The following is a 57,671-nucleotide window of genomic DNA, read 5'->3' as shown; positions in this document are numbered from 1 at the left end:
GGTGGTCTTATTGGAGGATTTTCCTTCAAATATGGCATTAGGATAGACGACAGTTCTTTCCAGTTTTTCGGACTGGATTTGGCCAATGTCAAAAATCCAAAAGAAGTAAGGTACAATACTATCCTTGGAAATTCTTTCATTTTTGGAAAATCCAACTATCTCTATTCCATCAGACCATATTATGGAAGAGAACTGATCCTGTTTAAAAAAGCCCCACAACAGGGAGTTCAGGTTTCTGTTCTGGGAGCACTAGGCCCCTCTATTGGATTAATTGCACCATATATCATTGAATATTCAGTTAGCCGTTTGGAGACAGTAAGAGAACAATATAATCCTGAAGTACATCAGAGTCTCAACAATATTCTTGGGCCAGGTAGGATTTTTGAGGGTATCGGAAATTCAGAACTGGCAATAGGGGCCAATGCAAAAGCAGCTGTTAATTTTGAATTTGGAGTTTTTAGATCAAATGTCACTGGATTGGAACTTGGCTATCAGTTAGAAGGTTTTACAAAAGAAATTCCATTGATGCCAACCGTGGAAAACAGGCAATTCTTTCAGTCTGTTTATTTCACCTTTTTCTATGGTTTCCGAAAATAGATTGGGTTTATTGGCATCAAGGAAGTAATTTCGCAACAGAAAAAAATTAAAGAAATGATCGAGCTGCCTGTGATATCCGAAGAGGCAACCAAAAGGAAAAAACCTGATTGGTTGAGGGTGAAGTTGCCTGTCGGAAAAGAATATGCCAAAGTAAGAAAACTTGTAGACGAACATAAACTTCATACCATTTGTGAAAGTGGCAATTGCCCAAATATGGGAGAATGCTGGGGTGCCGGAACGGCAACTTTCATGATCCTTGGAAATGTATGTACACGCTCTTGTTCCTTCTGTGCCGTTGCCACCGGAAGACCACCGGAATATGATGCTGATGAACCTAGAAGGGTAGCTGAAGCCATCCAACTGATGAAGGTAAAGCATGCTGTAATTACTTCTGTAAACAGAGATGAATTGAAGGACAGAGGAGCAGAAATCTGGTATCAAACGGTCACTTTGACCAAACAGCTTTCACCTGAAACAACTATAGAAACTCTGATTCCAGATGTCAAGGGAAATTGGGATGCTTTGTACAGGATGATTTCCGCAGGTCAGGAAGTTGTATCCCATAACATGGAAACAGTAGAAAGATTGTACAGAAGGGTAAGGCCACAGGCCAAATATGAGCGTTCTTTGGAACAAATCAAACTTACCAAAGAATTCGGGAAAAGAACCAAAACTGGTATCATGCTCGGTTTGGGAGAAAATAAAGAGGAGGTTTATAAAGCAATGGACGATTTAGCGGCACATGGTTGTGATATCCTGACTTTGGGCCAATATTTGCAGCCAACAAAAATGCATATTGAGGTAGCTGAATTTATCCATCCAGATCTTTTTGCCCATTACAGAGAAGAGGGACTCAAAAGAGGCTTGAAATATGTTGAATCAGGACCATTGGTAAGGTCCTCATATCACGCTGAGAGACATGTGAACGTATAACAAAAAAGGATGGAATTGATTCCATCCTTTTTTGATTATGTCTTGTACTATTTTAGGTATGCAGAAAGCATCCATACTGTTTTCTCTTTGGCACTTATATAGTCACTGATCATGGTTACAGTACCCTCATCCCCTTGCTCAGCGGCAGCCTCAATGGTTTCACGTTCCAGTTTCAACAAGGTATTGAGGTTGTCCCTTATTATTTCCACCATTTTTTTTGCCTCTTTCACATGCTTAGCTTCTTGGATAGCGGCATTAGCTATGTATTCCTCAAATGAGGAAAAAGGTCTTGCCCCAAGTGTAAGAATCCTTTCTGCAACCTCATCAATCCCTAGATTAGCTTGGTTGTACAATTCTTCAAACTTAGCATGGAGCTCGAAGAAATTTGGACCGGTAACATTCCAATGAAAATTTCTTAGATTTTGATAATAAACCTCATAATTGGCCAAAAGACTATTTAATTTTTCAACCAAAATCTTACTGTCCTTTATTTTCAATCCTATTTCATTTGTGCTCATAATATTTTTATTTATGTTCGTTTTCAATCTTAATGAAGCAAAAACGGGACCATGGCACCAAAAAAAGATCATATTCCATATTGATAATATCTATGGATAAAAGGAGTTTTCTATTAGCTTAAAGGTCCAATACCAAAATTCGATGAAAAACAGACTGCAAGATATTGCCACCATGAACCTATATCAAAACCAAAGCCGTATCAAGTGGCTGGTTGTTATTTGTGCAGTAATTATCAGTTTTGGCTCAATTTTTTATACCAATCAATTGGTCGAAGAACTAAAGGAAAGGGAAAAGAGACAAATAGAGCTCCTGGCAAAAGCATGGGAATATGCTGCCATGTACACTGACAATTTGACATTTATCAACCAGGAAATCATACAACAGAACACTTCTATTCCTGTCATTGTCGTAGACGCCAACCAAAATTTCATCGATTACAGGAATATTAATTTCAAAAGCAAAAACTCTGAAGAGGAAAAGACCAAAATACTTCAGAAGGAGCTTGCCAAAATGAAGGCTGCATACGAGCCTATACCTACTGAAGAAGCATTGGTTTATTATAGAAATTCAGAACTTTTGACCTCCCTGAGATTTTATCCTTATGTTCAGCTCTCTGTGATTTTATTCTTTGGCATTTTGGCCTATGCAGTTTTTAACCAATCCAAAGTCGCAGAACAAAACCGTGTCTGGGCAGGACTTACCAAGGAAACAGCCCATCAGTTAGGCACTCCTATCGCTTCTCTGATGGCTTGGATTGATTATTTGAAAAATTCACCCGTATGGGAAGAAAATAAAGAAGTGATCCAGGAAATGGATAAAGACGTGGTGAAATTAAGAATGGTAACAGAGCGCTTTAGTTCCATCGGAAGCAAACCATCGATCCAACCGGAAAACGTATTCTCTGTCGTCGATGACACTATCAATTATTTAAGGCCAAGGATTTCGTCCAAAGTGGAAATGAAAATCAATGGCTATGCCAACCATATAGAAGCCATGATGAACAGGCCTCTTTTTGAATGGGTGATTGAAAATATCTGCAAAAATGCAGTGGATGCAATGAAAGGCCAAGGAACCATTTCCATTGACATTATTAAAGAAAGTGAAAAGTATGTTTTTGTGGACATCACCGATACTGGAAAAGGAATGGATAAAGGATTGTATAAAAAGGTTTTCACTCCCGGTTTTACTACCAGACAAAGGGGCTGGGGTTTGGGATTAACCCTTGCAAAAAGAATCATTGAAGGTTATCACAAGGGGAAAATTTATGTAAAACAGTCGGAATTGGGCAAGGGAACTACCTTCCGAATCATTCTTCAGGGAAGTTTGGACGGTATCAGCAAATTCCAAAGGGAAGACTTTGTGGGACAAAGGATATAGGTCTTAATTTAATTTATAGTGAGCTAATCCCCATAACCTGCTGTATTTATTTATTTGTATATCCGGAATGACAACAGTATTCATTAGTAAGATGGTTTTCAACCAAACTGATATTTATTAATATTGGATCCGCATCGGCGGACAAGTTATTCATTGATATTGGTTTGAAATCGTAGGTTTATTCTTTTGGAATGATTCTACTGGCAAGAGAGCGGACAATCCTGTTTTTTAATCTTGACATGATTTTTTTTTACCAATGCAACTTTTCTTTTTTAAAAAAGTATACCTTAGAAAAATGACTGTTGGATCAAACTCAATAATTGTGGTGCCAAAAACTTTGTTTTTCGCAATTTTTATTTTGGGAACACCATTGTTTTCAGTTGCCCAAATATTCAATAAACAGGCTCCATTGGTTGATTTAAAAGAAATTAAAGAAATCACTGTTTTTTACCCGGGCTCCCGGATTGAAGTAGTAGGGAAAGGAATGGGTCAGGTTCATCATGATTCTGCTTCGACTATCTCCGCCCAGGTAAATGCGGATTTGATAATGGAAAGATTACACCTCTTTGAAAAGGCACACTTTTACCCATTAGAGGAAATCTCTCATATGGAATTGTATTCTTTAGACCTGATGGAATTAGCTGAAAAAGCCTCTAAAAATGCTCCTTATGTGGAATTGCGGGTCACTCCCACCATTTTCAGTATGCTAAGTAAAACAGATACCCCATACAGCATGCTGATCTACCATGATGGATTTGTCAGAAAAAAAGGAAATATGACTGGGGAAATGTTTAAATCTATAGGAATTGGTGTAGCCACTTTGGGGAATTATGCCCCTATTCCTGTTTCTAACTCCTCCAATATTTTCATATTTATAATTGACAAAGAACTAGGGCATGCGGTTTTTGCCAAAAAATATGAAGGAGATGAAATCCATCCTTTAAAGAAAAAGAAAGTTGCAAAACAATATAAATTTCTGCTCAAGGATTTTTACTAAAATCAGTTTAAGAAAGCTTTGTCCATAACATGCTTTTTTCCTACTGGAATCTTACGCCAGTCAGAATTTTATAAAGACTCTAAGTATTTACTCTCCCTATTTCCATCCCAAAGGAATAAGCCTTACCTTTGCAGGCTGAAAAATAGAGAATCAGGACTTTAGATGAGTTTAACAGAAGAAATCAAAAAGCGCAAAACCTTTGCGATCATTGCCCACCCGGATGCCGGTAAGACCACTTTGACTGAAAAGCTTTTGCTTTTTGGTGGTGCGATACAAACTGCGGGAGCTGTGAAATCCAACAAAATCGATGTGGCTACCAAGTCCGATTGGATGGAGATCGAAAAGCAAAGAGGTATTTCCGTGGCAACATCTGTAATGGGATTTGAGTATCAAGGGGTAAAAATCAACCTTTTGGACACCCCAGGTCACCAGGACTTTGCAGAGGATACATACAGGACCCTGACAGCTGTCGACTCGGTTATTATGGTCATCGACTGTGTCAAAGGGGTGGAAATCCAGACAGAAAAACTGATGGAAGTCTGTCGCATGCGCAATACGCCTGTAATCTGTTTTATCAACAAGCTTGACCGTGAGGGCAGGGATCCTTATGACCTGCTGGACGAAGTAGAAGATAAACTGAACATCAAAGTACGCCCACTGTCCTGGCCTATCGGTATGGGCAAAGGCTTCAAGGGGGTGTATAACCTTTACGAAAAGAAACTTAACCTCTTTACTCCAAGTCAGCGCAAACTCAGCGATGACAGGGTGGTGATCGAGGACCTTAATGATGGGCAATTGGAGAAGCTTATAGGTGAAAGTGCGGCAAACCAATTAAGAGAAGACGTAGAACTGATCGAAGGCGTGTATCCTGATTTCGATGTGCAGGAATACTTGGAAGGCAAAGTGGCCCCTGTTTTTTTTGGCTCAGCCGTTAACAACTTTGGGGTCAACGAAATGTTGGACACCTTTATCCGTATCGCCCCATCTCCAAAAAGCAGGTATACAGAAGACCGTGAAGTGAAGCCTGAAGAGCCCAAGTTCTCTGGATTTATTTTCAAGATCCACGCCAACATGGACCCTAACCACCGTAACAGGATCGCATTCTTGAGAATCTGTTCGGGTAAATTTGAAAGAAACAAACCCTATAACCACGTCCGGGGTCCTAAGCCATTGAGGTTCTCCAATGTAACCCAGTTTATGGCCCAAGATAGGGAAATCGTGGACGAAGCCTTCCCTGGAGATATTGTAGGCCTTTATGATACCGGCAATCTGAAAATCGGGGATACCTTGACAGATGGGGAAAACATGACCTTCAAGGGCATTCCAAGTTTCTCGCCTGAGATCTTCAAAGAGGTGATCAACAAAGATGCCATGAAGACCAAACAGTTGGAAAAAGGCTTGAAGCAGCTGATGGAAGAAGGGGTGGCCCAGTATTTCACCTATGAGATGGGCAACAGAAAAGTGGTGGGTACCGTAGGACAGCTTCAGTTTGAAGTGATCCAGTTCCGCCTCAAGCATGAATACAATGCTTCCGCGGATTTTGCGCCTATGAACCTGTACAAGGCATGTTGGATAAGCAGTACCGATAAAAAGCAGCTGGACGAATTTGTACGTTCAAAGAGCCGGCACATAGCCCGCGACAAAGATGGAAAACTGGTCTTTATGGCTGAATCCAAAGCTTGGTTGCAAATGGTACAGGACAATTATCCCGAGATAGAGTTTCATTTCACTTCGGAGTTTTAAATACACCAAACGATTCAACACCAGCTACTTGATCGCAGATGCTTCAAGGAGCTTGGTGTTTTTTAATTACCTTTGACAATCATGAGAAGAAAACCTTTTACCGTAGTATATGAAGACAACCACCTATTGGTCGTCAATAAAGCAGCCGGAATCCTTGTACAGGGAGACAAAACCAAGGACAAAACACTGACGGATTACTGCAGGGAATATATTGCGGCAAAATACCAGAAACCTGGGGCGGTATTCCTTCATCCCGTGCATAGGTTGGACAGACCTGTAAGCGGATTGGTGGTTTTTGCCCGTACTTCCAAGGGTCTAGAGCGCATGATGGAAGTCTTCCGAAAAAGGGACATCCATAAGGTGTACTGGGCAGTGGTAAAGAATAAGCCCAAGGAAGAAACTGGCAAACTCACTCACTGGTTGGTCAAAGATGAGCAGAAAAATTTCGTAACTGCTTACGATAAGGAAGTTCCTGGTTCCCAAAAAGCCGAACTTAATTACAAAACATTCGGAAAGCTAAACGACCATTGGTTACTGGAAGTGAGGCCTGTTTCAGGCAGACCGCATCAGATCAGGGTACAATTAGCTTCTATGGGTTGCCCCATCCGAGGAGATATCAAGTACGGTTTCCACAAACCCAATCCAGATGGCAATATCAATTTGCATGCCTTCCATTTGGTATTCGTACACCCGATCAAAAAAGAAAAACTCTATTTACGGGCCGCCCTTCCCGAAGAAGCTTTCTGGGAGCAGTATCTGGAATTTGAACCTGTAAAAGCAAAAGACCAGCATCTGGATAATACGTTTAGTGGATAAATTAGGATTCCGGAATAGAAACAAGATTCTGGTAGTGAAAAATTAAACTTAACGCTAAGTGGGTGATAAAAATGAGCAATTCGGGATTAGAACACTAGCATAACCACGAAAGGGTCAATCTTCTCATCAGGCCCAATGTACCTTTAGTGAAGCATTTAGGGAGATTGAACTTTGAACATAAGCTGACATAAAGAAAAAAACCTGAAGTGCTTTTGATGAATTAAAAGCTTGTGCAGGAAATAAAAAAATGAACTCATGAGAAATTTACTATTCTTCATTATTGCATTTATTTTCTTTTTCTCCTGTTCCCCAAAACAGGAACCCAAGACCATTTATTTGGTCCGCCATGCAGAAAAGCAATTGGTAGGTGATGACCCGCAACTGAGTGTGGCAGGTACAGTTAGGGCAAAGAAACTGGCACAGATCCTAGCTGATCAGGAAATCAAGCATGTTTTTAGCACGGACTTTATACGCACAAGAGCTACTGCCCAACCTTTAATAGAGGCACAGCCTGGACTTAGCATTGAAAATTATGATGTAAAAAAACATGATGAGCTGGTCAAAGAACTCCGCCAAAGAAAGGGCAATGTCCTAGTGGTCGGCCATAGTAATACCATCCATCATGTGGTCAATTATTTTGTGCAGGAAGGGGAAAAATACCCCGAACTCCAGGATATTGAGTATAATTTTATTTTTGTGGTGACCTTAGAAAAAGACGGGAGTTCCAAGGTGGAAAGAAAGGTTTACAAAGACTTCAATTAGTTTGTAAGACAATTGGAAAACAAGTGATTAGCAATTCGGATTTTGAAATAAAAAAATATCCCCAACTTTTAACAGTTGGGGATATTTTTTTAAGATTAATACCCTGGGTTTTGATCAGACAAACTGATACCTGGATTCAGATCTATTTCTCTTTGAGGGATTGGAAACAACATATGATGGTCTCTGACATTCCCAGAAAGATTTGGGTAGAACCTTTGGAAATGACTTCTGGTAACTTCCAATAAGGTGCCCCATCTGACCAAATCGTATCTTCTGATTCCTTCAAATGCCAATTCCACTCTTCTTTCTTTTCTAACAGCTTCTCTAAATTGGGATTGACTCAACCCAGGAGTTAAATCCGGCAAACCCGCACGGTTTCTCACTTGGTTAATAGCTGTATAAGCTGCTGCCGAAGGACCTCCTCCAGCTTCATTCGCCGCCTCTGCAAACATTAACAATACATCTGAATAGCGGATGATAGGATAATTCAAGTTTCCTCTCGGAGGGGTAAGCTCTAGATATTTTCCAATGTAAGGTTGGGGAATACAAGGTGAAGGAATACCTTGGCAATTGCCTCTTGGAGCATAATTATTTACAGTTCCATTAGCTAATGGCAATTGGAGCAGGAATGCCGTATTGAACCTAATGTCATTTGGTTCATATGCCTGAACAATATCCGGAGTCGGTTCATTAACACCATTTCCATTACCAGTTGTGGAATTGATACCACGTGGCATAAAAAACTCTTGAAATGAACTTCCCACCCCTTGTAAAGCACTAAACTGAATGGAGAATATATGCTCAACACTATTTTGATTGGCCAACTGAAAAACATCCCTGTAGGAAGCCAGAAGCCTATGTTGGCCGGAATTGATCACTTCCAAAGCCTTATCTCTTGCCAATGCCCAGAAGGGTGAATTGGGATTATTACCTGCCCTTGTCAAATATACCCTTGCCAGCATTGCTTTTGCAGATGTATTGGTCACCTGTCCCTGCAATCTTTGGGTAGCGGGTAAATTTTCAGCAGCTTGCAAATCCGGAATAATTACTTCATCGTAAATCCTATTTACATCTACCCTTGGGCTAGCCACATTATTCACATTGAGTGTTTCTTCAACTTTCAATGGAACTGCCCCATACAATTGGACCAGGTCAAAGTAAAGAAATGCCCTTAAAAATCTTGCTTGGTTTATGATATTATCTCTTTGTTGGGGATTCATATCTATAGATGGAACTCTGCTTATCAATGCATTCGCCCGATTTATAGTAATATATGCGTTTTCATATCTTTCCCTTACAATACCATTGTTTGGATCTACAGTAAATTCATCAATCTGAATCCTATCCTGATTACCTCTGAATTCACCGGTAAATGTATCGTCTGACCCCATATCTCCAATCATGTACTGTCTATCATACATATGGATCAATCTGAAGCCCGCATACACTCCGACCAATGCAGCTTCAGCATCAGTTGCTGTCCTGTAGAAATTTTCAGGGGCTATAAAACTAAATACCTGCTCCTGAAGTGGATCCTCACATGCATTGAACAGCATGCTTATGATCACTATTCCTGTTAAATATATTTTTCTGATTTTCATCTTATTCGAGTTTAAATTTTGACTTTGAAGAATTAGGATTATAAACCAAAATTAACACCCATTATGAATGATCTGGCCATAGGGAATGTTCCCCTGTCTATACCAATACCAATCGGGTTTTGACCTAGCGAATTTACTTCAGGATCAAATCCGGAATAATTTGTAAAGGTCAGGATGTTTTGACCCTGTACATACACCCTACATGACCTCAACCAAGTTATGTTGGCTGTAGGCAAGGTATAACCCAAAGTGACATTCCTTATCCTAAGAAATGATGCATCTTCAATATGTCTGTCAGAAAGTACAAATGGTCTGGTTCTGGAACTAGGCCATTCATTGCTTGGGTTTTGCGGTGTCCAACGGTTCATTACTCCCTTGACATTATTGGTAGCACCGTCATTTCTATAAAGCTCGTGGCTGTTCACATTCCATACATCATTGCCATAAGTACCGTTGACAAAAATGGCAAGATCAAAGTTTTTATAATTAAATGTGTTGTTCATCCCAAAGAAGAATTTGGGCTGGGGATTTCCAATTATGGTCCTGTCATTATTGTCCACTCTACCATCTCCATTGACATCCACATATCGGATATCACCAGGTCCCACTGAACCAAATGAACTACTACCGGGAAGGATTTCATCTCCAACCTGATATATTCCATTTGTCACCATACCAAAAAAGCTTCCAACAGGGGAGCCAACTTGAAGGATACTGGAGTTCCCAATCTGTAAGTGGCCATCTCCTGTGCCTGGAGCAAGTCTGAAAGTTTCTCCAGGACCTAAGGCCAATACCTTATTTCTGTTGAAAGTAATATTAGCATTGGTAACCCACTTCACTTTGCCTGTTAGATTATTGCTATTGACAGACAATTCAAGCCCTTTATTTTCAACACTTCCGATATTCTGGAGAATGGTGGAGAATCCTGTGGACCTTGGAAGGTCAAGGGGCAAAAGCAAATCCTGGGTACGCTTATAATAAGCCGCGGCCTCGAAAAAGATCCTATCCTCTAACAATCCTATTTCTAACCCTGCATTCACCTGATTGGTTTTTTCCCATCTCAAATCAGGATTCGGGATTCTCCCTGGTGCCAAACCTATGGCGATAACACTTCCAAATGCATTCCTTTCTGTATTCAACTGGGAAAGGGACTGATAAAGCCCTATTTCCTGATTCCCTGTCAAACCCCAGCTGGTTGTGATTTTTAAGGAACTCATCCATTTGATGTTGTCCAAAAAAGGTTCATTACTCATGTTGTAGCCAACTGCAGCAGAGGGGAAATATCCCCATTTGTTGCCGGCACCAAATCTGGACGAACCATCAGCCCTGAAGGTACCTGTGAAAAGAAATTTTTCAAATAGGGTATAATTGACCCTTCCAAACCAGGAATCAAGCCTCCACAAACTTCTTCCTGAAAATGGAGTTCCTACAATCTGACCAAGACCTAGGTTATCTGATCCCAAAGCATCTGTTGGAAAATTGGTCGCTGAAGCACCCACAAAATCAACCATTTGGGACTGGCTTTCATATCCGGCCAATAAATTCAGATAGCTTTTGTTGTCAAATTTCCTATCGTAATTCAAGGTAAATGTACCTACTGGGCTGAATACATCTTTCTTTTCCACCAAAGCAGATCCGAAAGCATTCCTTCCCCTGTTATTAGTACTTGGAGCGTAAAAATCCCTTCTTCCCGCCTGATAATCCATACCTCCCGAGGCCCGGAACATCAGGTTATCGATGATTTTCCATTCCAAGAACACACTTCCCAGTACCCTATTTGTGACAGTTTTATTTAAGGTTTCCAATGCATCTTGAACAGGATTTCCTACTTGCTGTGATCCTGGAATTGCACTGTTATCAAAAGTAAAATTTCCATCTGGTCCAAAAACAGGAAGGGTAGGAGAAAATACCAAAGCCCCATTTACCACTCCTCCTCTTGTAATGTCTGTTACTTGTTGGTTATTGACGGCCCTTGAAATTGTCAGGGTATTACCCACCGTAATCTTGTTGTTGATGGTCTTATCAATATTTGCTCTGAATGAGCCTCTGGAAAATCCTGAATTGAGGATTACACCCTCTTGATTGAAATAATTTCCAGAAACTGCATATCTTGTTTTGTTATCACCACCTGAAACCGTGACTTGATGATTTTGAATTGGTGCATCACGGAAAATTTCATCTTGCCAATCTGTGCTGTTATTTCTAAATCCTGCAATTTGTTCTTGGGTAAAAATAGGGGTCTGTCCCCTTCCTACCCTTGCCTCATTTGCTATGGTGGCAAACTCCTCAGCATTCAGCAAAGGTAATTTCCTTGATACCTGTTGTACACCATAATAACTTTCTACATCCACATTGGTAGCTCCGGCTTTTCCCCGCTTAGTAGTGATAATCACTACACCATTTGCACCCCTTGAACCATAAATAGCGGTTGCAGAAGCATCCTTCAAGATTTCCATGGACTCTATATCACCTGGGTTGATATTGGCCAATGCATTTTGTGGTTGAGCACCACCAGTTGTGCCGGGGGCTGTGGCTGCATTGTTGGGGAAAAATGGAATTCCGTCAATTACATACAATGGTTCATTAGAAGCGTTGATGGAGTTACCACCACGTATTCTAATGGATACACCTCCCCCTGGTGCTGCAGAGGCTTGGGTCACCTGAACACCTGCTGCCCTTCCCTGTAAGGCCTGATCAAATGAGGCTACGGCAACCTGTTTGATTTCTTTGGAACCTACAGAGGATACCGACCCGGTAAGATCTGATTTTCTTTGAACACCATATCCCACAACTATTACTTCACCTAAATCCGACACTTGTTGAGCCAGCTGAACATTTATTGTAGTCTGATTTCCAATGGCAATTTCCCTTGTCTGAAAACCTATAAAGGAAAAAACCAAAACCCCTGCATCAGGAGCATTAATAGAATAATTTCCATCCAAATCAGCCACTGTACCGATGGATGTACCTTTCACCGCCACAGTAGTGCCGGGAACGGGCTCTCCCTTGTCATCTGTAACAGACCCTTTTATAATTCTTCCCTGTCCATTGACATGTATGACAATCATGAGGAAGAATACAAAAAGACCCAATTTCTTGTAAATCATTTTTTTCATGGTTAATGGGTTTTGTTGTAAATAGATTGATTGTATCAGATCATCAGTATCTCATGGATCAAAAACTGAAAGGAAACTTTCTATAAAATTCCCGTTTTACTCCTTAACAATCCATAATATTCTGCGACTACCTTAAATTTAAGACTATAAAAATGGGGTTTTGGAGGAGAACAAAATGAATTTACGAAATCGATTTCGGCCTTAAATATTTAACCAAGTCAATAGGTATTGCCGGCAACAGAAAAAATCACATAAAATCGGAGCAATATTTCAAGGGTAATATGCCAAACAAACAGCTTGAAATACAATAATATGTATATCCGCAATTCGACCAGTAACCAATTTAAATTGGGTCTTAAATCAACCTGATATTAATAGATATTGGATCCGCCTCGGCGGACAAGTTATTCATTGATATTGGTTTGAAATCCTTGGTTTATTCTATTGTGATTATTCTACTGGCATGAAAGCGGACAATCATATACAATAAAAAATCGAAACCAGAATAAAACAAAATTGACTAGACCACCCTCACCTCTATTCCCATTTCTTCAAGTTTCTCCCTGTAAATTTCAGGGATCCCCGCATCTGTAATGATCATGTCAATATCTTCCAGGTCACAGATTTTTCCGAAACCTTTTTTGCCGAATTTGCTGGAATCCGCCAGCACTATGGTCCTCTGCACAGCCTTGATCATCTGTGCATTTAAATGGGCCTCCATCATGTGTGATGTAGTCAATCCATAATCCAAACTGATACCATCTACACTTAAAAAAAGTTTAGAGCAGGCAAATTGCTTCAACATTTCCTCAGCATAGTGGCCCACAACCGAACTGCTGCTCTTTCTGACCACTCCCCCTAATTGCACAATCTCCACTTCTGGCGCATCTATAAATGCCAAAGTAACGTTCATGGCAGCAGTCAAAACAGTGAGTTTCCTTTTTTTGGGAATGGCCTGCGCAAAAGCAACCACCGTAGTGCCTGAACCAATGATAATGGCATCATCCTCATCCACCAAGTCCTTGGCAAGCCCAGCAATTTTGGTCTTTTCTTCTACATGTACCAATTTCTTCTCATTGACCGAGCGGTCATTCACATAAGGAGAAACCGGTGTAGCCGATCCATGAGAGCGGTATAGAAGGCCTTTATCCTCAAGTATTTTAAGATCCTTTCTGATGGTCACCATGGTGACATCCAAACCTTTGCTTAGCTCAGCCACACTGACAAAGCCACTTTTATTGAGTTCTTCTAATATATACTTATGCCGCTCTGCTATGGTCATTTGCCTCTACATTTCCCACAAAACTACACCAAATTATTAGGAAAAGAAACCCAATTACAGATCAAACCCTGATTTTTGTTTCTTTTTCTTTCCTTTAATTTCGTTTTTACTTACTTTTGAGAGAAATTAATGTGAAATGGATAGGATAAAAAACATAAAGCAACTCGAAGAGAAAGGAAAAGTGTGGGACATCGCGGTGATAGGCGGAGGGGCCTCAGGATTGGGAGTTGCTCTGGATGCCTTGTCAAGAGGACTATCCGTATTATTGGTGGAAAAAGCAGATTTTGCTAAAGGAACATCAAGCCGAAGCACCAAATTAGTCCATGGAGGCGTGCGATACCTTGCCCAAGGAGATATTGCTTTGGTTTTTGAAGCCTTGAAAGAAAGGGGAAGGATATTACAAAATGCACCGCACCTGACCTACAACCAACCTTTTATTATTCCTATCTATAATTTATTTGATCGGTTCCGGTACAGTATAGGCCTGAAAATATATGACTGGATGGCAGGTCGCTTAAGGCTAGGAAAATCCAGATTTATTTCCAGAGAAGAAACCCTTATGAGATTGCCCAAAATCAAAAAAGAGGGTCTAAAAGGAGGTGTGGTTTATCATGATGGGCAGTTTGATGATGCAAGATTGGCATTAAGCGTGGCCATGACCTGTGACGAAATGGGAGGATGCATGGTGAATTACATGAAGGTAACGAACCTACTAAAAGACCAGAATGGACAAATCAAAGGTCTCAAATTAAGGGATGAACTGGACCATAGCAAATACAAAATTGTGGCCAAAATGGTGGTTAATGCCACAGGTGTTTTTGCCGACAAAATCCTCCAAATGGATCAGCCGGATGCCCCCAAAAGCATCCAGCCCTCTCAAGGTATACATTTGGTGCTTGATCAAGGCTTCCTAGGTGGAAAAGATGCCCTGATGATTCCTAAAACCTCTGATGGACGTGTTCTGTTTGCAGTCCCCTGGCTGGACAAGCTTGTCCTAGGGACTACAGATACATTGAGAGAAAAAGCCAAATTAGAGCCTGAAGTCCTTAGCAGAGAGGTGGAATTTATTTTGGATACTGCAAAGGATTACCTAAGTGAAGCGCCTACCCGAAAAGATGTGAAGGCTGTATTTGCAGGGCTTAGACCTCTTGCCGCTCCAAAAGAAGGAAGTACCAAAACCAAAGAAATATCGCGCTCACACAAAGTAATTGTATCCAAGAGCAAATTAGTTTCCATAACAGGTGGAAAATGGACAACTTTCAGGAAAATGGGAGAAGATACTGTTAATGAATTTTCCAGAATAACCGGGACCCAGCTTCCCCCTTCCAATTCTGCACAAATCCGTTATCATGGCTTCACTCAATCCCCTCAAAAAGGACATTGGAAAGGCTATGGGGCCAATGCCTCACTTATACAGGAATGGATAAAGGACAAGCCAGAACTTGGCCAAAAACTTCATCCTGCTTATCCCTTCACAATGGCTGAAGTTGTCTGGAGCACTCGTAAAGAAATGGCCATGAAAGTGGAAGACATCCTCAGCAGAAGAATAAGGATTTTGCTTTTAGATGCCCGGGCAGCAATTGAGATGGCTCCAAAAGTAGCAGGGTTGATGGCACAGGAACTAAAAAAAGATGAGAAATGGAAAGAAGCTGAACTGGAAGATTTTAAAAAATTGGCAAATAAATATATATTGAAATAGATTGAAATATGCCTTTTTCGAAATACATAGAATTATGCACAAATCAATATTTCAATTGTATTTCCACAATATTTCTACAATATTTCTGTAAGTGAACCAAAACCACCTTTAACCAATCACTGAATTAACCAACAACCCAATGTCCCAATATATCCTATCCCTTGACCAAGGTACCACTAGTTCCAGAGCAATTGTTTTTGACAAAAAAGGCCAAATTGTATCAGTGGAACAAAAAGATTTTAAACAATATTTCCCCAAATCAGGATGGGTAGAACATGATCCTCAGGAAATCTGGTCGAGTCAATCTGCCGTTATGATTGAAGCGCTTGCCAGCGAAGGCATCAAAGCTTCTGAAATTGCCGCCATAGGAATCACCAACCAAAGGGAAACAACGATTGTATGGGACCGGAAAACGGGAAAGGCAATATACAACGCCATAGTTTGGCAGGACAGAAGAACTGCAGGATTTTGTGATGAATTAAAATCAAAGGGAAAAGCTTCGATAATAGCTGAAAAGACGGGATTGGTTCTCGATGCTTATTTTTCAGCTACCAAAATCAAGTGGATATTAGACCATGTCGAAGGGGCTAGAGATAAAGCTGAAAGAGGAGAATTGGCATTTGGAACAGTGGATTCATGGTTGGCATGGAAACTCAGTTCCGGTCAAATACATGTTACGGATATTACCAATGCCAGCAGGACAATGCTATACAATATCCACAAAAGACAATGGGACGAAGACCTCTTGGAGCTTTTTGACATTCCTTCATCCCTCTTACCTGAGGTTAAATCCTCCTCAGAAATTTACGGAGAAACTTCAGGTGACATTCTTTCTCACAAAATACCCATTGCTGGAATCGCCGGGGATCAGCAAGCAGCGCTATTCGGTCAGTTATGTACCCAACCTGGAATGGCGAAGACTACTTATGGAACAGGTTGCTTTTTGGTAATGAATACAGGAGAAAAGCCTGTAAAATCCAACAACCAATTATTGACAACCATTGCATGGGAAGTAAATGGAAAAGTTAATTATGCATTAGAAGGTTCCGTATTTATTGGAGGAGCTGCAATACAATGGTTAAGGGACGGCATTGAATTATTTGGCCATGCTAAAGAAAGTGAGAAACTGGCAATAAGCCTGGAAGATAATGACGGGGTTTACTTTGTTCCTGCATTAGCTGGGTTGGGGGCTCCACATTGGGACCAAAATGCAAGGGGAGCCTTTTTTGGAATCACCAGAGGTACGACCATAGCCCATATGACAAGGGCGGCATTAGAAGCCATCGCATATCAGGTCCATGATGTGATCAAAGCCATGGAGAAAGACAGTGGTGAACCAACAAAAGAACTTCGTGTAGATGGAGGAGCCACTGCCAATAACTTTCTGATGCAATTCCAAGCTGATATTCTTGGATGTAAAATACAGCGTCCAAAAATTATTGAGACAACTGCATTAGGAGCTGCGTTTTTGGCTGGTCTGGCTGTCGGTTTCTGGAAAGATGAAAAAGAGCTAAAGTCACTTTGGCAATCTGACAGAAGTTTTGAACCTGCAATGGATGCAGCAAAAGCGATGAAATTTTTACATTTTTGGCATAAGGCAGTTGAACGATCTAAAAACTGGGTAGAATAATGGATACATATGTAGCAGAATTTGTTGGCACTTCTCTTCTCTTGGCCATGGGTTCAGGGGTTGTAGCCAATGTGGTGCTCAAGGGCACAAAAGGCCATAACAGTGGTTGGATGGTGATCACAACGGCATGGGCATTAGGAGTATTTATCGGTGTTGTCGTGGCAGGTCCATACAGTGGTGCACACCTGAATCCTGCTGTGAGTATAGCACTTGCAATTACCGGTGATTTCCCATGGGCAGAAGTACCGGGATATCTATTTGCTCAAGTTTTGGGGGCTATGTTTGGTTCGGGGATCGCTTGGCTGGTGTATAAAGACCATTTTGATGCTACAGAAGATACAGGTTCGAAATTTGCCCCTTTTGGTACCGCTCCAGCAATCCGCAACTTACCTTCTAACCTGGTTTCGGAAATTGTGGGCACTTCTGTTTTAATAATAGTTATCCTATATTCCACAGAACCAGTCATTCAGGATGGCAATAATACACCTATTGGTTTGGGATCTCTAGGAGCCTTACCTGTGGCATTTCTGGTATGGGTAATAGGTCTTGGGATGGGGGGTACTACTGGCTATGCCATCAATCCTGCCAGAGATTTTGGACCTAGACTGATGCACCAAATCCTCCCCATTAAAGGCAAAGGCCACAGTGATTGGGCTTATAGTTGGGTACCGGTTTTGGGGCCTATACTAGGTGCCTCCATTGCAGCAGGAATTTACTTGCTATTGGGAGTTGGGGGGATGGTTTAGTAAGTGGGATTTCGAATGAAGAATTTTGAGACCTGACAGTATGGGGATTTTCAGAGTTGGCTTTATCAGTTCTTTAGGAAGGTTTTTTTGAACCACAATTTATCCCACTTGCGGGATAGAAACATAGAATACATTATAAAAATCGCGGGAACTTTCCCGGTCAACAAAGCTATGCCCATCAGAAACCAAAACCACCTCAAGTATAGCCAAACTATGTTTTCTATGTAACTATGTGGCCAAAAATCAATCTGAAACTCCTCGGGCCGTTTTTTATTTACCACACAAAGTCATAGATCACATAGTCAGCACCCAACTACTAATTAGGTCATCAATATCTAGCCGTTCTAATCAACAACTTGAATTTTCATCAAAAAATCCTTTCCATTTTACCATATAGTAAATAATATCCTGGCCTCTTTATTCCTCTTTAAAAATGCCAATGAGGATCATCTTTTCTTCAGAGATGCTGCAGCTTCCAAAATCTATGTGTTTGACCGACAAGGAAACCCCATCCATGAATGGGCCAAAGAAGGAGATGTGCCCGGGGCATTCAGCATGATCGCAGACAACCTATCCTTAACGCCTGAGGGAAATGTGGTAGTGACGGATAAATTTTTTGGGCTAAGGGTCTTTTCTCCTGCAGGAGAATTACTTTTTCAGGACAGGGTTTTTCAACCCCAAACAAGCATCCACGCTGGTGTTAGTATTTTCAGGAAAAACCAAGTTATCCAGAAAAACGGAAAGAGCTATGTGCTCCACCATTTAAACCTGATGGATGAGGTGCAAGAGGTGGGAACTGAGTTTTTCCAAAAGCGAAGAAACCTACTGCTCACAAATCTTGAAAACCGGGAAACAAAGCAAATCCTCCCCTTTCCTAATGACAGTAAGTTTCTATCTGGAAAGGCTTTTCCATATAAAGATTCCAGAATCCAAAGGCAAAAAAAACGCGGATTAAAAATCCGCTGTATCAGTTCTCGAAATTACAAATTTCGGAAAGCCTTCAGAAATCCGACTTCCGCAATCCGAAATTCTTGCTTCTTGTCTCTTGTCTCTTGTCTCTTAGTCTAACCTCTTGCTTCACTCATTTGACTCTCGTTCCCCGTTTCTCTCTTCTTGGGTCTTGTGCCTTATGTCTTATTTCTAGCCTCTCGCCTCTAAGCATCACCTTTTTCCTTCCCAAGGTACATACACCACTTTTTTGGTATCAAAAAATTCTTCTTTGAAAAAATCGTCCAAATGGTAGGTCACATAACTGACCGGTCTTTCTTCCATTTCCTCATCCACTTCCCCACCTTTTAGCAGAAGGATACCATTTGGAAATTCATTGAAGTCCTCTTTTTTAAATTTTCCTTTGACCCAAGGGTAAAAATTGGCAAATCTGGTCACCGCTCTGCTTACTATGAAATCATATTTCCGGACCAATTCTTCCGCCCTGGTCTGTTGCGCTTCAACATTGGATAATTTCAGTGCCCTAGCAACTTCCTTGACTACTGTGATCTTTTTTCCTATTGAATCTACCAAATGAAAATGGGTATCTGGGAACAATATTGCCAAGGGAATACCAGGAAAACCGCCTCCTGTCCCTATATCCAATACCTTTGTACCCGGCTGAAACTCCATCACCTTAGCAATGCCCAATGAATGCAGCACATGCCTTTCATAAAAATGCTCCATATCCTTTCTGCTGATCACGTTGATCTTCTCATTCCAATCTTCATAGAGGGGCTTAAGTCTGGCAAATTTATCTTTTTGATCTTCAGTAAGCTCAGGAAAATATTTAAGTATTATATCCATGTATAAGGTCTCTTTCCTCCAAAAATACGCAAATAAATGAAAAGACCTGTCAGGAATAATATGCTGACAGGTCTTGAAGGCAGGTAAATCCTTTGCTCTACTCTTTTGTGTGAGCTAAGTTATCCCCTTTGGTTTTAATCTTCTCATTTAAATACTCTCCAAGCTTTTTTCCCTTTTCTGATCCATTTACTATAGCAGGCATGTAGTGAATCCCTCCATAAAGTCTACTGATAGCGGCTTCATCTGCAGCAATTCTGAAGGAATCAAACTCCCTGATAGGTAGGCCATATGCGACTTCAGTAGAATCAACAAAATGGAAAGGCTCTCCAAATAATCTGGTAAGGGTTTCCGCTGCTGCATTAGAGGCTACGCTATGACCACTGGTGTACTCTGGAAAAGGAGGGGTCTGCAACAAAGGCAACCATTCCTCATCTATGTACTTGTTGATATATGTTTCCGGTCTGATAAGCCTGCTTCTGTATTTTTCATCCCAGCATGCAATAAAGGCATCAAACAAGGAAATACTGGTGTAAGCCAAGGTTTCTGCCGTGCCTTTCCAATCCTGCTTGGCAGTTTTAGATGCAATAGCAGCAATTCCCATCCAATGTCCTCCAGGGGTGATTTTTTTCTCAGCAAACATCACATGGCCTTTTACATTCACTTTATATGGATTGCAATCCCAGAAAAAGGCAATGTCTTTCTGTTCCTTGGTCAGGTTCTTCACCACTGTAAATACTTCATTAGCCTCTTTGAAAAATTGGCTATTCGCGTCAGTGGAAAAATCAGTAGGTGGAGGGGATTGAAACTGATTGGACCGCTCCATGACAAATGGCCTGATTTTGTTCCAATGGGGTTCAATTCCTTCCATATAAGCTGGAGGGGTTGGCTGCCAGGAATAGGCATCATTGGTAACCGTATATTTTTCAAACGAACGGCTTTCGTGGTAATTGTCCTTTTTGGCATAGGCGATCACATGGGCGGCAACTTCCTCTCCCAATGCCACTGATCTGTCAAAGATTTTTTTAGGAACTCCCTTATTCCTGATTTCCTGAAAAGCCTTTTCCTTGTGCGTCTGCATCAGGGCTTCTGAAAAAATCATGGCAGTTCCCACTTTATAATATGCGGATAAAGCTGCCAAAGGGTAATAGATATCCCCATCAGTATCAAAGTCCTTTTTATCAAATCCATTCAATTGCCCCATTAAGGATTTGTATGAAGGGTCAGCCAAAGCCACGACTTCAAATGCTGCTATGGAAGGATAGGCATAAATCCTACTTGCGACAGGCGGGGAAAAGATGTCATGGATGATGACATCTGTCAATTTCAATTGGGCCGCTATCTGATAACTACCATCTGTTATGGCATCTTGATAGTCTTGGTTTTCCTGGCAGGCAAATCCTACCAACATCACAATGGCCAGGATTAAACTTTTTATGGTACGCATGATTCTCAGCAATTACTAAGCTTATTTTCTTCTAATTTAACAAATCCCTGACTATTAATGGAATCGTGAAAGGAGGATGCGGGGTTTTTCAAAGCCAAAACTATGAAAAATCAATAAATTTCAAATTTTCTCCGGGTTTTTAATTTGATGATTTTTGACATACTTTAACAGAGCTGCCTTATGGCTTCAACCTAAAAAATACAGGTTTACCATTGTTCCTGACGCCAATCAAATGCTCCTCCCCATTTATCCTTATCTTTTTTATATGCCTATACTCTCCCCAATAATGTTTGGCTTGCAAACTTAAAGATTCATGAACAAACTCATCTCCTGTCCATCTTAACAAAACGAATGGCTGGGCCATTTTCTTTCCATAATCCGTCCTGAAACCGGAAAAATTCCCCACTCCCATCACATATGTACTGCCATTTGATGAAAAAACAACAAAATCTCTGATAGGACTGAACTGTATCTCGATCGGTAAGGCTGTTTTCTTCTTATTTCCTAAATCGATAAACAAAGAACGAAATTCCTTTGCCTTAGATATGCTGGCTTGGCCCATTTGTTCTTTTGCCAGCAATCCCTTTGGCTCTTTCAATTGAGCATACTTTACATAACTTTCATGCCTCCTTTTCAAATTGGGAATCTGCCTGATGAGATCATCCCTGGTAGCAAAGGGTACCAGATAACCCTCCATAAAATGAAATAGCAATGGATCCTCCTGACCGTTGCCATCAAAGTCTCCATGAAAGAGTTGTGCAGGCTCTTTTTCTGAAACTTTCAATTTGCTATTTAAACCCAAATTGCCCAAAAGCAATCCCTTATCTTCTCCATCAAGGCTAAATACTTCCATTCCATAATACCATCCCTCAGCCGCCAAAGGAGCAGTTTCTTTATAAGTCCCATCGGATTGTTTACGGTAAACCACCACAGGCATCCACTCTCCTGTCAAAATCAATTCTTTTTCCCCATCCCCATTAATATCATTCCAAAGGGCCCTTTGTACCATACCTGGACGAAAATCCTCCCCAAAATAGGAAGGTGTCATTTCTATAAACTTGCCTTTGCCATCATTAATGAGTAAATAAGATCTGGGCTTAGCCCCATAATTCCCTGTAACCACAGAAGAACCAACAAATATATCGATAGCTCCATCCCCATTCACATCATGAAATGCAATTGTGGAGGTGTTTTCTCCAATTGGAGGAAGGGAATTTATAGAGAATCGTAGATTCCCTTTCCCATCGTTAATAAATACTCTGTCAAAATTGAACACTTCTCCGGAAATAGATTCATTGCCTCCACTTCCTACATACAGGTCCAAAAATCCATCTCTGTTTAGGTCAATAAACTCCGCAACCACGTCTTCGGCCATTTTGAGTTGCTCAAATATGGGGTTTTGTTGAAGGACAAATTTTCCGTCAACATGTTGCAAATACAATGCTCCTGCCTGCCCTTTGGCCCCTCCTAGGTAGATATCTTCCAGGCCATCCCCATTGATATCCCCGACAGCCAATGCAGGACCTTCTGTGGCAAATCGGCGTGGCATGAGGTATTCCCTTCTGAATTCATCAAAATCCAGGTTTTCATCATGCTTCCAATCCAAACCCAAATCAACAACTTCCAAAACATTGGAAATTTTGCCTTTTGGCATCTCCGAATTTCCACCTTGGCCTTTTACCAGTTGATGCCTTTTGTTGATAGTAAGAGATCCGTAATTCTCCACTTCTCCAGCACCCCAGATCACATATACTTCATCAATATGATCAGCATTGCCCAAGCCAAAAGTCAATACTGTAGAGGTTCCTGATTGAAAACCCCGTGATGTACTCAATACCTGATAGTAGGTTTCTCCTGCTGCCAATACCCAAACCTGCGCACCAATCCCATACAGGTTGAAGCGATCACCTTTAAGTTCAAGTTGTACAAAGGAATTGCCCGATTTCTCAGCATTATTCCGGTAAATAAAAGCAGGCTGATCAGTATTGTTGACCACTAAATCCAGGTCCCCATCATTATCCAGGTCGGCATAAGCAGAGCCATTCGAATAACTCAGTTGATCCAAACCCCATCGTTTGGCCACCTGCTCAAATTCGAGATTGCCCTTATTTTTAAAAGCAAAATTGGCCAACTTGACGGTGGGAAGCATGTCTATCTGCCTTTTTTGGACCTCTTTTTCGGTCAATTCAGGAGTAGGTTCCTGACTATATTGAATAAAATCCAGGTCATTGGGTCTTTTGACAATCCCATTGGTCACGTGGATATCTTTGAATCCATCATTGTCCATATCAAAAATCAATGGTGACCAGCTCCAATCAGTTGCATACGTTCCTGTCAGCAAGCCTATTTCGCTGAATTTGCCATCTCCCCTGTTCAGCTGTAAATGATTCCGTACATATTGGTCTCCGTAACCCAACCTCCTTTTGATATCAAAAACCTCTTGTTTGTCTTCTCCCACAGATTTCATCCATATCTCAGGATCCCGGGGCAACATATCCGTAGTAAAAATATCTGGCAGGCCGTCATTGTTGATATCAGCCAGGTCATTGCCCATACTGTAACGGCTGGTATTTTCTATGTACTCCTTAAGCGATTCAACAAAAGTACCATTACCCTTATTGATATAGAGGTAATCATCCTCTGTAAAATCATTGGAAACATAAATATCCATCCACCCATCCCCATTCACATCAGCTATTCCAACTCCCAAACCAAAACCCAAACTGGAAGAAAGAATTCCTGCTTCCTGACTTACTTCCACCATGCGCTGCTCACCCTGGGCTACTAGGCTTTTGAAGAGTTTGTCTCCCCCCTTTTCATCCTGATTGGTAAACTTAGTATCAGCATGTGAAAAAACTTCCGGCTTTTTTATTGAATGGTTCAAAAGGTACATGTCCAGATCCCCGTCATTGTCATAATCAAAAAATACTGCATGCGTGGAAAATCCTATGAAGTCAACACCATATTTCTCTGCTTCTTCTGTAAAAGTAAGGTCTCCTTGATTGATGTAGAGTTTGTTTTTTCCTTTAAGCCCCTTGTAATCTCCTACCTGACAGACATATATATCCAAAAGACCATCCCCATTGACATCGACCATAGTCACTCCGGTGGACCAGCCACCCTCCCCTGTCACTTCAGCTGAGAGCGTAATATCTTCAAACCTAAAATTTCCTCTGTTTAAATACAGTTTATTCTCTCCTTGATTGGAAGCAAAATAAATATCCACCAGCCCATCATTATTGATATCCCCCAAGGCTACCCCTCCCCCGTTGTAAAAATAGAGGTACTCTAAGATATTCATTTCCCCGGTAGAGATCAGATTATTGCTAAAATCAATACCAGTTTCTTCGGCAGAAAGCAAGGTAAAAAGGGTTTCCTGCTTGGGGGTGGAACAGGATACCCCGATGATTATCAAAAGAAAACTGTAAACCCTCCTCATTCCTTAACTTTCCAAAATTCAATGGGGGCGTTGTTCTTTACCACCATTAGAATTTTGGCCCCTTTCAATTCCACCAATTGTAAATCCCTGATATCTCCTTGGAGCTGAAGCCCGTGTGTCCTATTGGGGATATATGCGAAATCCCCTTTTCCATCTCCTAACAAAACCTCCCCATAGCTGCCGTCATATTGGCCAACCTGTGGTTGCGCCCCGCTTAAATTTCCTGCCATAATCAAGTCGTCCGCACCATCCCCATTGAGGTCTGTGACCAAAACCGCATACATCCAACTTCTCTGGGCTTCCCTTGGCAATGCTTTTACCTCAAATTTGCCTTCCCCTTGATTGATCAAAATCGCAGAAGAAAGGAAATTAACTTCCTGCATTACCGCATTTTTGAGCTCCTGAGGAGTGAAAATATCCTCCATGTATTTATCATTATAAGCGCTGTATTTCAAAAACCGCTTTTTGATAGAAGGTACTTGTTGTTCCAGCTGATGCTTAAGCGTAAATGGCACATGTCTTCCTCCTTCTTTTTGGACGTATAGGTGCTCTACGGAGCCATTTTGATCAAAATCATTAACAAACATTCTGATCGGCCTTTCCTGATTGGCTTTAAACCTTGTATTCAAACCATGGTTTCCCAAAATAAAATCTACTTTGCCGTCCCCGTTGAAATCCCCTGTAGCTATAGCCTGATACCAGCCCTTGTACTGCTGCATTTCAGGCATGGCTATTTTTTCAAGGCCTTTGCCTGTATTTCTAAGGAAAGTTGGCGCCATCCATTCTCCTACTAAAATCAAATCCTCCTTCCCATCTCCATCATAATCAACCACAGCTGCATCGGTAACCATCCCAATTTCATTTAAACTTGGGGCAAACTGAGCCGTTCCTTCTCTAAAAGTACCTTTACCATCAGAAATCAAAATTTGGGAATTTGGATTTACCCCATAAAGAAAGGGCACTACCCGCGATCCTACAAAAAGATCCTTAATCCCATCCCCATTTACATCGATCAGGCGGACTACTGAACTGCTGTTCTTAAAATTAGCAAGCCCACTACTTTCTGACTTGGTAAAATTACCTTTGCCATCATTGATATATAAACGATCGGAGAGATCCAATGCACCAAATCCAGATTCGTTGCCTCCGGAAGCTACAAATAAATCCAAATGCCCATCCCCATTGAAATCATGGAATACGCCGTGGGTGTCTTCTGAAAATCGGTCTGCAAAAAGGGATTCTTGAACAGTTTTCCTGAAAGTTCCATTAGTTTGTTGTATGAAAAGCTGTCCGGAAAAGCCTTTACCCCCACCTAAATAAACATCTTCCAATCCATCTCCATTGACATCTCCCCAAATAGCTTTTGGCCCCTCTGTGGAAAGCATATGGTAAGTCAGTCTGTCCCTATCAAAATCTATAAATTGGTTATCCTTGTGAACGAAATCCAGAATCTCATTAGATGCTTTTTGGAAAATCTGTCCCTGGGGTTCTTTGAAAAAGATAAATCCGGCAGGAGGCTCAACTGCATCACTCCAATTCAATTCCAAAATCTGGTTCACTCCCACATCATTTAAAATGGTAATCTTGCCATCAGGCCATCTTACCTGAACCTCATTGATTTTATCAGCTTTTCCCAATCCAAAATTCAACCTATAGTCCACTGAAGACTGAAAACCTCTATTGGGCATTTGCTCCTGGTACAATTGCTGATCTCCTATAAGTAGGCGTACCTGAGTACCGATAGCTGAGGTATTTGCACCCTTTCCTTTCAGATGAACTTTCAGATAATGATTCTCCGGTAGAAGTTCCAAGCTCTTGTTTTTGAAAATTAGAACTTCACTGTTCACATTGTTGATCACCAGGTCCATTGCTCCATCATTGTTCAGGTCTCCATAAGCGGAGCCATTGGAATGCACAGGATCTCCCATCCCCCACTGATGGATGACATTTTCAAATTCCAGGTTACCTTTATTTTTAAAAGCATAATTGGAAACCGGATTGATAGGCATTGGATCAATCAACTTCCTGTAATCCACCCCATCCTGAGAAATGATAGCCCTTTTGGTTTCCTCATTGTCAATGAAATTCAGGTAATCCAGATCTGTCAGGTCTTGGTAAATGCCATTTGCAACAAAAATGTCCTTCAAACCATCATTGTCCATATCAAACATCAAAGCCGCCCAACTCCAATCTGTAGCCTCTACATTTGCAAGACGGCCCATATCTGAAAAAGTACCATCTCCATTGTTGACATGGAGCATATTGCGGTTATATTGGTAATGATAACCATGTTGCACATTGAACTGAAACTTGTCCCAACTCTCAAAAGTAGTGATCTGTTTGAGCCTTTGGGATGACTCCGGCAACATATCGGTGACAAAAATATCCAAATACCCATTGTTATTGATATCCGCGATATCAGCCCCCATGGATGCCGCTGAAGTTGACCTCATGTAATCTGTCAGGCTTTCGGTAAAAGTGCCATCCTGATTGTTGATATAGAGGTAATCCCTTTCAAAGAAATCATTGGAAATGAAGATATCCATCCAACCATCCCGATTGACATCTCCGATGGTGATTCCAAGACCAAAGCCAATTACAGATCCATAAATACCTGCTTCTTCTGAAACATCTGTAAACCTATCCCCATCATTTCTAAAAAGCTTATCCCCCCCCACTGGATCTCTTCTTGGTCTTTCATTTTGCATTTTATTGAAGCTACCTATAGCTTGATAGCTGTTGTTCAATAAGTACACATCAAGGTCGCCATCATTGTCATAATCAAAAAATACTGCGTGAGTGGAAAATCCCTGATCTGCCAAACCGTATTGCTCGGCCATTTCCGAAAATGTTCCATCCCCGTTATTGATAAACAACTCATTTTGTTTATTGTCTCCTTTGATGTCTCCTGAATTGCATACATAGATATCCAACCAACCATCCCCATTCACATCCGCCATAGCTACCCCTGTACTCCATGCCCTTGTGCCGGCTACCCCTGCTTCGGAGGTAATATCACGGAACTTAAAGTCTCCTTCATTCAGGTACAATTTATTTTCTCCCTGATTGGAAGTCAGATAAATATCAATCAGGCCATCATTATTGACATCTCCAAGAGCCACTCCTCCACCATTATAAAAATTCCGATAGGTGAAAATATTGAACTTCTCATCGAATTTGAGATCATTCCGAAAATGAACTCCTGAATAAGATGATTCAACTTTTTCAAATAGAAAATCCTTATTTTCTGTTTCCTTTTCTTGGCAGGAAATCACCATGATGGAAAGCAAGCTTCCCACATAAATGCTATTTTTAAGCTGCTTCATCATTCTTGTTCATTTCAGAGAGGTCCTTCACCCTAAGGTCAAGCATTTCAACTCTTATAGTGGTTAAGTTTTTTTTGAACACCCTAATCAACCGGTTGCCATCAATTTTCACAAAGGCAGAGACCGAACGATCCCTATTGGCTACCTCAAAAAAACCTTCCCCATACCATTCTTTCAACAAGCCCAATACATCTTCCAACAACTTCTCATTGGAGTACTCCTCATTCCCCGGAAACCAATTGGGATAACTGAACTCCATAGGCATATAGTAAAGCTTGTTATCTTCAAATTGGGGATAAAAATGCATTAAGGCATCTTTACCTGATGGCATAACAGGTTTATACTGGACTTGGAGATAATGGGCTCCATTGGTCAAGACACCATTTTTATTGTGTTCCCAACAGGTAGTAAAAAACTCTTTCCTTCCCATTCCAAACCTTAAGTCAAGAAAAAGCTCCTCAACCATTTTGCCAGATGCCAGTTCTTTTTCTTTTATTCTCTGATATTCCGATTTAGGCTGACAGGCCAGCAGCATCAGGCTCATCAATCCCATCAACATTTTACTGCTATTCATCTTATCGAATCTCAAAATATACATCCTCTTATTAATCTATATTTGCACTTCAAGCTTTGAAGTCCCTAAACTTAATCCCTCTTATCGGGCAAATCAAATATTTCTACCTTATCATTATTCTTTGCAACAATCAGTGCTTTGCCTTTTGCAGTTTCGATTACCTGCAAATCCCTGATTTCTCCCCTGACAAATAAGCCGGATTTTTCAACAGGTACTACTTCAAGTGAATAAATATCCTCACCTCCCATCAAGTGCCATCCGAAGCTTCCCATATTAATGCCTAGTTCGGGCTTGATTCTGCTATGGTTGCCGCCCATAAATAAATGCATTTTTCCTTGCTTGTCCTTCCAAGTTGCAAAAGCATAAACAGGACTGGCCTGAACCAATTGGGGTAAATTCCCTTTTACAAACTTGCCATCTCCTTGATTGAGGAAAATAGAAGTCTCTAAGTTATGAACTTCCAACACCTGGCTTTGAGTAAGTAATTCTTCAGGAAATAAATCCCTCATCGTTTTGTCCTTGTAAATATCGTAGGAAAGCAATTGCTTTCTTAATCCAGGCAATTGTTTCAGGAGAGTAGATTTAAGAACCAGCGGAAAAGATTTCCCTGATTCATATTGGGTCAAGATCTGCTCAATACTTCCATTACGATCAAAGTCATTGACATACAAATTCATAGGTTCTTTAACAGTGGCTTTCAACCGGGTGTTGATTCCCATGTTCCCTACCAATAAATCCGGCCAACCGTCCCCATTTAAATCGGCCACATGAACGGTATTCCATAATCCTCCGGTTTTCCCAAAGCCAAATTCAACAGATACATCCTGGTATTGTCCATCCTTTTTTTGAAATACTTTGATCGGCATCCATTCCCCTACGATAACTAACTCTTGTATTCCATCCCCATTCAGGTCTCCTACCCACGCATCCCTTGTCATTCCAAGCCCTTTTAAACCAGAGGCCAACTCATTGGTTTTATCAAGGAATTTGCCATCTCCCTGGTTTTCTAAAATCACTACATCCCCTGCAACTCCATAAGCAAAAGGAATGGTCCTTGTACCTACCAGCAAATCAGGCGCACCATCTCCATTATGGTCAAAAACCCGGACAAAGGAAGAACTTTCAAAACGCATGGGCAAGTGATCCACCTTTCTTTCAAATATCCCTTTCCCGTTATTGATATACAATCGGTCTTGGTAATTCGGGTTACGACTACCAAACTCCAAGCTTCCGCTTAGGACATATAAATCCAAGAATCCATCTGAATTGGCATCAAAAAATACAGCTCCCACATCTTCGGACAATTGATCTTCCTCAAAGACCTGATGGAGGATAAAATCACCATTGGGCTGTTGCAAATGGATGACTGATGCCTGCCCTCGTGCTCCTGGTAAAAAGAGATCATCCAATCCATCTCCATTGATGTCCGCAATAGCCAGTTTGGGTCCTTCATTCGAAATCATATGGAAACGTAACCTGTCCCTGTCAAAATCTATAAAATCACTTTCCTGATGTTTCCAGGGAATCCTGGATTGAGATTTCTTTAATAATCTTGTATGGGTAGGACCTTTAAATACTGCTTTATTTTCCTCGGCAGATTCTGGATCCAATACCAAGACTTGATCAGCCTCGACACTTTTGAGCACCGTCAATTTGTCATTGGGCCAAAGGATATGCACAGAGTCCAGGCGGTCAATATTTCCCAAACCAAAATGTAGGCGGTGATCCACGGAGGACATATAGCCCTTTACTGGATTGTGCTCCGCAAAAAACAAATGATCGCCCTTATACAAAGTCACCTGTGCACCAAATTGCCCGGAAAGTTCAAATTGCAGAAAGTGATATCCATTAAGCTCACGGCTATTATTTTTAAACAAAAAAACTTCCCCATTGAGGTTATTGATCACCAAGTCAAGGTCTCCGTCATTGTCCAGATCTGCATAAGCCGCCCCTGTAGAAAATGTGAGCTGACCCATCCCCTCAGCTCCGGCGATATCTTCAAAATGGAAATCCCCAAGGTTTTTGAAGAGATAATTCCTTAAGGGATTGGAAGGGAACTCATCGATCATTTTGGTCAGTAAAATCGAATCCTTCTTGAATTGGGAAATGAGATTTTGGTTGTTGACATAATAATCGACGTAATCAAAATCAGTAAGGTCTTTTACAATGCCGTTGGCAACAAATATATCCCTTAGGCCATCATTATCTGCATCAAAAATCAGAGCACCCCAAGACCAATCGGTAGCATGCACCCCTGATTGCCTAGCAACATCAATAAAGTGGGGAAGATCGGAATCGGGCTGATAGCCCAAGTTTCTTTGAAGGGTATTCCGTGTAAACTGGTGAAAATAGCCTGCCGTTACATTGGCCTGATATTTATCCCATTCTTCAAAAGGTGTTTTGGTTTTGACACGTTCCATATTGGCAGGGAGCATTTCCGTTACAAAAATATCCTGCCAACCATTGTTATTCAGATCTGCAATATCAGCCCCCATAGACCCCATACTGATTTCCGTAATCATTTCTTCTAAGGCTTCTCTGAAGGTTCCGTCTCCCTTATTGATATAGAGGTAGTCTTTTTCGAAAAAATCATTGGATACATAAAGGTCCGGCCAACCATCTTTGTTGATATCAGCCACCGTCACGCCCAGGCCATAACCAATGGCGGACCCGTAAATTCCAGCTTCCTCACTGACATCGATAAACCGCCCTCCATCATTTCGGTACAGTTTGTTACCTCCAAAAGGGTCCCTGATATCCCTTTGACCAATTCTTAAATCATTGACTCCGATGGATCTGGCCGAATTGTTCAGCAGGTACATATCCAAATCTCCGTCCTTATCAAAATCAAAAAAAACAGCATGCTGGGACAGGCCTTCATCAGCAATGCCAAATTCTTTTGCCATTTCGGTAAAGGTCAGGTCTCCATTATTGATGTAAAGTGAATTATGACGCTCCGATCCTCCTAGTGGACCGGATTTACAGATATAAATGTCAAGGAGCCCATCCCCATTAACGTCCGCCATAGAAACACCTGTGGACCAGATGCCTGGCACTGCCAAACCTGCCTTCTCGGTTATATCTTCAAATTGGAAATTTCCTTTGTTCAGATAAAGTTTGTTGGAAGTTTGATTCCCAGCCAAAAAAATATCCACCAAGCCATCATTGTTGATATCACCTAATGCTACCCCAGCACCATTATAAAAGTTTCTAAAAGTGTAGGGATTGAACTTTTCATTGTATACCAAGTCATTCCTAAAATCAATCCCTGTCCAGGATTTATCCATGAGTTCAAAAAGTACAGGTCTATCCTCCTTCTTTGAACAAGAGATAGCTGACAATAATAAAAGGAAAATGAAAATCGGGCGAATCAAGGTTATTGATGAATTAAGCTTATGCTGTTTGGGAACACTAAAATACCTCGGTTAAACCAATTTCAAAAATCTGTCAGGTTTGTTTCAAACTCATTCGCTGAATAATCAATTAGCGAATGGAAATTGGGAGGTTTTCTATCAATAACAGATTACCCGACTTCGTCACCTTGAGATATTAAAATTTAGTATTTGCAGAAAAGGTTATGAAATCACTTGAACCGCCTACCTGATCCTACACAGATGGAGAAGGAACTCCTCATTTTTGTGCGATTCTTCCTTCGAAAGTGACGCACATTTCTGTCTTTGTTAGAGAAGCGAATGACGCTCCACAAGATATCTTAACCCCTTATGAACTTTTTCCAAATTGATAATAATCATCCATAGTACCTGAATTTCCTTAAATTAAAAAGAAGTGCACGGTGGTGCACTTCTTTTTCTAATTGTATGAACCCGAGGATCAATATCCAGGATTCTGCCTCAGGTTAGGATTTGCCTGCAACTGATTCTCAGGAATTGGGAACAAGTTCCTGAACGGCTGCGAAGCTGCTTTTTCCCACCAAGGAGCATTGAACCTTCCAAAGCGGATCAGGTCAGACCTTCTGTGAGCTTCTGCAAATAACTCTCTACCTCTTTCCGCTAACAACACATCTGCATTGATGGTGGTTAATGCAGGAACGTTTGCTCTATCCCTCACTTGGTTTACAAATTGAAGGGCTACTGCATTATTTCCTCTTCTCCAAGCGGCTTCTGCTTTCATAAGAAGAACGTCTGCATACCTGAAAATAGGGAAGTCATTACTCAGGTTAGGCGCAGAACCCAGAGGGATCTCAAACTTATTGATTCTGGTTCCGGCCTGTCTCCAAGCATTAGGAGCCAATTGATTGATAAAAGGAGTAAAGTTAATTTCTGGACCATCAGGGTCTGTTGCTTCTACTGCATCATCAATAATTGGAGTTACGCCATCAGACCTAAACTGTGGACCTTCTCTTAAGCTACCTTTTCTGACATCGACATCTTCAAAGCTATTATAAAACTCCTCCAATGCGGCATAACCATTCCATGGCTGTTCTTGCAATTCGAAAGTTTGCTGCGTAGCATAATGGAATGTCATCTGATGAATATTAAATCCTCCGGCATTGTTAGCATCATAAGGAATGGTGAACATGTTCTCCGGGGAATTGGAATTATTTGCAGAAAAGTTACTGAAGAAATTAGGAGCTAATGAATATGGACCTTCATTGATAATCACGTCCAATATTCTTTCCGCATCTGCCCATCTGGCAGTTCCTGTGTAAACTTCTGCATTCAGGTACAATTTGGCCAAAATCATATGAGCAGTCCAATAATTCAGATTGGTCCGCGTATTGGTTTTGGTCAATTTGTCGACATTTTCAAGGATTGAAGTTTCAATAAATGAGAACACTTCCTGTCTGGTATTTTGAGGAGGAGCTCCGCCTCTATCTGTTTCTCTGATAATAGGCACATTCCCAAAGTTGTCAATCAACAACAAATATCCAAATGCCCTCAAAACCCTCAGTTCAGCTCCTAGATCTTCCAAATCAGGATACTGTGACAAGAGTAGGTTACATTCACCAACAATCCTGAAGGCCTGTTGCCAGGAACCATTGTAAGGACCATCTACAGAAAGCCATGTATGTCTGTGTGCTCTTAACCAAATACCACCATCTTCCCAGTCAGCTCCCTTTTGAGGGATGGCCATTTGGTCAGAAGAAACCTCATTGATACTGTAAAGTCCTCCATGCGAACCATATCCAGCCGCCACTACCGCACCATAAGCAGATTGCTTAAGCACCTCGATTAGCTCCGGAGTTACATTTGCATTCAATTGCTCTTGCGTAAGCCCCGTAAGCACCTCCTGCTCCAATTCCCAACAAGACCCCATGGTCATCGCCACCAGGCCTCCCACACATAAAGTTTTAATCGATCGTAACATATATAATTTGAGTTTATGTTATTTAAATGTAAGTGTTAATCCCATTGTCCAGATTCTTGGCAAGAAATAAGTATTTCTTCTTTCTAGACCTGGTGCCAAAGGATCTCTGTCAAACGCATTAGGCGTATCCTCCCATCTTACTTCAGGATCCACACCGGAAAACTGAGTGATGGTAAACAGATTCTGAACACCGCCGTAGACCCTGAGATTGTTCAGGTTGGCAGCCCTGGTCGGAATATTATATCCAATTTGCAGGTTATCCAATCTCAAGAAGTCCCCACGTTCCAAATACAGATCAGAGAATGTCGGTGTAGATGTAACCAAAGGATTGGTTGGAGTGTTTCGGGTTATTACAGAATTCCATGTATTGGAAGCACCATCAGCATTTTCGTAGAAGCCTCTGAAAGAATTGTAGATCAAATGCCCAAAGCTGCCCCTAGCGAGGAAGTTCAAGTCCCAATTGCCGTAAGTAAAGGTATTGGAGAAACCAAAATCACCGGTAGGCAAACCATTGCCCAATCTTTCAAATTCGTCAGGATTTTCTCCGGAAAGGATGTATTCCCCACCATCTGTAAGACCCAATAATCTAGGTCCCCAGAAATCACCAACTCTCGCTCCTTCTTTATTCCAAACTATAGGGTTATTGTTTTGTCCAGGAGAACCAGGAGTTGCTCTTCTGATTTCAGGAAGTCCAATAGAACCTACACCAATATTTCCGATTCTGGCTCTTTGGTAGATTGTGAAATTAATGCTTGGTGTCCAGTTGATACCATTACCCAAATTGATATTGTTCACACTTGCCAAAAACTCAAATCCTCCTGAAGTCAAGTCAGCCAAATTGGCCCAAATAGTAGGAGCAGTGTAGAAGTTGCCAGGGAAGAATTCATTTGGAGCACCGATAGGTACTTCAACTTCGAAAAGCAAATCGGCAATTCTCCTTCTATAATAATCCATCTGACCTGTCACTTTTCCGTTCCAAAGACCAAAGTCCAAACCTACAGTAAATTCACGGGTAGTTTCCCACTTCAATTGTGGATTAGGATTAGACAACTGATTGATGCCCACAAAAACAGAGTTAACAGGCTCATTAGGATTCAAAGGAATTCTGTTCCCATTACCGAAAACACCCAATGCCAAAGTTGGGGAAGGAGGCAACTGACCTACCACACCAAAGGAAGCCCTTGGCTTAAATTGGTTGAAAATACCCATGTCAAAAATTTGGGTGAAGTCCGCACCTGCACTTACAGCAGGGAAAAGACCTGTCTGATTTTCTTTACCGAATCCCGAAAATGTCTCAGCTCTTAAGGATGCAGATAGGAAGTAGGTGTTGTTGTAATTAAAATTAGCCCTACCAAACACAGAATTCAATACTGATCTTTCTGCCTCTGACCTCAAATCAGTGCCAGGACCAAATCTAAGACCGCCGGCACCTAAGTTGTTTGGCCCTTGGTCAAATAGGAACCTTGTAGAAGCAGCCCAAACTTGGCTTCTTTCAAAAATCTGAGTTTCACCGCCCAAAAGGAATGTAAAATTCAACCTGTCTGCAATCTCATCTTCAAAACGGACAGTACCGTTCCAAACTGTAGTATTTCTGTTTTCAATGTTCTGACCGGCCTGACCAAATCTACCAAAACCAGTAGCAAAATCCTGTCTGGAGAAGAAGCTGGTGTTTTGTCTGGTCCACCTATCCTGCGAAAACTGGGAAGCAACGGTGATTTTGTCAGTCAAATCAAATTCTACCCTGTAGGAATAAAGTGCATTTTGGAAATTGTCAGTAAACCTTTGCTGATTGATCAAAGCAACAGGATTGAAGAAGTCAAACAATGATCTTTGGAAATAACCTCCAAAGTTTCTGTTTGCATTTGCCAATCTGGCTTCTCTTTGAGCTGGTGTTTCACCTGCAGGATTAAAATCCCTTTCGAAAATTGGAGCAGTTGGATTATATATGGTAGCATATCTTACTGCTTCCTCATTTACACTGGTACCATCTGTGTTGGTAAATGCCAAGTTCAGGTTCATTCTCAACCTGTTGTTCAAAGCACCATGATTTAGGTTGAATCTGGTGTTCAAAGTTTCTCTATTGGTTCCCCTTACAACACCGTCATTGTTACGGTAGTTGACGGAGGCAAGAAAAGTAGTGTTTTCAAATCCACCTGTTACCGAAGCGTTGACTGTTCCGTTGTAAGCAGTCTGAAGAATTTCATCTCTCCAATTGGTAACTGAACCGAAGTTTACACCTCCTCTTTCAACAAATTCCTGAGCAGAAAGAACTGGAATCAGGTTGGTAGCCTGCTCAGCGGAACCAAAACTATTGATGGTCACTGAAGAAATGCCTTTCTTGGCTGCACCCTTTTTTGTGGTGATCAAGATCACACCCGCAGCACCTCTTGTACCGTAGATCGCAGCTGCAGAGGCATCTTTCAATACATCAAAGGATTCAATGTCATTCGGATCGACTGCATCAATAGAAGCTCCGATCACTCCATCCAATACTATAAGTGGTGATTGTGTAGCACCAAAAGAAGAGATACCTCTTAAACGTATCGTTGGCTGGGCATTTGGGTTACCTCCCGGACGGGTCACCGAAAGACCAGCTACTTTACCTTGCAACAACTGCGTTGGGTTAGGGAAGTTACCACGGTTGAACTGTTCCGCTCCTACCGAAGCCACAGCAGAAGTGATTTCCTTCTTATCCTGTGTACCATAACCTATGACCACCGCTTCCTGAAGACTTTGAATATCTTCCGCCAACTGAACACTGAATGTGCTCTGATTTCCGATAGCTATTTCCTGTGTGGTAAAACCGACAAAGGAAAATATCAAAAGTTGATCCCCGGGCTGTACAGTAAGGCTAAATCTACCATCTAAATCAGTTGTAGTACCTCTTGTCGTGCCCTTAATCAGGACCGTTACCCCAGGCAGGGGATCCTTTAAGGTCGCATCCAGGACAGTTCCCGAAATTTCCCGACCTTGTGCAAATGCCGCCGCTATACTGAATACCATCAGTAAGATAATCAGCGACAATGCTTTTAATTTTTGTAAATAATTTCTCATAGGGTTTGTTGTTTTGAAAAAAACGAAATGGTTTGTATAGTTAATTTCAAATCTAAAATCACTGTTTAAATTTTATTTTGCAAAATTTAACAAATTCCACGGGGCCGTTTTGGACAAAGGCCCGTTAACAGAATAAATGTATTTTTTGTTAATCGCTAAAAATTTTCTGTTTTTATTATGATATTTCCAACCGAAAACGTTTGAACTTTTCGAATAGTTAAAATTTTTCAATTTTATTAAAAAAGTGAAAATCGAAATAATATTTTATGGGCAAACCTGAAATAGCTGAGAATGTGGACATACAAGAAGATTTGTAATATTTTTCGCGAGAACATGCTTTTATTTTCAAACTGCTTCCGATTGTGTCAGATTTTCCTGTATATGGACTTAATTATTTCTAAAAATCAGAGAATCAAAGTGATTGAAAATGGTTTTAAAAGCAATCGGCTAATTTTACTTTTGAATAATTAAATCTGATTAACCAAAATACCACACTCGGGAGAATTAAGTCTTGTTTTCATCCAATAGGCATGTATGGCAAGTTCATCAATCGAGTTAGGAGAATAGGATTTAGATTTGGGAACTCGGCGGAGGTGAGAGGGAATGTAGCAAAGCTGAATTCCCTTTTAGATATATTTATAACCTAAATAGCCGAACCCATCTATTTTGTTAGCTTATCAATAGTCCGTTATTTGATCCGTGTCACATACCAAATAATCGGAATACCTAACATTCTCATAATAAATGTAACAGGTTAGCTCTTCTGATTAAATTTAGAAAATAGACTTAATCATGAGCTTTTTTGAAAAGACAATTTAAATCCTCAATTAAATAAGTTGCTTTCACTATACTGGATAACCCATGTCCATTGCTGAGCTAAACACCCAAGCACAATACGGCAAAAAAGTCAGATCTATTCCGCAAATCCTTTAACTCATTCCCATAATTGGTAGCCTTATTGTCTGGTTCAAACATTACGAAGCTAAAATTCAAGAGAAAAGAGGTGTGTGGACTGACTAAAGCATAAATGGTTTCGTTAGTCTGCATATTTAACAACAAGGGGAAATTAAGGTAATCATTCCTCAGGCCGATCGCTGTCCCAAACTCCGATTTTTTTGTTCCTTTTCTTGCAAATTGGATGATGGGTTCCAAGGCTATCTTATTGAAAAGCGCCAATTCCATGTAATCACCTCTATAGAAACCAAACCTAAATTCACAGCAGTCACGTTCCCCTCTAATAATAAGGTGTCTGGCCGGACCTGAGCTTATTCCAAATTCAGCTTGTTGGGCAAAAGATAGTGGCATGCTCAATCAAAAGATGATTAGTAAACCAATTTCATTTCATTGTGCTTTTTAAAAGCAAACCAATAAGTCATCTGTTAAAAAAACTAAAACAATAAAAATATTTTTCTTAACCTTCACCTTACTATTTATCTTTGGTCTCATGTAAATTTATAGCTTTGATCAACAAGATCGTAAAACATTCAAAACGATTTTAAACTTCATTTTTGAACAAATGACAACTGCTAGGCAAACCCAAATTTTCACGATTATATTTTTTCTTCTATTGGTTTTTGCACAATCATTAATGGCCCAAGGGATTAGAGGAAAAGTTCTTAATGAAAGAGGAGAAGCCCTTCCATTTGCTTCTATCTATGTACGAAACCTGGGCGAGGGAATCCCCACCAATCTCAATGGTGAATTTGAGCTCAGGCTTAAAAAGGGAGTCTATGATGTGGTCGCCCAATACCTTGGTTATGCTACCCAGGTGCAGACTGCTGTTGTATTAGAGGATTGGGTCAGTCTTGACTTCACCTTAAAGGAACAAGTTTACGCCCTACAAGAAGTAACTGTCAAAACCAATCAGGAAGACCCTGCCCTGACCATCATGCGTAAGGCCATCTCCAAGGCCAAATTCCATAGATTGCAGGTGCAGGAATACAGCATGATGGTGTACTTGAAAGGTACCGGCAAACTCACCAATGCTCCTTTTTTCCTCAAAAAAGAACTTGAAAAAGACGGAGTCAAACTCAATGAGGCTTATACCAGCGAGTCGGTTTCTCAGATTACTTTCCGCCAACCCAACACTGTTGAGGAAAAAGTCATAAGTATCCGAACAAGCGGAGATGACAACAACATCTCTCCTGCCCCTTATCTGGCCTCAAGTTTTTACAACCCGAAAATCAATGAGGCCATCTCCCCCTTGTCTCCCTCTGCCTTTGCCTATTACCGATTCAAATATGAAGGCTCCTTTATCGAAAATGAAGTAATGGTCAATAAAATCAGGGTTACTCCTAGGTCTAAAGGAGAAAGGGTATTTGAAGGACATATATACATCATAGAGAACATCTGGGCTATCCATAGCTTGGACCTGACTACTTCCCTTTTGGGCTTCCAGATAGGTATAAAACAACTCTACCAGCCCGTAGCTGAAAATGTCTGGATGCCTTCCACCCATACTTATACTTTTGGAGGGAAAATTTTCGGCTTTGCCGGAGAGTACCAATATCTTGCTTCCACTAGAGATTACAAAGTCACCCTCAATCCTGACCTGATCCTAGAAACCAAAATCATTGATGAAAAGGTGGATGAAGTTCCTAAGGATATAATCAAGCTGGATAAAAACCTCAGCAGTTTGGAACAAATGGCCCAGGCAGATAAGATGACCCGAAAAGACTTCCGGAAGCTGGTCAATACCTATGAAAAAGAAGCACTGAAAGAAAGAGAAGATGTAGAAGTAGTATCTGAACGGAAATACAGCATCGACTCCCTTGCCACCAAAAGAAGCCTTTCCTACTGGGACAGCATCCGCCCCGTCAAACTCACAGAAGCTGAGATCAAAGGTTACAGAAGAGATGATAGTATTGCGGTAGTAGAAGCTGCAAAAAAATCAGAAGTCGATTCCGTGGCAAAGAAATCCAGAAGAAAATTCCAGCCCATGGAAATTCTTACCGGAGGCAGGTATTACTTTGGAAACGGCAGGTCTGCAGGCTTCCATTCCAATATGAACCGTCTTTCCTTTAATACAGTGGAAGGCTTTAAATTTGGTTTGGCGGGGTTCTACAGAATAGAAAAGTCCACCAAAATGGCGGATTCGGTCACTAACCATGTGCGGTCCTGGAATTTCAGACCGGAATTCCGGTATGGATTCTCAAGCCAACAGCCTTACAGCACGCTTGAAATACGGAGGTCCATCACACAAGGGGAAAAGGCCCATAGTTTTGGCCTAAGCGGAGGAAAATTCATTTATCAGTTCAATGCAGACAATCCCATTTCAGAGCAGGTCAACGCCTTTTACTCCATTCTTTTAAGACAAAATTACATGAAACTCTACGAGCAGGATTTTGTAAAAGGATATTTTTACCAAAGATTCAATGATGCGCTAACTTACAGAGGAAGTGTTACTTACGCCAAAAGGACTAGTTTAGAAAACAACTCAGATTTCAGTTGGTACAGACGTCCAGAGCGGGCCTATACTCCCAATCAACCTGAAAATATTGAGGCTGATGACAATGCTTTTCAAAACCACAGGGCATTGATCTGGCAAAATTCGATGGAATGGAGGCCGGGTTTGAAATACAGCATTAGAAATGGAAGGAAAAGGCCCATTTACAGCTCTGCCCCTTTGGTCAATCTACAATATATCAAAGCTATTCCTGGTTTTTTGAACGACCCCATGGCTTCTGACTTTGATTTGGTGGAAGCGGGAATCGAGCATTTCTTTAATTTTGGGGTAAGCGGTAAAATGGATTTCAACCTAAAAGCTGGTAGCTTTCTCAACAACAACCGGGTGTATTTCATGGATTTCAAACACTTTGGTGGAAACAGGACCATTTTTGCCAATATGGGAGTGGCTTCTAATTACCGCTTCCTTGATTATTACCAATACAGCACCCAGACTGAATATGTGAGTGCCATTGTGCATTACCAGTTCCGGAAGTTTCTACTGACCCAACTGCCGATGTTGCGCTTCTCTGGAGTAAGGGAAAACATTTTTTTCAATTATTTAAAAACTAAGAATTCCCCGAATTATTGGGAAGTTGGATATTCATTGGACAACCTTTTCCGGATCTTCAGATTGGAAATGGGGGCAGGATTTGAAAACGGCAATTACCAAAGGTCAGGTGTCCGCTTTGGTATTGCCAGCTTTATCAATATCAGCTTTGATGATTGATAGGATCTTTGTGCTTTGGAACCTTGGTGGCATTAAAGTACCAAAACCCGATTTGCAATTTCCAAAAACCAATGCTATCTTAGCAATTGTAAGGTTTAATATCAATAAAGACAGTCAGCTCATGGCTGTACTTTCTTTCACTGGGGCTTCTTTGAAGCCTTTTTTGGTTTTTAGACTTTCATATTTCTCCCTATTTTAGCTCCATAATTATAACTACATGTCCTTAGAGGTAATCCAACTGACCAAAACATACGGCAAACAAAAAGCTTTGGACGAGGTTTCCTTCACTGCCGAGAAAGGGCAGGTCCTGGGTTTTTTGGGACCTAATGGTGCGGGAAAATCCACAACCATGAAAATTTCCACTGGCTTTATCCTTCCTGATAAAGGGGATGTAAAAATCAATGGAATTTCGGTACTAGAAAAGCCAAAGGAGGTCAGCAAATTAGTAGGATATCTGCCTGAACATAACCCCCTTTATCTAGATATGTATGTAAAGGAGTTTTTATTTTTCATGGGCGGATTATATGACATGCCAAAATCTACCATTACTCCAAGAATAAAAGAGCTACTTTCTCAATGTGGGCTGGAAAACGAATCCCATAAAAAAATCGGACAACTGTCCAAAGGTTACCGCCAGAGAGTAGGACTTGCCAAAGCCCTTATCCATGACCCGGAAGTCATCATTCTGGATGAACCAACTACTGGACTGGATCCTAATCAATTGGTTGAAATCAGAAAATTGATCAAAAATATAAGCCAAAACAAAACACTGGTTCTCAGCACTCATATCATGCAGGAAGTGGAGGCCCTTTGTGATAAGGTGGTCATTATCAATAAAGGAAAAATTGTCGCCTCTGACCTATTAAAAAACCTGAAGCGAGAAGTAGGAAAATCAACCCTATTGATTGAGGTGGAAGAAAAACTTGAATTGGAATGGTTTTCTGGACTGGGAGAAGTTTCATTTCATCTGGGAAATAAAAATTCCATAGCAATCGAAGTTGAAAATAGTGCAATTGCCCGTAAAGAGGCTCTTCAACTCCTTCAGGAAAAAAAGCTTAACCTGGTAAGCATTCAATTGAAGGAGCGTAATCTGGAAAATATTTTTCACCAAATCACCCGAAACAGCTGATATGCGTGCTTTGTACTGGAAAGAAATAAATGGGTTTTTCAGCAACCTCAGTGGCTATCTGATACTATCTGTCTTCCTGGTATCCATAGGTTTGATCGTATGGGTATTCCCTGACACTTCTGTTTTAGAATATGGATTTGCGGACCTGGAACCGCTTTTCTTTTACACTCCTTATGTTTTCATTTTCCTCATCCCTGCCATCACTATGAAAATGATTGCCGAGGAAAAAAAAACCGGTACCTGGGAATTGCTCATGACATCTCCACTGAGTATTGGGAAGATAATAATTGCCAAGTATCTGGCGGCACTTACCTTGATCATCATTTCCCTTTTGCCTACCCTTATTTATTATTACAGCATGGTTGAACTTGGAAATCCTCCCGGAAATATTGACCATGCCGGATTTTTCGGTTCTTGGATTGGCCTTATCCTGATCAGCGCTGTATTTGCTTCAATTGGAATATTGGGTTCTTCGCTTTCCTCTCATCAAATGGTAGCATTTATCTGGGGGGTATTTATTTCTTTTCTGATGTATTTTGGACTTACCGCTCTAGTACAGCTCAATATCATGAATTCATTTGCCTTATTTTTAGAAGAGTTAAGCTTAAGCTTTCACTACCAAAGCATGGCAAGAGGGGTGATAGATGGACAAAACCTAGGTTATTTTATCAGTATCGTAATTCTGATGTTGGGATTAACAGGGATAATAAGCAGAAAAAAATGAAAAAGGGCAGCTATTCATCCATTGGCAAAAACCTGGCCTTAATCTTTTTGGCCATTGTATTTATCGGACTTACAGTTAGAATTCTCCCTTTCAGACTGGATCTTACAGAAGAAAAAAAATACAGTCTCCATCCTTCGAGTATAGAGGTATTAAAATCGCTGGAAGAACCCGTGGAGGTTGATATTCTGCTTACAGGAAAACTTCCTGGGGGCATGCGTAGACTACAGCGTTCAATCGAGGAAACAGTCAGAACCTTCAATGCTTACAGCAATCAAAAAATTACTTTTTATTATGAGGATCCACTAAACCTTCCGGAAAGTATTAGAGAAGACTACATCGTGGGATTATCCGAATATGGGATCAACCCGACCAACTTATTCATTACAGAGGAGGGGGGGCAAAAAAGTAAACTGATCTTCCCGGGAGTATTGGTCCGTACTGAAGAATATGAAACCGGAGCCTTATTGCTGAAAGGGGAAAAGGGAATGGGTCCGGATGAAATTTTGAACCAGTCCATAGAAAATCTGGAATATGAACTCATTCAGGCTATCAAAAAGGTCAGCATCGGACAGGAAAAATCCGTTGGAATGACCATCAGCCGTGGAGAAATGAACGAAGATGATGGCTTTGGGATAGTGGAAGCCTTAGTAGACCAGCATGAAGTATTTAAAATTCCTTTAGCGGATGCTACCAAAGCAGATGATTTGGATCCCTTTGATGTAATTATTGTGCCAGGGCCTAAGGAGGCCTACTCAGAAAAAGAAATTTACTTCCTTGACCAATATCTAATGCGTGGAGGAAATCTGATTTTCCTTATAGACGCCATGGAGTATGATCTCGCAGAGGCAGGTGGAGAGGGAACTATCGCCATGCCCAGAGATCATGGACTGGATCAGCTTCTTTTCCGCTATGGTATCCGTGTCAATAAAGACCTTATCCAAGATTTGGATTTTGGTTACCACCCGGTTATTGCGGGGAATTTTGGCAATCAGGAACAGATCATTCCACTGCCATGGCCTTTTTATATAGCTGCTGGAAGAATGGCCAAGCATCCAATCACCAAAGGCCTGGATCAGGTCATGTTTCGGTTTGTAAGCAGCTTGGATACAGTAAAAGCAGATGGTGTTAAAAAAACACCTCTGATTTTTGGATCCGATCTTGGACGAAAAATAAATTCCCCTGTAAGAATAGCCTTTGAGGATATGTCAAGAGAGCCAAATCTTGATGAATTTGGATCTAGAAACCTACCTTTACTTTATTTGTTGGAAGGAGAATTCATCTCTTTGTTCAAAAACAGGTTTCTACCGGATGGAGTTGAAAAATCTTCTTTCCTGGAAAATTCTAATGGAGGTAGGGTATTGGTAGCAGGAACCGGCCTTTTATTTAAAAGCCAAAAATCCTTTGTAGATGGGAATCCATTGCCTTTGGGAGATGATCCATTTAATAATACCCAATATGCCAACCGGCAATTGCTCCAGAATGCTGTAAATTATCTTTTGGAACCTGAAGGCATTATGGCCACAAGGACCAAAATCCTGCAAATCCGCCCTTTGAACAAAATAAAGGTACGTGAGGAAAAAACCAAGTGGCAGATTGTCAACATATTAGTCCCTGTATTTTTCTTTGTCATTCTTGGCCTAATCTGGACAAAGTTTCGAAAAAGAAAATACGGTAATTAGTCCATGAATTTCCTTGGGCAAGACTAATAATAAGCAGTCTTTCAATATTTCAAGGTTTTTTACTCCTTAAGGGCTGCTTTTATAATTTTATTTATAAATTTACCCTGTTCAAAAAACAGCTAAAACATAAGCCCTTTCTATATGAAATTTATTGTTTCTTCTTCTGCCCTTTTGAAGCAGCTTTCAGCCATAAACGGCGTGGTCACCACCAATCCGGTAGTACCCATTCTGGAAAACTTTCTGTTTGAAATCAAGGACGGAAAACTGACTATCACTGCCTCTGACCTGCAGACTTCCATGATGACAGAAATTGACGTGGAAGCTAAAGAAGACGGAAACATTGCAGTACCTGCAAAGATCCTGATCGAAACTTTAAAAAACCTACCTGAGCAGCCAGTCACTTTCAGTATTGACCACGACACCTACAGCATCGAAATCAGTTCTGACAATGGACGTTACAAACTTGCAGGAGAAAATGCTACTGATTTTCCAAAAATACCTACTGTGACCAATGCCACTGCTGTGGATATGTCAACTGAAGTTTTGAGCTCTGCTATCAGCAATACCATTTTTGCGACCAGCAATGATGAATTAAGACCTGCTATGACAGGGGTGTATATCAACCTGAGCAGCACCAATGCTACTTTTGTGGCTACAGATGGCCATAGATTGGTAAGGTATAGAAGGGTAGATGTGGCCTCTGGTGATCCTGCCAGTTTGATCATTCCCCGAAAGGCCCTAAACCTTTTGAAATCTACCTTGCCCTCAGAAAATGTCCCTGTTTCTGTTGAATTCAATAGCTCTAACGCCTATTTTAAATTCAACAGCATCAAAATGATCTGTAGACTGATCGATGAGCGCTTTCCAGATTATGAAAATGTAATCCCTGTAGACAATCCAAACCACATGACCATTGACCGCATGGATTTCCTTGGCTCTTTGAGAAGGATTGCTATCTATGCTAACAAAACCACTCATCAGGTAAGATTAAAACTGACAGGAAGTGAACTTCAGATTTCTGCGGAAGACCTGGATTTCTCCAATGAAGCCAATGAAAGACTTTCCTGCGAACACGATGGAGAAGATATCGAAATCGGCTTCAATGCAAAATTCCTTGTGGAGATGTTGAATAACCTGGACTCCAAACAAGTGACCTTGCAGTTCTCTGCACCAAACAGAGCAGGATTGATCGTTCCGTCAGATACCTCAGAAAATGAAGACATACTGATGCTGGTGATGCCAGTGATGTTGAACAATTACGTATAAATAACCAACCAACCTAATGCAAAAACCCCTTGACAACTTGTCCGAGGGGTTTTGTTTTTTATTGGCTATTGACATTTAAATCCCTACTTTCCATTCAGGCTGAGTTTTACAAATCTGATGTTCTCTCTATTCCAAGTATAACATAAGACCAAAGATCCTTCCTCCTCAATCAGCGATGGATAGGAAAATTCATCGCCCTCAGCTCCTTCTTCGATGGTTATTTTGATAGGCCAAGTCAGACCATTATCTTCTGAAATTACCAATTCCATGGGATACCTCGGCCCCCAGTTTTTGCCGACCGGATTATATGCCAAAGCCAATGTTTCACCTTTGATTTGGGCTACATCTATTCCTGAGTTGTTGTTGGGCAAATCAATCAGCTCCACCGGAGTCCAAGTACGGCCAAAATCCTTGGAATCGCTCCTGCCAATCTTCTCCGCAGATGTCCGCAACAACATATGCACATTTCCCGGTGAAGATTCCCAAAGGGCAGGCTGGATAACTCCCTCTCCTTTTATCAATTCCCTATCCAAAATCAAGGTCTCAGAGTTCAACCAACTTTCGCCCCCATCCTCAGACCTGTCCACAAAAGCATTCCAAACCCTGTTTTTTTCAATCGATGCTGGGGCCAACCAAGTTCCATTAGATAAAACCAAGATATGGTTGCGCACGGGACCTCTTCCTCCTCTATCCCCTTCGACCAACTCCTGAGGGTCTGACCAGGTGTCCCCCAAATCCGCGGAATACATGACCCAGGTTTCCCAGTCATCAATTTCTTTACCCACCTTAAAATACAGGTACAGCATCTTGTCCGGTGCATAAAAAAGAACTGGATTCCAATGGGCATCATCCCGGACCTTTACCAATAGCTCTGGAAAAGTCCAATTTCCCGGACTTCCTTTGGACATCCAAATTCCCACATCATCATTCTTCTCATGAGATCCAGCAAACCAGACTATCATATACCTTCCATATCCCAATTTTTCAATTGAAGATGCATGACATTGGGCGAATGGCCTTTCTTCCCCAAATACAAATTCAAATGTCTCAACTTGCGGCTGGATTTCCTCAAAAAGCAATAATTGGGCATGACCTATGCCTGTAGAAAGGATAAAAAAAAGGATTACAAGTCTAGGCATAGTCATTTTTGAAAACTGTTTTATTAAAAGTAACAAACAAAGCTTTAAAAAACAATGCCTTTATTACCAAGTGCTTACACTCAAAGGCTTGATTACTTCAGATTTGCTCTGATTCCACCAGTTTTCCATGATTTCCTTTCCAAACTGCGTCAAATAGGCCTCAGGATGGAATTGTATTCCGAATATGGGAAGAGACTTATGAGCCAAGGCCATGATTTCTCCAGCTTCAGTTTCCAAAAGTATCTCCAAGTCCTCCGGCAAACCTTTTAGCTCCAAAGAATGATACCGGGTCACTTGAAAGCTATCAGGCAATCCCATTAAGTAGGGATGTGCGCTTTTCTGAAAAATATGATGCACTTTACCATGTACAGGTTGGCTACCTTTGACTAAGCTTGCCCCAAAATATTGTCCTATAGCCTGATGACCCAGACAAATTCCCAAAATTGGGGTTTTGCCAACAAACAGGTCGAGTATTGTCATCAGATTTCCTGCTTTTTCAGGAGTTTCCGGCCCTGGAGAGATAACCAAGGCTTCCCATTCCTGCGATATTAGTTTGTAGGGGTCTTCATCATTTCTCACGATGTGCAGGTCCATACCGATCTGCCTCAAATAGTCGGCAAGCATATGCGAAAACGAATCAAAATTATCAATCAACAGTACCATCTGAAGTGATTTTTACCATAGACTGTACTGTGCTGATGGTCTGACTGATAATTGGGGTAAAATTGTCCAAGGCCTTTACTGCTACAGGAGCCATAGGCTGGATAAAAGCATAGGTTTTTGACTCTTTGGTCCACTCCTCGGTGACTTTGAACTCAAAGGCATTGGCGATCCAAATGAAAAAGCTCAATATAAAAGCCGTCTTAATTACACCTAAAATACCCCCAGCCAAGCTATCAACAGAACCTAATAGGGTAAAGTCCAATGTTTTCTTCACTAAATAGGCGAGTCCCCTTATAATCAGGATTACGCCTAGAAATATCATGATAAATGCCACAAATGGTAGGGCAAAAGTGAGTTCGTTGACATGTACTGCCAATTTTTGTGCCCCCCAGTCCATCAGATGGAAAGCCAGAATCAAGGCCAATACAAAAGCCACAATAGACAGGATGCTGATAAACAACCCCTGTCTATAGCCACTATAGGCGCCCAAGGCCAAAAAGATCAATATGATAAAATCCAGGATCGCCAAGAGATCAACCCAATAATGCTTTTACTTTTTGGGAAATCAGTTTCCCGTCTGCTTTACCGGCCAAGGCTTTGGTAGCAACACCCATTACTTTGCCCATATCTTTGGGACCTTCTGCACCTACTTCAGTGATGACCTTTTTTAACTCAGCCTCCAACTCCTCTTCCGAAAGTTGCTTGGGCAAAAATTCATTGATAATCTCCAATTCTGCCATTTCCACGGCATAAAGGTCTTCCCTGTTTTGTTGCTTGTAGATATCAGCAGAGTCTTTGCGCTGCTTGGCAGCCTTGGTCAACAGCTTAATTTCATCTTCTTGGGTAATTTCGCCAGTAGCTCCACCTTTGGTTTCTTCCAACAAAATTAGGGATTTGATGGCGCGCAAAGCTCTTAATCTGTCTTTGTCTTTGGCCAACATGGCTGTTTTAATTTCACTTTCGACACTTGCCTTTAAACTCATTGTCTTGTTCTTTGTGTTATAGGTGTAAATTTGCACAAAATTACCTTTTAATTTAGGAAAATGACCAAACTCAGTGTAAATATTAACAAGATTGCCACCTTAAGAAATGCCCGCGGTGGCAACAATCCGGATGTGGTGAAAGTAGCTTTGGATTGCGAGCGCTTCGGTGCTGAAGGTATCACCGTACACCCAAGACCAGACGAAAGGCATATCCGCTTTCAGGATGTACTGGACCTTTCTCCTGTGTTGAATACTGAATTCAATATCGAGGGGTATCCGGACAAGCGCTTCATGGAAATCATCAGAAAAGTCAAACCGGCTCAAGCTACTTTAGTACCTGATCCCCCAAATGCCATCACTTCAAACAGCGGTTGGGACACCATTACCCATCAGGAAATGCTTAAGGATATCGTGGCAGAATTGAAAGAAATCGGCACCAGAGTTTCCATATTCATCAATCCGGAAGCAAAATATTTCGAGCCTGCCAAAAGTACCGGTACAGACAGGGTGGAATTATATACAGAACCTTATGCTTCCAATTATTCCATCAACAGGGAATGGGCGATAAAACCCTATGTGGAAGTTGCACATATCGCCAGAGAACTTGGACTTGGACTCAATGCAGGCCATGATCTTGATCTCCACAACTTAAAGTACCTGAAATCATGCATTCCCTTCTTAGACGAAGTGTCGATTGGCCATGCTTTGGTCTGTGATGCCCTGTACTATGGATTGGAGAATACCATTCAGATGTACAGAAGACAGTTGGAGGGGTGATGACAACTTGGAGAATTGGAATTTATTTATTGGAGAGTTGATAAAGATTTATGATCTAAGGATTAAGGGTTTTCGATTGTCATTGTCGGCAACACCCACAATCAAACCATCCATTTTACTCCAAAACCAAATGCTGATTTTTGCTGCTATAAAACTTGCTATTCAGGCATTTTAATTAATTTTGCGGGCTATGGCAAAAACTGAACAAACTGCGGAGAACGCACAACTGAAAGATATAATTGCACATGCCAAGGAATATGGTTTTGTGTATCCTTCATCCGAAATCTATGATGGCCTTCAGGCAGTATATGATTACGGAGCTTATGGAGTGGAATTGAAAAACAACCTGAAGCGCTTATGGTGGGAAACCATGACCCGCCTTAACGACAATATCGTTGGTATCGATGCATCGATTTTTATGCATCCTACCACTTGGAAGGCTTCCGGCCACGTGGACAGCTTCAATGATCCAATGATCGATAATAAGGACAGCAAAAAGCGCTACCGTGCCGATGTTCTGATCGAGGAGAAAGCCGCCCAATACGAACAATCTGGAGAGAAGGCAAGGGCACAGGAACTTTTGAGCGCCATGGCCAGATTATTGGAAGCAGAAGACTTTGCTGGTGTCAGGGACCTGATCATCAATGAAAGCATTGTATGCCCAATCAGTGGCACAGCCAATTGGACAGAGGTTAGGCAATTTAACCTGATGTTTTCTACCCAAGTAGGTTCAGTATCAGAGGATGCATCTACCATCTACCTAAGACCTGAAACAGCTCAGGGAATTTTTGTTAACTTTCTTAATGTACAGAAGACAGCAAGGATGAAAATCCCATTTGGCATTGCCCAGATCGGTAAGGCTTTTAGAAATGAGATTGTGGCCAGACAGTTCATCTTCAGAATGAGGGAATTCGAACAGATGGAAATGCAGTTTTTTGTCCGCCCTGGATCCGAACTGGATTGGTACAAGGAATGGGCAGCGACCCGTATGAAATGGCACAAGGCATTGGGCATTCCTGAAGAAAAACTCAGAAGACATGACCATGAAAAATTGGCCCATTATGCCAATGCGGCGATGGATATTGAGTATGAGTTCCCCTTCGGATTTAAGGAAGTAGAAGGCATCCATTCCAGGACAGATTTTGATCTGAAGAGCCATCAGGAATATTCCAAAAAGAAACAACAGTATTTCGACCCAGAGATCAATCAGAACTATATCCCTTATGTAATTGAGACCTCAATTGGGGCTGACCGTCTCTTCCTGATGACCTTATGCAATGCTTTTGTGGATGAGCAAGTGGAAGGCAAGCAAAGAACTTATCTGAAATTCCATCCTGCTATTGCTCCTGTCAAAGCGGCTATTTTGCCATTAGTAAAGAAGGATGGTTTGCCTGAGAAGGCTAAGGAGATTGTGGAAGCTTTGAAATATGATTTCAATATCATCTATGAAGAAGCTGCTTCTATAGGAAAGAGATATACCCGTCAGGATCTGATCGGTACACCTTTCTGTATCGCTGTGGACCATCAGACTCTAGAGGACAATACGGTCACCATCCGTCACAGAGATACCACCGAACAGGAAAGGGTCGCAATCGCTGACCTTCATGCCCGACTGACGGAAGCATGCAGTTTTAGGAGGGTGTTTGAGAAGATTTGATGGCAAGACCATTGAATATTTGAGATCATAATATTTTACGGATTAAATTTAAGCAGGCCACTTGATTCAAGAGGCCTGTTTTTTTACGCTCGTACCTTCAGGCCTTTGGTTTCGTTTTGTCCTGTTGCCCCTGACTTCCGCAGGCCACAGTCTGGGTTGTCACAGGGCAGCCTTTCAGGCTTTGTTATAACAAAGAAAGCCCTGAAAAATCAGGGCTTTGTACTTTAACTAGGACTTATCAAACAATATTATCTGCAGGATTTTACAATATTCTCCAAGTTACATTTTTTTGAATCGCCATTGACAGTGAAATCTGTCCAAAGGTTGGCTCTTGGTTGGCCGGTGCCAGGGCAGTTGGCTTCTAATTCTACCCTCCACTCATAAGTAGCCATAGCGCTAAGGTTCATGGTTTTTTGTTTGGTTACACCAGCTCCGTCCCAAGTAGCCAAATCGCCACCTATTGTTACACCCTGTGCAAAAGTGAATACCAGTTGTGCATCTTCTATGCTGGATCTAGGAGTAAATGTGAAGGTAAAGCTCCCATCTCCATTGTCTACATAGCTTAAGGAATTATCGCATGCTTCTTCGCAGACGGCAAATAGAGAATAAGACTCATTGAATTCGATAGGTTGGCCAAGACCTTCCTGCCTGATAGAGAAATCCACTTCCTCACAGGCTACAGGTCCGCCTACTACTGCAATGCTATGTTTTACTGTACTGCCTTTTTCTACCTCTTCAAAAAGCTTGGAGTCACCGTTAATGGTGATGCTGATTTCTGCTTTTGCGCTGGAGCTGCCAGCGGTGATATCATAATCAACCTCTACCACGAATTCTGTCTCGGTGTTGTATGCTCTATAAGTGACCGCTTTGCTGTTAATTCCTTGGGTTCCTGTTTTGGTGTCAGCCATCACAAAATATTCCCCGGAACCTGCCTCAATACAATCCAAATTGCAATCTGCATCTGCATAGCTTCTGGCATTTTCCATGCCCATTCCGAATCCGTAAAGATTGAAGGCACTACCGGCCATCTTCTCATTAGTCTCAATTGCTCTTTCTGCAGGAGCCATAGGTTCCACCATTTCACAAGAGAACATCATCATGGTTGCCACTCCCAGCACCAGGATATTTTTTGAGTTTGTCATTAATTTTGTCATGGTCTATTTGTTTAAAAATGTTATTCGATGCTGCTAAGTTAGTAAAAAGTATATTAAAAGCAAAATTTTGTATACGAAAAACATAAATATGTATTTACTAAAAATGACAAATTAATCAAAAATGCCTTTAATGGCTTAATTAGGCCATTTTTCAGCTAAAAGAAATTTCTATTTTTTTTTATAAAAGTAAATTCGAAATGCATTTTAAATATTTTGAAAAATAAATTTTTGTATTGGAAAAACATTGTTTGTCTATGTCAGGTGTGAAACTTTTAAAAAGAATACAATTGATTCAGTTTGTAGAAAATAAATGAGGTTGTATAAGTGCTTTATTTCAATTTTTGAAGAGCGGGAAGTATTCAAGCCCAAATATGGCTTAGAATTTATACGACTCGGCTGGTACAAGTTTTTCATTGATATGGGCTTGAAATTGTAGGTTTATTATATTGGGAAGTTTCTACTGTTAAGAAAGCGTACATTCATTTTAAACTTTTTTTGTGGATGTGTTAATCTAGGGGAGGCGGAATAAAGAATCAAAAAAGTGCTATTGGCTCAATGAAGAGAATTAAATTAAAAGTTGATTTTAGGCCATTTCAATAAATATGCTCAAAACAAATCCCTTGTTGAATGTGCAAAGAATTTTAAAAATTGAGACTAAAAAAGCTGCCAGGACTTTCTGGCAGCTTTCAAAGGAAAATCGAATATTAAAATTCAATATTGCTTTAATTATCTATCATCAAATTAATCACAAGCAGAAGAAATTGCACTAATAGTCACATAATTTGACCTACCGCTAGTTCCTGGACCAACTGTAATCGAGTTATTTGTAATAACTGAAACTACATTTAGACCACTTAAAGTGGAACATACTTGAGGTGTTAGATCTACATCTGTTTCATTAACTGGTTTGAATTCCTCATCATTTACACAAATTGAGATTTCATTGAATGAAAATCCAGTATCAGGGACAAAAGTTGCTGTAAATGTATAATTAGACTCATTACCTGTCCTTTTGACGGTAACTACACCAACTCTGCCTCCCGATTTCCCATTCACTTGGAAGTCAACCTCTAATTCATCATTATCAACATCATTATTTCTTTGACCCGCCATTGTAAAACTTCTAGTCCAATTTGGGTTACAATTGTTTTCTTCACATTCTGTGACAGTGTAGGAAAAAAACATGGACCAATTTCCAAGACCTTCAGGATTAAATCTTTCCCCCTCTGCCCAAGCACCTTCTGTTTGCGCTATAGTTCCACTTACAGCCTCCCCTTTATCATTAAATTCAATACCTTCTACTCTTACAACATCTGCATGAACTGCTATATCAATCTCGCCAAAATCCTTAACACCAACCTTTTCATCACCTCCTCCAATTGGTAAAGCAAAATAGTACTCTTGTACGCCTATGATATTTTCTGAATCAATGTCAGAAGGGAAAGGAAATTTACCTGGAGCTGGATTTATAATTGCCCCTTTTTTAGCTTTTGATTTCCCATTTCCAACTGGTTCGAATTCAAGCTTTGTTTGTCCCACAAACAAATTTAACTTTCTAATTACCCAATCCTCTTCATATTCTCCTTCAATCGTTACATTGATATAAAGGCTATCTAAATCATTGTATGCATGTACCTTACCTACTGGAATGTGCTGTCCAGCAAGTAGTATCGTCTCGACATCATTGCAGGTAAACATATCCTTATGCATCCTTGCATTTGGATCATCTGATTTAAACTTGAATAAAATTCTTTCTAAACCATTACTTAAATCCGGAGCATCAAAGGTCTCAATTTGGTTGCATGAAAAAAGCAACACTGCGCTCAACAAGGCCAATCCCAGGCCTCTGAGCTGTGTAAAATAGGGCTTTATCATTTTTTTAAGATCTAATTGTTTTTAATAATTTATTTAAAAGTACATTTTTTGATAATAAAATGCAATTTTTAATATACTTTTATCCTTTTTTTGTATATATTTTGATATTTAAAAATTAATTATACACCTATTTTTTTTAAATTATAAAAATTTTTTTTATTGCTTTTCTATTTTAAAATAATCATTAATTTCATTTTTACTTGTTAAATTATTTTTTTTAGATAGTACAAGAATTTTAATCTGATTTTCTAAAAAAAAATTAATTTTTTCGAAAAAATATTAGCCTTGCCGAGTGAATTTGAAAGTTTGGATACTAAGATGTAAACTTTCTTATCTAACACATCTATAGAAAAACTTATAACTTTAAACTCTCTCCCCTTTTGTTTGTTAAAATCCCATGTCCAAAAAAGCAATTGTTATCGGTGCAGGAATAGCAGGACTAGCAGCCGCAACGCGCCTTATACATAAAGGTTATCAGGTTCAGGTTTTTGAAGCCAATTCTTACCCAGGAGGTAAGCTCTCCGAAATCGAAAAAAAAGGCTACAGATTTGATGCAGGTCCTTCGCTCTTTACACTTCCAGTTCAGGTGGAAGAACTATTCCTACTTTCGGGAAAAAATCCATCAGAGCACTTCCAATACATCAAACTACCAGTGGCATGCCATTACTTCTGGGAAGACGGAAATCAGATAAAGGCCTGGTCAGATATTAACCGTTTTGCTGATGAGGTAGAATCCAAATTGGGAGAACCTGCAGAAAATATCCGTAAAGCACTCAAATCCTCGGCATTCATTTATGAACATCTCTCCCCCCTATTTATGCATCGATCACTGCATAAATTGAACACCTGGACCAACAAAGATGCCCTAAAATCCTACCTTAAAATAGGTAAACTGGGAATTTTCAGCACCATGAATAAGGCCAATGAAAAAAAATTTACTCACTCCAAAATGGTGCAGCTTTTCAACCGCTATGCCACCTACAATGGCTCCAATCCGTATGAATCTCCAGCCACCCTCAACATTATCCCCCACCTTGAATTCAATATCGGTGCCTTTTTTCCAAAAAAAGGTATGCACGATATTACCCAATCCATCTACCGTCTGGCACAGGAACTGGGTGTAAATTTTATTTTTAATTCTAAGGTGGATGAGATTTTGGTGGAAAACAAAAAAGCTATTGGTGTTTTGGTCAATGGACAAAAATACCTATCAGACATCATTGTCAATAATATGGACATGGTCAATGCTTATAAGTCCATTTTGAAAAAACAAAAGCAGCCCAAATTCCTGCTTAACCAACCCAAATCCAGTTCCGCACTGATTTTCTACTGGGGTATAAAAAAGAAATTTCCAGAACTTGACCTTCACAACATTCTCTTTTCGGACAATTACAAGGAAGAATTTGAACACATCTTCCATAAAAAAAGCATCTATCATGACCCTACCATCTACATCAACATCACTTCGGTATACAAACCGGATGATGCTCCTGAGGGCTGCATGAACTGGTTTACCATGATCAATGTGCCCAACAACCAAGGACAGGACTGGGACAGTATGATCCAAGAAGCCAGAAAACAAATAATCGCCAAGGTCAACCGTATCCTGAAAACAGATATTGAGTCGATGATTGAGGTGGAAGATCTTTTGGATCCCAGAACAATTGAAAGCCGTACTTCTAGTGCAAATGGGGCGCTATATGGAAACAGTTCAAACAATATGTACTCAGCCTTTCTGCGGCATGCCAATTATTCCTCAGATATTAAGAATCTTTACTTCTGTGGTGGCAGCGTGCACCCCGGTGGAGGAATTCCCCTCTGCTTGCTTTCAGCGAAGATTATGACAGAGATGGTAAAGGAGACTTAAAAGCGAGTGGCTAGTGATAAAAATTTCGGAAATGGTAATTACAAATGATGAAGGAGTAGGTGCTAATAATCAGTAGTCCTAGAGTTTTAGGATGGTTATCTGTAAAGGCATATCCTTGTCATTTCTAAGGGAGAAAACATCATTAATGAGTTGAGAAGTCTGGAATTCAAGTAATCACACTTTTACTTTGAATCTTAACTTTTTTTCCTAAAAACAAACACCCCCATACTTCTTAAACCATGAACCAAGACACTTTTTGCAGGTTCCAAATAATCCAGATTAAAGCGTGCTACCATCTCCTTTTCCAGGTTGGAGGTTAATATAAAGCGTTCCGAGCCATCCGGCAATAAGTAAACGCCATCACCTACCCTAAAAGAGTTCTCCAATATATTTCCTGCATCAGTACACATCCTAAGCAAAAAAACTCCACCTGGTTTCAGTATCCGCATCATCTCTTCCAACATTTGGAAAAAATGGCTTTCTGAACGGGCAAAATGCAGAACTGCTGAACTGATCAAAGCATCAAAGGCCCCATTATGAAAAGGCATATCCTCAACAGATGCCTTTTGGAAGCGATGGATATCATAATCCTTCTGAATGGTCTGGGCATATACTCTCGCCATCTGAATTGCGATGGGATTGGAATCACATCCAAAAATCTGATACCCCTGGTGAAGAAAATAAATACAGTTTCTCCCTTCTCCGCACCCTGCATCCAAAATTTTCATTTCCTTAACAAACCTACCTTTAAGAATCTGGTCCAAAAGATAAATGTCAATATTTCCCAAAAAGGAATTTAGTTCATTTACTTCCATTGTCAATTTCATTTAATGCTTCCAACATTTTCACTTTTCCTACCTTGATCAACTCTTCCGATCTATGAAACTCCAAAGTACCGGCCTGTTCCCTGGAAATTTCAATCAAAATATCAGCTTGGTGCTTTTCAATGACAAGGGCTGAAAGCCTGTCTTGAAGGAGATCAAACGAATAATTGAGCAATTCAACTGAACTCATCCCTTTGTAATTCCCTTCCTTTGGGCGCTTATCTTCAGCATTAAAATAATTGCTGAACTTCTTTTGGTATTCTTTAAGCCAAGATGGCAGTTTAATGGCAGATTCTTTTTTGCTTTCCTTATCCACATTCATTAAGGCAGTTTTAGGCCCATTAAGGTCTACCGCCACTATCCAATCCCCTAAATGTTCCTCATCCAATAAATTGAAGGGAATGGGATTGAGTATGCCACCATCTATATACTCCTGTTTTCCAATACGTGCTGGCATAAGCACTGTTGGGATAGATACGGAAGCTCTAATCGCCCTGTAAAGGCTTCCTGACTTGAAAACCCTCTCCTTACCACTAGGAATTTCCACCGCATTACATCGAAAGGGGATTGACAAGTCTTCGATATTACAGTCTTCAATTAGTTTTTTTAATTCTCCAAATACTTTTTCCCCTTTGATAAAACCCTTACTGGACAATGTAAAATCCATCAGTGAAAAAACATCAATCCTGTCCAAATTACATATCCAATCTTTGAATTTGGGAAGTTGCCCTGTTCCATATATGCCCCCAATAAGCGCTCCGGCAGAACATCCTGCAATGGATACTATCTTGTACCCTTTTTCTTCTAATGCCTCTATAGCACCAATATGTGCCATTCCTCTCGCCCCACCACTTGAAAGTACCAATGAAACAGTTTTCTTACCCATAGTTAAGTATCACTTTTAAAAAAAAGAATTTGCACACAAATTTGCAGGACGAATTTAAAGAAATATGAGCCAATTCAAACCATTTCACCTGGCATTT

General features: G+C 40.7%; 41 protein-coding genes (2 of these 41 cut by a window edge). 20 read left to right on the top strand and 21 right to left on the bottom strand.

What is annotated here, in order from left to right; translation table 11 throughout:
• Nucleotides 1-597, top strand: the 3' portion of a protein-coding gene (locus CLV48_RS16825; protein WP_106568449.1) for a hypothetical protein. Its footprint begins 132 nt before the window's first position; only the last 597 of its 729 coding nucleotides appear in the window; the start codon falls outside the window, past its left edge; its stop codon occupies nucleotides 595-597.
• 54 nt (nucleotides 598-651) lie between these two features.
• Nucleotides 652-1,530 carry a lipoyl synthase gene (gene lipA / locus CLV48_RS16820; RefSeq protein ID WP_106568448.1) on the top strand — a complete coding sequence of 293 codons (879 nt, stop codon included), beginning with the start codon at nucleotides 652-654 and terminating at the stop codon, nucleotides 1,528-1,530.
• A gap of 47 nt (nucleotides 1,531-1,577) precedes the next feature.
• Here the strand turns inward: lipA and CLV48_RS16815 are convergent, their stop codons facing one another.
• On the bottom strand, nucleotides 1,578-2,048 hold the full coding sequence (locus CLV48_RS16815) for a Dps family protein (protein WP_106568496.1): 471 nt from the start codon (nucleotides 2,046-2,048) through the stop codon (nucleotides 1,578-1,580).
• A gap of 142 nt (nucleotides 2,049-2,190) precedes the next feature.
• Here CLV48_RS16815 and CLV48_RS16810 point away from each other — a divergent pair, with 142 nt between their 5' ends.
• The 5 genes from CLV48_RS16810 (at nucleotide 2,191) to CLV48_RS16790 (ending at nucleotide 7,744) form a co-directional block, all read left to right on the top strand.
• Complete coding sequence (locus CLV48_RS16810) at nucleotides 2,191-3,426, top strand: sensor histidine kinase (protein WP_106568447.1); 1,236 nt, start codon at nucleotides 2,191-2,193, stop codon at nucleotides 3,424-3,426.
• Nucleotides 3,427-3,721: 295 nt separating this feature from the next.
• Nucleotides 3,722-4,423: a hypothetical protein gene (locus CLV48_RS16805; RefSeq protein ID WP_106568495.1), complete on the top strand. Its 702-nt coding sequence runs from the start codon at nucleotides 3,722-3,724 to the stop codon at nucleotides 4,421-4,423.
• Between the two features lie 162 nt (nucleotides 4,424-4,585).
• Complete coding sequence (locus CLV48_RS16800) at nucleotides 4,586-6,166, top strand: peptide chain release factor 3 (RefSeq protein WP_106568446.1); 1,581 nt, start codon at nucleotides 4,586-4,588, stop codon at nucleotides 6,164-6,166.
• An 81-nt stretch (nucleotides 6,167-6,247) separates the two neighbouring features.
• The gene (locus CLV48_RS16795; protein ID WP_106568445.1) at nucleotides 6,248-6,982 is read left to right on the top strand and encodes an RluA family pseudouridine synthase; all 735 of its coding nucleotides are present in this window, start codon (nucleotides 6,248-6,250) and stop codon (nucleotides 6,980-6,982) included.
• Between the two features lie 255 nt (nucleotides 6,983-7,237).
• Nucleotides 7,238-7,744 (top strand): phosphoglycerate mutase family protein, encoded by a 507-nt coding sequence (locus CLV48_RS16790; RefSeq protein ID WP_106568444.1) that lies wholly within the window; start codon nucleotides 7,238-7,240, stop codon nucleotides 7,742-7,744.
• A 95-nt stretch (nucleotides 7,745-7,839) separates the two neighbouring features.
• On the opposite strand, the gene CLV48_RS16785 is transcribed toward CLV48_RS16790, so the two are convergent.
• The 3 genes from CLV48_RS16785 to CLV48_RS16775 form a co-directional block, all read right to left on the bottom strand.
• Nucleotides 7,840-9,345 (bottom strand): RagB/SusD family nutrient uptake outer membrane protein, encoded by a 1,506-nt coding sequence (locus CLV48_RS16785; RefSeq protein ID WP_106568443.1) that lies wholly within the window; start codon nucleotides 9,343-9,345, stop codon nucleotides 7,840-7,842.
• Between the two features lie 38 nt (nucleotides 9,346-9,383).
• Nucleotides 9,384-12,461, bottom strand: coding sequence for a SusC/RagA family TonB-linked outer membrane protein (locus tag CLV48_RS16780; RefSeq protein WP_106568442.1), 3,078 nt, complete (start codon nucleotides 12,459-12,461; stop codon nucleotides 9,384-9,386).
• Nucleotides 12,462-12,981: 520 nt separating this feature from the next.
• A complete protein-coding gene (locus CLV48_RS16775; protein ID WP_106568441.1) occupies nucleotides 12,982-13,743 on the bottom strand; it encodes a DeoR/GlpR family DNA-binding transcription regulator in 762 nt (253 codons plus the stop codon).
• Between the two features lie 136 nt (nucleotides 13,744-13,879).
• On the opposite strand from CLV48_RS16775, the gene CLV48_RS16770 reads away from it, so the two are divergent.
• The 4 genes from CLV48_RS16770 (at nucleotide 13,880) to CLV48_RS16750 (ending at nucleotide 18,886) form a co-directional block, all read left to right on the top strand.
• A complete protein-coding gene (locus CLV48_RS16770; protein ID WP_106568440.1) occupies nucleotides 13,880-15,442 on the top strand; it encodes a glycerol-3-phosphate dehydrogenase/oxidase in 1,563 nt (520 codons plus the stop codon).
• A 139-nt stretch (nucleotides 15,443-15,581) separates the two neighbouring features.
• Nucleotides 15,582-17,072 (top strand): glycerol kinase GlpK, encoded by a 1,491-nt coding sequence (gene glpK, locus CLV48_RS16765; protein WP_106568439.1) that lies wholly within the window; start codon nucleotides 15,582-15,584, stop codon nucleotides 17,070-17,072.
• Nucleotides 17,072-17,818 (top strand): MIP/aquaporin family protein, encoded by a 747-nt coding sequence (locus CLV48_RS16760; RefSeq protein WP_106568438.1) that lies wholly within the window; start codon nucleotides 17,072-17,074, stop codon nucleotides 17,816-17,818. The genes glpK and CLV48_RS16760 overlap by 1 nt, the downstream gene beginning before the upstream one ends.
• Before the next feature lie 486 nt (nucleotides 17,819-18,304).
• On the top strand, nucleotides 18,305-18,886 hold the full coding sequence (locus CLV48_RS16750; RefSeq protein ID WP_211299963.1) for a hypothetical protein: 582 nt from the start codon (nucleotides 18,305-18,307) through the stop codon (nucleotides 18,884-18,886).
• A gap of 93 nt (nucleotides 18,887-18,979) precedes the next feature.
• On the opposite strand, the gene rsmG is transcribed toward CLV48_RS16750, so the two are convergent.
• From rsmG to CLV48_RS16705, 9 genes are all read right to left on the bottom strand, one after another.
• Nucleotides 18,980-19,612, bottom strand: a complete 633-nt coding sequence (rsmG, locus tag CLV48_RS16745; protein WP_106568436.1) for a 16S rRNA (guanine(527)-N(7))-methyltransferase RsmG — start codon at nucleotides 19,610-19,612, stop codon at nucleotides 18,980-18,982.
• Nucleotides 19,613-19,709: 97 nt separating this feature from the next.
• Nucleotides 19,710-21,056 (bottom strand): vanadium-dependent haloperoxidase, encoded by a 1,347-nt coding sequence (locus tag CLV48_RS16740; RefSeq protein WP_106568435.1) that lies wholly within the window; start codon nucleotides 21,054-21,056, stop codon nucleotides 19,710-19,712.
• 178 nt (nucleotides 21,057-21,234) lie between these two features.
• Complete coding sequence (locus CLV48_RS16735; RefSeq protein WP_106568434.1) at nucleotides 21,235-24,495, bottom strand: VCBS repeat-containing protein; 3,261 nt, start codon at nucleotides 24,493-24,495, stop codon at nucleotides 21,235-21,237.
• The gene (locus CLV48_RS16730; protein WP_425430717.1) at nucleotides 24,492-27,773 is read right to left on the bottom strand and encodes a VCBS repeat-containing protein; all 3,282 of its coding nucleotides are present in this window, start codon (nucleotides 27,771-27,773) and stop codon (nucleotides 24,492-24,494) included. The genes CLV48_RS16735 and CLV48_RS16730 overlap by 4 nt, the downstream gene beginning before the upstream one ends.
• A gap of 34 nt (nucleotides 27,774-27,807) precedes the next feature.
• Nucleotides 27,808-28,395, bottom strand: a complete 588-nt coding sequence (locus tag CLV48_RS16725) for a hypothetical protein (protein ID WP_245889593.1) — start codon at nucleotides 28,393-28,395, stop codon at nucleotides 27,808-27,810.
• Between the two features lie 71 nt (nucleotides 28,396-28,466).
• Nucleotides 28,467-31,682, bottom strand: a complete 3,216-nt coding sequence (locus CLV48_RS16720) for a VCBS repeat-containing protein (RefSeq protein WP_106568432.1) — start codon at nucleotides 31,680-31,682, stop codon at nucleotides 28,467-28,469.
• Nucleotides 31,683-32,226: 544 nt separating this feature from the next.
• Nucleotides 32,227-33,723, bottom strand: coding sequence for a RagB/SusD family nutrient uptake outer membrane protein (locus CLV48_RS16715; protein WP_106568431.1), 1,497 nt, complete (start codon nucleotides 33,721-33,723; stop codon nucleotides 32,227-32,229).
• 18 nt (nucleotides 33,724-33,741) lie between these two features.
• On the bottom strand, nucleotides 33,742-36,777 hold the full coding sequence (locus tag CLV48_RS16710) for a SusC/RagA family TonB-linked outer membrane protein (protein WP_106568430.1): 3,036 nt from the start codon (nucleotides 36,775-36,777) through the stop codon (nucleotides 33,742-33,744).
• Between the two features lie 876 nt (nucleotides 36,778-37,653).
• Nucleotides 37,654-38,082: a PorT family protein gene (locus CLV48_RS16705; RefSeq protein ID WP_211299962.1), complete on the bottom strand. Its 429-nt coding sequence runs from the start codon at nucleotides 38,080-38,082 to the stop codon at nucleotides 37,654-37,656.
• A 211-nt stretch (nucleotides 38,083-38,293) separates the two neighbouring features.
• Here CLV48_RS16705 and CLV48_RS16700 point away from each other — a divergent pair, with 211 nt between their 5' ends.
• The 5 genes from CLV48_RS16700 to dnaN all read left to right on the top strand — a co-directional run bounded on the left by CLV48_RS16700 (nucleotide 38,294) and on the right by dnaN (nucleotide 45,749).
• Nucleotides 38,294-40,951, top strand: a complete 2,658-nt coding sequence (locus CLV48_RS16700; protein ID WP_106568429.1) for a DUF5686 and carboxypeptidase regulatory-like domain-containing protein — start codon at nucleotides 38,294-38,296, stop codon at nucleotides 40,949-40,951.
• A 217-nt stretch (nucleotides 40,952-41,168) separates the two neighbouring features.
• Complete coding sequence (gene gldA / locus CLV48_RS16690; protein ID WP_106568427.1) at nucleotides 41,169-42,080, top strand: gliding motility-associated ABC transporter ATP-binding subunit GldA; 912 nt, start codon at nucleotides 41,169-41,171, stop codon at nucleotides 42,078-42,080.
• A gap of 1 nt (nucleotide 42,081) precedes the next feature.
• The gene (gldF, locus tag CLV48_RS16685) at nucleotides 42,082-42,804 is read left to right on the top strand and encodes a gliding motility-associated ABC transporter permease subunit GldF (protein WP_106568426.1); all 723 of its coding nucleotides are present in this window, start codon (nucleotides 42,082-42,084) and stop codon (nucleotides 42,802-42,804) included.
• Entirely contained in the window at nucleotides 42,801-44,483 is a 1,683-nt protein-coding gene (gldG, locus tag CLV48_RS16680) for a gliding motility-associated ABC transporter substrate-binding protein GldG (protein WP_106568425.1), read from the top strand. Before gldF ends, gldG begins: the two co-directional genes overlap by 4 nt.
• 141 nt (nucleotides 44,484-44,624) lie before the next feature.
• The gene (gene dnaN, locus CLV48_RS16675) at nucleotides 44,625-45,749 is read left to right on the top strand and encodes a DNA polymerase III subunit beta (protein WP_106568424.1); all 1,125 of its coding nucleotides are present in this window, start codon (nucleotides 44,625-44,627) and stop codon (nucleotides 45,747-45,749) included.
• A gap of 83 nt (nucleotides 45,750-45,832) precedes the next feature.
• Here dnaN and CLV48_RS16670 read toward each other — a convergent pair whose 3' ends face one another.
• The 4 genes from CLV48_RS16670 to CLV48_RS16655 all read right to left on the bottom strand — a co-directional run bounded on the left by CLV48_RS16670 (nucleotide 45,833) and on the right by CLV48_RS16655 (nucleotide 48,534).
• A complete protein-coding gene (locus CLV48_RS16670; RefSeq protein WP_245889592.1) occupies nucleotides 45,833-46,888 on the bottom strand; it encodes a sialidase family protein in 1,056 nt (351 codons plus the stop codon).
• A gap of 63 nt (nucleotides 46,889-46,951) precedes the next feature.
• On the bottom strand, nucleotides 46,952-47,551 hold the full coding sequence (locus CLV48_RS16665) for an anthranilate synthase component II (protein WP_106568493.1): 600 nt from the start codon (nucleotides 47,549-47,551) through the stop codon (nucleotides 46,952-46,954).
• A complete protein-coding gene (locus tag CLV48_RS16660; RefSeq protein WP_106568422.1) occupies nucleotides 47,535-48,080 on the bottom strand; it encodes a CvpA family protein in 546 nt (181 codons plus the stop codon). The genes CLV48_RS16665 and CLV48_RS16660 overlap by 17 nt, the downstream gene beginning before the upstream one ends.
• 4 nt (nucleotides 48,081-48,084) lie before the next feature.
• Complete coding sequence (locus CLV48_RS16655) at nucleotides 48,085-48,534, bottom strand: GatB/YqeY domain-containing protein (RefSeq protein WP_106568421.1); 450 nt, start codon at nucleotides 48,532-48,534, stop codon at nucleotides 48,085-48,087.
• A gap of 60 nt (nucleotides 48,535-48,594) precedes the next feature.
• On the opposite strand from CLV48_RS16655, the gene CLV48_RS16650 reads away from it, so the two are divergent.
• Together CLV48_RS16650 and CLV48_RS16645 are read left to right on the top strand one after the other, a co-directional pair.
• The gene (locus CLV48_RS16650; RefSeq protein ID WP_106568420.1) at nucleotides 48,595-49,311 is read left to right on the top strand and encodes a pyridoxine 5'-phosphate synthase; all 717 of its coding nucleotides are present in this window, start codon (nucleotides 48,595-48,597) and stop codon (nucleotides 49,309-49,311) included.
• A gap of 190 nt (nucleotides 49,312-49,501) precedes the next feature.
• A complete protein-coding gene (locus CLV48_RS16645) occupies nucleotides 49,502-50,968 on the top strand; it encodes a glycine--tRNA ligase (protein WP_106568419.1) in 1,467 nt (488 codons plus the stop codon).
• Nucleotides 50,969-51,216: 248 nt separating this feature from the next.
• On the opposite strand, the gene CLV48_RS16640 is transcribed toward CLV48_RS16645, so the two are convergent.
• The gene (locus tag CLV48_RS16640; protein ID WP_106568418.1) at nucleotides 51,217-52,122 is read right to left on the bottom strand and encodes a hypothetical protein; all 906 of its coding nucleotides are present in this window, start codon (nucleotides 52,120-52,122) and stop codon (nucleotides 51,217-51,219) included.
• A gap of 741 nt (nucleotides 52,123-52,863) precedes the next feature.
• Nucleotides 52,864-53,949: a hypothetical protein gene (locus tag CLV48_RS16635; protein WP_146140115.1), complete on the bottom strand. Its 1,086-nt coding sequence runs from the start codon at nucleotides 53,947-53,949 to the stop codon at nucleotides 52,864-52,866.
• A gap of 445 nt (nucleotides 53,950-54,394) precedes the next feature.
• On the opposite strand from CLV48_RS16635, the gene crtD reads away from it, so the two are divergent.
• A complete protein-coding gene (gene crtD / locus CLV48_RS16630) occupies nucleotides 54,395-55,864 on the top strand; it encodes a 1-hydroxycarotenoid 3,4-desaturase CrtD (protein WP_106568416.1) in 1,470 nt (489 codons plus the stop codon).
• 194 nt (nucleotides 55,865-56,058) lie between these two features.
• On the opposite strand, the gene CLV48_RS16625 is transcribed toward crtD, so the two are convergent.
• Entirely contained in the window at nucleotides 56,059-56,679 is a 621-nt protein-coding gene (locus tag CLV48_RS16625) for a class I SAM-dependent methyltransferase (protein ID WP_106568415.1), read from the bottom strand.
• Nucleotides 56,666-57,574 (bottom strand): patatin-like phospholipase family protein, encoded by a 909-nt coding sequence (locus CLV48_RS16620; RefSeq protein ID WP_106568414.1) that lies wholly within the window; start codon nucleotides 57,572-57,574, stop codon nucleotides 56,666-56,668. The genes CLV48_RS16625 and CLV48_RS16620 overlap by 14 nt, the downstream gene beginning before the upstream one ends.
• Before the next feature lie 64 nt (nucleotides 57,575-57,638).
• Here CLV48_RS16620 and CLV48_RS16615 point away from each other — a divergent pair, with 64 nt between their 5' ends.
• A protein-coding gene (locus CLV48_RS16615) for a VOC family protein (protein ID WP_106568413.1) crosses the window boundary here: on the top strand, nucleotides 57,639-57,671 show its beginning. The gene runs 390 nt beyond the window's last position; 33 of the gene's 423 nt are visible here — the first part of the coding sequence; its start codon is at nucleotides 57,639-57,641; its stop codon lies beyond the right edge, outside the window.

Origin of the sequence: Cecembia rubra (assembly GCF_003014575.1) — a bacterium.
GTDB lineage: Bacteria > Bacteroidota > Bacteroidia > Cytophagales > Cyclobacteriaceae > Cecembia_A > Cecembia_A rubra.
This window is presented reverse-complemented; position numbering and strand designations above follow the sequence as displayed.

Bases quoted from the DNA above. Each gene is read 5' to 3' on its own strand.
- lipA (WP_106568448.1), top strand. From the start codon at position 652: ATGATCGAGCTGCCTGTGATATCCGAAGAGGCAACCAAAAGGAAAAAA.
- CLV48_RS16815 (WP_106568496.1), bottom strand. From the start codon at position 2,048: ATGAGCACAAATGAAATAGGATTGAAAATAAAGGACAGTAAGATTTTG.
- CLV48_RS16810 (WP_106568447.1), top strand. From the start codon at position 2,191: ATGAAAAACAGACTGCAAGATATTGCCACCATGAACCTATATCAAAAC.
- CLV48_RS16805 (WP_106568495.1), top strand. From the start codon at position 3,722: ATGACTGTTGGATCAAACTCAATAATTGTGGTGCCAAAAACTTTGTTT.
- CLV48_RS16800 (WP_106568446.1), top strand. From the start codon at position 4,586: ATGAGTTTAACAGAAGAAATCAAAAAGCGCAAAACCTTTGCGATCATT.
- CLV48_RS16795 (WP_106568445.1), top strand. From the start codon at position 6,248: ATGAGAAGAAAACCTTTTACCGTAGTATATGAAGACAACCACCTATTG.
- CLV48_RS16790 (WP_106568444.1), top strand. From the start codon at position 7,238: ATGAGAAATTTACTATTCTTCATTATTGCATTTATTTTCTTTTTCTCC.
- CLV48_RS16785 (WP_106568443.1), bottom strand. From the start codon at position 9,345: ATGAAAATCAGAAAAATATATTTAACAGGAATAGTGATCATAAGCATG.
- CLV48_RS16780 (WP_106568442.1), bottom strand. From the start codon at position 12,461: ATGAAAAAAATGATTTACAAGAAATTGGGTCTTTTTGTATTCTTCCTC.
- CLV48_RS16775 (WP_106568441.1), bottom strand. From the start codon at position 13,743: ATGACCATAGCAGAGCGGCATAAGTATATATTAGAAGAACTCAATAAA.
- CLV48_RS16770 (WP_106568440.1), top strand. From the start codon at position 13,880: ATGGATAGGATAAAAAACATAAAGCAACTCGAAGAGAAAGGAAAAGTG.
- glpK (WP_106568439.1), top strand. From the start codon at position 15,582: ATGTCCCAATATATCCTATCCCTTGACCAAGGTACCACTAGTTCCAGA.
- CLV48_RS16760 (WP_106568438.1), top strand. From the start codon at position 17,072: ATGGATACATATGTAGCAGAATTTGTTGGCACTTCTCTTCTCTTGGCC.
- rsmG (WP_106568436.1), bottom strand. From the start codon at position 19,612: ATGGATATAATACTTAAATATTTTCCTGAGCTTACTGAAGATCAAAAA.
- CLV48_RS16740 (WP_106568435.1), bottom strand. From the start codon at position 21,056: ATGCGTACCATAAAAAGTTTAATCCTGGCCATTGTGATGTTGGTAGGA.
- CLV48_RS16735 (WP_106568434.1), bottom strand. From the start codon at position 24,495: ATGAGGAGGGTTTACAGTTTTCTTTTGATAATCATCGGGGTATCCTGT.
- CLV48_RS16730 (WP_425430717.1), bottom strand. From the start codon at position 27,773: ATGGTGATTTCCTGCCAAGAAAAGGAAACAGAAAATAAGGATTTTCTA.
- CLV48_RS16725 (WP_245889593.1), bottom strand. From the start codon at position 28,395: ATGAATAGCAGTAAAATGTTGATGGGATTGATGAGCCTGATGCTGCTG.
- CLV48_RS16720 (WP_106568432.1), bottom strand. From the start codon at position 31,682: ATGGATAAATCCTGGACAGGGATTGATTTTAGGAATGACTTGGTATAC.
- CLV48_RS16715 (WP_106568431.1), bottom strand. From the start codon at position 33,723: ATGTTACGATCGATTAAAACTTTATGTGTGGGAGGCCTGGTGGCGATG.
- CLV48_RS16710 (WP_106568430.1), bottom strand. From the start codon at position 36,777: ATGAGAAATTATTTACAAAAATTAAAAGCATTGTCGCTGATTATCTTA.
- CLV48_RS16705 (WP_211299962.1), bottom strand. From the start codon at position 38,082: ATGCCACTATCTTTTGCCCAACAAGCTGAATTTGGAATAAGCTCAGGT.
- CLV48_RS16700 (WP_106568429.1), top strand. From the start codon at position 38,294: ATGACAACTGCTAGGCAAACCCAAATTTTCACGATTATATTTTTTCTT.
- gldA (WP_106568427.1), top strand. From the start codon at position 41,169: ATGTCCTTAGAGGTAATCCAACTGACCAAAACATACGGCAAACAAAAA.
- gldF (WP_106568426.1), top strand. From the start codon at position 42,082: ATGCGTGCTTTGTACTGGAAAGAAATAAATGGGTTTTTCAGCAACCTC.
- gldG (WP_106568425.1), top strand. From the start codon at position 42,801: ATGAAAAAGGGCAGCTATTCATCCATTGGCAAAAACCTGGCCTTAATC.
- dnaN (WP_106568424.1), top strand. From the start codon at position 44,625: ATGAAATTTATTGTTTCTTCTTCTGCCCTTTTGAAGCAGCTTTCAGCC.
- CLV48_RS16670 (WP_245889592.1), bottom strand. From the start codon at position 46,888: ATGCCTAGACTTGTAATCCTTTTTTTTATCCTTTCTACAGGCATAGGT.
- CLV48_RS16665 (WP_106568493.1), bottom strand. From the start codon at position 47,551: ATGGTACTGTTGATTGATAATTTTGATTCGTTTTCGCATATGCTTGCC.
- CLV48_RS16655 (WP_106568421.1), bottom strand. From the start codon at position 48,534: ATGAGTTTAAAGGCAAGTGTCGAAAGTGAAATTAAAACAGCCATGTTG.
- CLV48_RS16650 (WP_106568420.1), top strand. From the start codon at position 48,595: ATGACCAAACTCAGTGTAAATATTAACAAGATTGCCACCTTAAGAAAT.
- CLV48_RS16645 (WP_106568419.1), top strand. From the start codon at position 49,502: ATGGCAAAAACTGAACAAACTGCGGAGAACGCACAACTGAAAGATATA.
- CLV48_RS16640 (WP_106568418.1), bottom strand. From the start codon at position 52,122: ATGACAAAATTAATGACAAACTCAAAAAATATCCTGGTGCTGGGAGTG.
- crtD (WP_106568416.1), top strand. From the start codon at position 54,395: ATGTCCAAAAAAGCAATTGTTATCGGTGCAGGAATAGCAGGACTAGCA.
- CLV48_RS16625 (WP_106568415.1), bottom strand. From the start codon at position 56,679: ATGGAAGTAAATGAACTAAATTCCTTTTTGGGAAATATTGACATTTAT.
- CLV48_RS16620 (WP_106568414.1), bottom strand. From the start codon at position 57,574: ATGGGTAAGAAAACTGTTTCATTGGTACTTTCAAGTGGTGGGGCGAGA.